Source organism: Nostoc sp. NZL (assembly GCF_015714705.1).
GTDB lineage: Bacteria > Cyanobacteriota > Cyanobacteriia > Cyanobacteriales > Nostocaceae > Nostoc > Nostoc foliaceum_A.
This window is the reverse complement of record NZ_WBKL01000171.1, coordinates 57,672-115,342: the sequence shown is the minus strand read 5'-3', so window position 1 is coordinate 115,342 and position 57,671 is coordinate 57,672. Positions and strand designations below refer to the sequence as shown.

The window sequence follows — 57,671 nt, the reverse complement described above, 5'->3', positions numbered from 1 at the left end:
TATAATCAAGTAATCGCTGATAATGAGTAATCAAAATTGTGGCATTTTCTGGACTTGCCAGTTGATTTACTCCATTCGCCACAATTCTGAGCGCGTCAATATCCAAACCCGAATCTGTTTCATCCAAAATTCCCAACTTTGGTTCTAGCAGCGCCATTTGCAGGATTTCATTCCGCTTTTTCTCGCCACCAGAAAACCCTTCATTCAAACTGCGACTGAGAAAACTGGGATTCATCTTCACCACATCCAGCTTTTCCTCAATCAAATCGTCAAAATCAAAGGCGTCTATTTCCTCTAAACCTTGCGCCTTGCGACGGGAATTGTACGCCACCCGCAAGAAATCCAAATTGCTCACACCGGGAATTTCTAATGGATACTGAAACGCCAAAAATACACCGCTTCTAGCGCGTTCTTCCGGTTCCAATTCCAGGAGATTTTGCCCTTGGAAAATCACTTCACCGCCAGTTACCTCATACGCTGGATGTCCTGCCAATACCTTAGAAAAGGTACTCTTACCAGAACCATTCGGCCCCATAATCGCATGAATTTCACCCGATCGCACATCCAGATTCACACCTTTAAGAATCGGTGTCCCATCAACATTAGCCGTCAGATTCTTTACTGACAGCACAATTTCACTATTTTCAATAATCATGTTTTCTCTCTTCTTTTTTGGTTCGTAGTCAGCACTTTAGTGCTGGAGAAAAGCGTTTAAGTGCTGACTACAAGCGTTAATTTTTTCGGTTCCTAGCAAGTTGACAGCACTGAAGTGCTGACTACAAGCGCTATCCAACACTGCCTTCCAACTTCAAACTCAACAACTTATCAGCTTCCACTGCAAACTCCATTGGTAGCTGATTGAAAACATCCTTACAGAAGCCGCTAATCATCATTGAAATAGCATCTTCTGAAGAAATACCTCGTTGAGCGAAGTAAAATAACTGATCTTCCCCAATCTTGGAAGTAGAAGCTTCATGCTCCACCTTCGCAGTGTTGTTTTGCACCTGGATGTAGGGGAAAGTATTCGCATGAGCATTATCCCCAATCAGCATTGAGTCGCACTGAGAATAATTTCTCGCCCCTTTAGCCGTCGGATTGACTTTCACCAAACCCCGATAGCTATTACTAGAATTACCTGCGGAGATTCCTTTAGAAATAATTGTGCTGCGGGTATTCTTACCTACGTGAATCATCTTGCTGCCGGTATCGGCTTGCTGCTGATGATTTGTCAGCGCTACCGAATAGAACTCACCCACAGAGTTATCACCCACCAAAACACAGCTGGGATATTTCCAAGTAATTGCCGAACCTGTTTCTACTTGAGTCCAGGAAATCTTGGAATTTACGCCCTGACACAAACCGCGCTTGGTGACAAAGTTGTAAATACCGCCTTTACCGTTAGCATCGCCAGCGTACCAGTTTTGGACGGTGGAATATTTAATTTCGGCGTTGTCGAGGGCGACGAGTTCCACAACGGCGGCGTGCAGCTGGTTGCTGTCATACATCGGTGCGGTGCAACCTTCGAGGTAAGAAACATAACTACCTTCTTCGGCGACAATCAAAGTCCGCTCAAATTGTCCCGTGTCACCAGAGTTGATGCGGAAGTAGGTAGACAGTTCCATTGGGCATTTTACGCCTTTAGGAATATAGACAAAAGAGCCATCGCTAAATACTGCGGCGTTCAAGGCGGCAAAATAATTGTCAGCGATGGGAACAACGCTACCTAGATATTTTTTAATTAATTCTGGGTGTTCTTGTAACGCTTCCGAAAACGAGCAGAAAATAACGCCATCTTCCGCTAGTTTTTCTTTAAATGTAGTGGCGACAGAAACGCTATCGAAAATTGCATCGACGGCGACGTTTGCCAGTCGCTTCTGTTCAGATAAAGAAATGCCTAATTTCTCGAAGGTTTCTAAAAGGGTTGGATCAACTTCATCCAAGCTATTTAGTTTGTCTTTCTTGCGTTTCGGTGCTGAGTAGTAAATGATATCCTGATAATTAATTGGCGGATACTTGACATTCGGCCAAGTTGGTTCCGTCATTTTTTGCCACTGGCGATAAGCTCTGAGGCGAAAGTCCAGCATGAACTGCGGCTCGTTCTTCTTAGAGGAGATCAAGCGAACAACGTCCTCATCTAGTCCACGCGGAATAGTGTCGGCTTCAATGTCGGTGACAAAGCCGTACTTGTAGGGTTGGTTGACTAAGGTTTTGACAGTGGCACTCATCAGTAATAATCTCTCGTGTTCGGAACTCTTTTAGGATGGGAGGCGGGCTGTTGCTAACCGATTCTCATCTCCAGTTACGGAATGGTTACACGGCTGCTAGAATAGTGGTGGAGAGTAAAACAACAGCTTTGTTGTTTAATGTATCTTCATTTTACGCTAAATTAACAACAACAATGTTGTCAAAGTCAAATTTTCAAAGAAATTTTTGGGACGTTCGCTGAACGCCTCGCACCAAATGAAGATGGCGACTACCCACCAGTCCTCAACCAAGCAAGATATCCTTGAGTATCTGCACAAACACGAAAAAGCAACGGCTTTAGAGCTAGCTGAAGTTTTAGACGTTACCCCCCAAGCGATTCGTCGCCATCTCAAAGATTTGGAGACGGAGGAGCTAGTTTTGTATTCTACATCAGTGCAAGTAGCGGGGATGGGGCGTCCGCAACACCTTTATCAACTGAGTCGTCAGGGGCGTGATCGCTTGCATCGAACAATGAGCGATCGCTTTGGTGATGGCCATGGAAATTTTGCGGTTTCGTTGCTAGATACTTTAGCGGAAACGGTAGGAGACGACCAATTCAAATCGATTTTAGAGAAGCAGTGGCAGCGCAAAGCCCAAGAATATCGCGATCGCGTGGGTAACGGTTCATTGCGAGAACGTGTAGCCAACTTAGTAGAATTGAGAAAAGCTGAAGGCTTCATGGCGGAGTGTCACCCTGTTGATGTGAATGACTCCTTTGAGTGCGATCGCTTCATCTTAATGGAGCATAACTGTGCCATTTCTAACGTTGCCGAGTCTTTCCCCAGCATCTGTGGTCACGAATTAGAAATGTTTGCAGCCGTATTACCAGATTGTACCGTAGAACGCACCCACTGGATTATTGATGGTCAACATCGTTGTGGCTATTTGGTACAAGCTCGTCATTAGTCATTTATCTTTTTTTAATAACTAATGCCCAATGCACAAATAAATTTGAGATAGCGTTTATGGACTTACCACCACAACAACCATCAGCACAATTTTTAACCCTGGAAGAGTCATCAAAAGTAGACGCCGCTTTGTTGTCTTCTCCAGAAAAGTTTTTAACAAGATTAACAATTTCATCACTTAAGCTTTTGAAGCATATCGCCCAAGAGTATGATGTTGCTATTGAAGATTTGACAGCACAACAAGTAATTGCTTGGTTTGAAAAAGACGGTAAGATCCGCCGTGAAAAGGGAATTGAAGGTTCATATCTGAAATGGTAATTTTTGGTAGTAAAGTTTGCATTTCATTGAATTAAAAAGAATAGCCATGTAAAATATCCCGCTTCTAAAAAACATTTCTGTTGTTTAGAAGCGGGATATTAACAGATAAAATATGTTGGCAATTTTGCCTAAACCCCAATATTAAAGCGAGAACCTTTTAAATGCCAGACGATGAGTCTATTTATTTATTTTTGTGACTCTGCCGCCCAGCCTTAGAATGTTGTTCTGGTGTGCCTCCTTGGGTACCCTTTTCTTCACTGTCGGCATCATCGCTATCTTGTTTCCGACCGCCACTGTGGGAACTCTTGCCACCCTCACGACCGATTTCAGCCATGTGTTCTCTATCCTGACTCACAGTTTCACCACCTTTGTGCCCAGCCTCACGAGCTTCTTCCGATGTAAACTCGTGGGCAGTACCCTTCTCATGGGCAGCTTGTCCGCCCTTGCTTGCTATTTCGCGCTGCTTGTCATCATCCATAGAAGCAAAACCACGTTTGCTTGTGTCTGCCATGACAGTACTCCTTGTAATTAACTAGAGTTTTTGGCTTTTTCAGCAAGTCCAAACCGATATCAGTTTTCGATTTCATCAATTCATTGACTTTTCAAATTTAGCTACCAAATCTTCTCTATTCATGGCTCTTTAGAAAGAAATATTAAGGGCTAATGCTTAACTTTGGATATACAACTAAAGTTAGTCTTTGCTATATAAAAAAGGAGAAATTAATGCATTATGGAGAATGAATATATGAATTAAAGCCCGCGTAGTAGTACTTTGCTAGCTAGTTTTGGGAGTTTTTAGTAAGGACTAAATTACTTACTACGAACTGGCTCACCCAGCAATTTCAACTTGACAGACTAGTAGTGGAAATCCCAAAAAGAGGTAAAACTATGAAATTGGAAAGCAGTGTCTTTGAGGCTAATGATTTAATTCCTGCTAAATACACCTGTGACGGTGAAGATATTTCCCCACCCATCGTCTGGGATGAAGTTCCCATAGAAACAGAAAGCATAGTATTAATTGTTGATGACCCTGATGCACCCGGACGGACATTTGTTCATTGGGTTGTTTACGACATTCCAGCGACAGTTCGCCAATTACCAGAACATATAGCGACTGTAAAAACTCTACCCAATGGCGGAGTCCAGGGAAAAAATGATTTTGGCAAGTTTGGTTACGGTGGGCCATGTCCACCCAGTGGCATTCATCGCTACTTTTTCAAACTTTATGCCATAGATAAAAAGTTGGGTTTATCAGCAGGGGCTAGCAAAAACCAACTTTTAGCAGCAATTGATAGTCATATTTTGGCAACGGCAGAATTAATTGGACGCTACAAACGCCAGTCTTAAATAATCAACAAAAAGCACCTTGAAAAAGGTGCTTTAATTTAAAATAAATAACATAACATTTGATTTTTCAGACAATTCTTTAAGCAGTGTAATTGTTAGCCCGGGGACTGCGAGCACCAGCTACGGCTCCCATCATTGCGGCTACTAAACCCAATAAGGAACCAAATACAAACCACCACAATCCCGAACGTACATTTGCTGCAATCTCACGAGCTTGCTGAGCAGTTACGTTTGTTTGGGGTATGTTGGGGGTAGTACCTTGCTGTTGTACCTGATTTATTACTTCCCCGGCGTTGGAAGCAGCAACACCAAAAGCACCCGATACTCCACTTGCAAATAGCCACGAGCTAACTGCCAAAGTCGTTGCCCAAAGAATTGCGCCATTAAGAAGAGCTGTATTGCGGTTCATCGGGCCACAAGCACGCGCTGTAACCCATCCACCAGTAAATAGAGAAATTAGTAAAGCGATCGTTGACCAAAGTCCTGCATTACCCGCAGCATTAGGAGCAATTGTTCTGGGTGCACCTGAACCTTCAACTGCGCCTGCGGCAACAGCACCAATTATAGCGCTTAAAATTAATTGAGTGGCTAAAGAAATCAACAAACCAGAAATAATAGGTCCCCAGCGAACAAGATCATGATATTCAGCTACTCGTCCTGCTACCACAGGCTCAGTAGGAATAACGTCATTACCTGTCCGATTTACGTATGACATAGTTTATGTTCTCCAGTGCTGTTTCAGCAAAGTTTCTCTCAAGGTATATTCATGTTTATGCTTAAAATTAAATAGCTAAATCACCTGTTTTTATATCTATCAATAGAAATAGTTAACGAATCTATCTTTAGTAATAAAAAACAAACAGATTGGAAAAAATTAATCAACTTCAGTATTTATTTATGATTCGATGGTTTTTGCAGAGATTTTCCACAGATTTTTTTAAGTTAAATTATATTTATTAACTTCCATAATAATCTAGCTTGGGTTTTCAAAACAATTAGACTCAATACAAAACTTTGTAACCCTTCTTAAAAAAGAATAAAAAAGTAATATATACAGCCAATAAAAAATTAACGCATCTTTACAGCAGTACCTGTGGCAGTAATCAGCAAAAGAACTCCTGACTGGTCAATATTGATTGTGCCAGTATCAATTTCAATCCCAATCACAGCATTTGCTCCTAAGCGTTGTGCTCGTTGTTCTAATTCTTCTAATGCCTTACGTTGACCCTGCTCAAATAGACGTTCATAGCTACCAGTGCGTCCACCGATAATATCTCGAATACCAGCCAAAAAATCCCGCAAGAAATTGCTGCCATAGACTACTTCTGCTGTCACAATGCCTAAATATGACTCAATAACGGCTCCTTGAATCACATCAGTGGTAGTTATAATCATAAATTAGCCTCCCAGATAGCATATAGGTTAATATTTATTATTCAGAATACACATAAAAAACTAGTCTGTGTTGATACAAGTTTGATAAACATCCTCTCACACAAGTTTAGATTGCGATCGCTTCCAGCGGGAGCGAAGTAACATCGCAAATTCGCTCTCATTGATAGTATCCTGCCGACTAAAAACTAGAATTTGAAGGAACATTTTACTTGTTAAATTGATCTTACCTTGTAATGACCAAAAAAGGGTGTAAACGCCTGGATTGCAGATTTATAAAGGGTAGTATAAAAGACTATAAATGTAAGAGAAATTGGATACAGAGTCAGCAAATTATTAAATTAAATAACAAACAGTAATGAATGTTAAACCCTCTGAGATTAGCGCATCGCCTCTCTAAGATTAAGTTAGATGCCTGTTAGATTTTTCTAAATGACACGTAGAACTACTGATCTAAAAAGTGTCATTTTTCTATTCTACTGATTTATATGTAGGGTCACTTCATCTGAACTTGATATCTTACACTTTATTATTCAGTAAAAACTCTGTAATATAGTGCTGATTGTAAAGGAAAGAGTGGATGAACTATTAACATCTTAATCAATGCGAGGAAATACAGTTTTCAAAAGTCCATATTTTTGTTTTAATGTACAAGAAAAAAGTCCTCTAAAATTTCAGGAAATTTACTGTGTACAAGCCAACATCATTTGTGTTGAGTGTGGTGTTATTAGGATGTTTTGCCTTCACTATACCTTCAGTAGTTCAGGCTCAGGTATTAGTGGCACAAGGCAAAAACCCAGAGTTAAAGCAACTACTAGAAGAAGGACGGAGGTTAGTGGATACTGGCGATTATGGTGGTGCGATCGCAGTTTATCAGCAAGCAGCTAGGCTAGATCCCAAAAATGCTAAAATTCATTCAGGTATTGGCTACTTATATGCTCAACAGGGAAATTACCAGGCGGCATTAACAGCTTATCGTCGTGCGATCGCCATCAACCCTAACAATAGTGATTTTTACTACGCCGTGGGTTACATCAAAGCCAATTTGGGCGACACACCTGGGGCAAAGGAAGGCTACCGTCGTGCCATACAGCTGAACCGTAACAACGTTAATGCCTATTTAGGATTGGCTGTGACGCAATCGCGTATGGGAGACTATACTGCTGCTACCTGGGCATATCAACAAGCAATCGACTTGGATAAGAACAACGCCCAGACTTATGAGTTAATGGGTTCGATGTATAAACAGCGGCGACAAACCAAACAAGCCAACAGCTTGCTTCAGAAAGCGCGTGACTTGTACAAGCGGCGCAATGACTCAGAAGGGGTGGACAGAGTAGAAGCCATGCTACGACAGTTAGGAGGATGAGGTTAATCTAACTGGCGTCCCGTTAATTCCACAAAAATATCTTCCAGGTTGGAGGGACGCACCATCATTCCGGTTTTATCGGGCTGTTCATTCAAGTAGATGTTCGCTTCTTCTAGAGATGGGAAAAACAAATATTCCCAGCTACGGGCGCTATCACTTCCCACTTCAGACACACCCAATTGCTTCATCACCAAACCTTCACCGTGAACGGAACGGAGCTGTTGTAAAGTTCCTAAAGAAATCAGCTTACCGCTATCCATAATACCGATGCGTCCTGGCTTGGTAGAGCCAAAGGCATCGCACAAAAATTCGACCTCATCCATATAATGGGTCGTCAGTAGCATCGTCATCCCCTGCTTATTCAAATCTCGAATAATTTCCCAGAGGCGTCGCCTGGTTTGGGGGTCTAGTCCTACCGTTGGTTCATCCAAAAACAGAATTTGCGGTTGATGCAATAAAGCTCTCGCAATCTGCAATCGTCGTTTCATACCCCCAGACAGGGTTTTTACCAAATCATCACGTTTTTCTGCTAGCTCAACATACTCTAGCCATTGATTAATTAGTTTTTGGCGCTGTGGGTTGCTAATGTGATGTAGCCTCCCATGCAGTTCCATGTTTTCCCAAACGCTTAAATCGTTATCTACACTTACTTGCTGCAAGACTACGCCAATACTCTGTTTTGCCAGCATTGCTTGGCTCGTCACATCATATCCACCTACTTCTATCCTTCCTTGGGAGGGTTTCGTTAGTGTAGTCAGCATCCGAATCGTGGTTGATTTACCTGCACCGTTTGGGCCGAGTAGAGCAAATATTTCCCCAGCTTCAATTTGGAATGACAGGTCATTGACTACAGGTACATTGTTGTAAAACTTGTAGACGTTTTCTATAAAGACAGCAGCAGTCATAGTCAATTTGCTCCAATTAAAAATTTAAAATCACCAAAGTTTTTATGTCGCAAGCCGATCCACCCTGCGGGAAGCCGCAGAAGGGTCTCCATACTTATCTTGAAATTTAATTTCTCTTGGCGATTATATCTAGAATGACTGCAATTAATGCGTCTGGGTCTATTGGCTTTGCAAGGTGCTGCTGAAATCCGGCGGCTAGAGCTTGTTGGCGATTAACTTCTCCAGCATAAGCCGAGAGGGCTAAAGCCAAAATTTGCCCACCTTGTTGGGGTGGCATTGCTCGAATTTGTCGAATCAGCATATAGCCATCCATCTCTGGCATCCCAATGTCACTCAACAAAATATCTGGTGGCGATTGCTCTACCGCTTGCAGTGCTTCTATTGCCGATGCCGCAATAGTTACCTCTGCTCCCGCCTGTTCAAGGGCAAAGCCCAAAAAATCACGGATATCTACATCATCATCTACGATTAGTAACCGTATTCCTGTCAAAGTCGAAGTGTTAAAAGCCAAAAATGACGAGTCAGCTTCTGCTTGATGGCTAGAACCTTGTGCTTTCATCAAGGGAAACCTAACCTTAAAGATGGTTCCCTGTCCTTCTCCAAGACTGTCTACTTGAACAGTACCTCCATGCAGCTCAACTAGATGACGCACAATTGACAACCCTAACCCTAGTCCGCCAAACTTCCTAGTTGTTGTCGCATCTGCCTGACGAAAGGATTCAAACACATAGGGCAAAAAATCAGGATTAATACCTTTGCCCATGTCGCTAACAGTAATTTGAGCCTGCGAGTCTTGGCACTCTAACCGAATTTCAACCCGTCCACCAGCGAAACTAAATTTGACAGCGTTAGTAAGCAAATTCCAAATCACTTGCTGTAAACGAGCAGAATCTCCCAAAATCTGCCCAATATTTGGGTCAAATACTCTCTGAATTTGAATTGACTTCGCTTCTGCTGCTAAACGCACGGTTTCAATAGCCGCTTCAATCGTCGATGCCAAGTTAACAGGAGCCATTTCTAAATTGAGTTTGCCAGACAAAATGCGAGAGACATCTAACAAATCTTCAATTAATTGTGCTTGGAGTTTGGCATTGCGCTCGATTGTTTCCAAAGCAATAGCCGTTTTTGCGGCATTTAATGTTCCATTGCGAAGCAACCTAGACCAACCCAGAATAGGATTGAGGGGCGATCGCAATTCATGTGATAGCACTGCCAGAAACTCATCTTTAATCCGATTTGCTGTCTGAGCTTGTTCACGTGCAGTTTGCTCACGCAAAAAAAGTTGTTCGCGTTCAGCTTCCACTTGCTTTTGCTTTGTAATATCGCGTGAGACGACTAAGAGTTGTGCAATAATTCCTGATGCATTTTGGACGGAAGTAACAATTACATCCCACCACTTCGGCTTACCCTTTGCTGTGGCACAGTAGCCCTGAAATTGACCAACATTACCTATTTTGGCTGCGGCGATCGCCGCTTTTGCATTTTCTTGGTCTTCGCCTTCCCATAAACTAATCCACTCGGCGTTAAGAAAGGACGCAGGATCATCAATTTCTAGAAGATGCAGCCCGCCTTGATTCAAGTAGAGTATCCGCCCATCTAACGTTAAAACTTTGATACAATCATGACTGCTGTCCAAAATTCGTTGCTTTAACTCTTCACTTTCTCGCAGGGCTGCTTCGGCAAGTTTGCGTTCGCTGATATCCTTGAAAAGGACAGCGACTTGTCGCTGCTGCGGCTGCCCAATACGGAATGCATAAACGTCGAACCAACGTTGTAGGGCAACAGCGCGATTCTCAAAGCGAATCGGTTCGCCCATCATCGCGACTTTGCCGTAAATTTCAAACCAATGCTTTTCATGATTCGGAGCTAGATCGCGTATCCTTTTGCCTTGTGCGTCTTTGAGTCCCGTTTGTTTCTCAAAGGACGGATTGATTTCTAAAAAGCGGTAATCGTTCGGCGTGTTGTTTTCATCAAACAGCATTTCGATCACGCAAAATCCTTCGTCAATGGACTCAAACAGCGTTCGATAGCGTTCCTCAGATCGGCGTAAGGCTGATTCTGCAAGTTTTCGCTCACTGATATCTGTGCAAGTGCCATACCAGCGAATGATTTGACTGTTTTCATTGAGCATCGGTAAAGCACGGGTGAGATGCCAACGATAGGTTCCATCTGCCTGTCTCAAGCGATGTTCAACCTCGTAGCTCGTGCCCATTTGAGCGGCTTGAGTCCACACCGAGATAGTATGTTCTCGCTCCTCTGGATGAATGAGATTCTGCCAACCGAACCCCTGGATTTGCTCTAGTGTCAACCCAGTGTAGTCAAGGCAGCGGGGGCTATAATAATCTACCCAACCAATTGCATCAGCCGTCCAGACCATTTGCGGAATGGATTCAGCCAGAAAACGAAAACGTTGCTGACTCGCAGCAAGGCGCACTCGTCCTAACTCTAGATTGGCGGCGACTCGTGCCAGTAATTCCCGTCGGCTGAATGGCTTCACTAAATAATCATCTGCCCCAGACTCCAATCCTTCGACTGCCGATTCTTCTCCAGCCCGTGCAGACAGTAGCAGAATGGGAATTTCGCGCGTTCTTAAATCAGCCCGTAACTGCCGCAGCAACTCAATGCCATCCATTCCTGGCATCATGACATCGCTGAGGATCAAATTAGGCGGATCGTTGTATGCGGCAGCTAAAGCAGTTTCACCTTCAATTGCCACATCTACTTTGTAGTACTCGCTAAGAATCCGTCGCAAATAATTCCGCATATCGGTGTTGTCATCCACCAATAGAATCCGGGCAGAAGAAACAGGGGAAAATTCTTCCTCTTCAAGAGTTTCTTTCGGGAGCCACCCTAAAGCTTCCTCAACATAAGACATGGCTCCAGAAAGAGTAGAAGCACTGCTTTGACTAGTGTTGAGGCAATCTAGGGGTAAGTGAGCCGTTCCAGTTGGCAATTGGACAGTAAAGGTACTGCCTTGACCAAAGGTGCTGTCAACGGTAATTGTCCCACTATGCATCTGGACTAATTCTTGCACTAACGACAGCCCAATGCCTGTACCCTCAAAGGTACGACCTTTGACACCCTTAACTCGATAAAACCGCTCAAATAACCGGGGAACCTCATCTGCCGGAATCCCAGTACCTGTATCACGCACTACCAATGACACCATCATGCCAACCGGGCGCAAAGCAACTGCAATCTCTCCAACAAAGGTGAACTTCAATGCATTGGAGAGCAGATTTAACACAATCTTCTCCCACATTTCGCGATCTACGTAAACCGGTTCTACTAGGGGAGGACAATCCACAATTAATTGCAGTCCCGCGGAGTCAGCGGCAGACTGGAAAATACTTGCCAGTTCTGCGGTATACGTGGCTAAATCGATTGGCTCATAGCTAGCTGTCGTGCGTCCGGCTTCAATGCGCGAGAAATCTAACAGTGTATTGACTAGCTTCAGCAACCGTGTGCCATTGCGCTGCACCATCTCCAATTGTGCTTGCGCTTTGGCTGGAAGAATTCCGTTTAATTCGGTTAACGTCTCTTTCAGTGGCGACAGCATCAGCGTTAAGGGAGTGCGAAATTCGTGGCTGATGTTGTTGAAGAAAGTCGTTTTAGCTCGATCCAGTTCTGCTAATGCTTCCAACCGCTTGCGTTCTTCTTCATAAGCACGGGCATTAGCGATCGCGATCGTCATGTTGCCTACCAGCAAATCGAAGAACTTTCGGTACTCCTGCTCAAAAGCCCGGTGGGGATTGATGCCCAATACCAGCAATCCAACGATTTGTTGTTGTCCACCTGGGATCAGCGGCACGACCCAAGCAGCACACGGAGGCTTGTCCCAAGCTCCTGTGGGCAAAGTCCCAAACCGAGTTGTCAAATCATCGACTATCGTTGCTTTCCGCTTCTGGTAAACTTGTCCGAGTTTCCATGCATCGCTCTGTTGAGTTAAGTTCACTCTCGATGGAGTTGCTCCTGTTTGCTCGATTGGAGTGGTTCCAACCAGCTTTGCACTGCTGCCGTCTGCCTCTACCTGATACAGCATCGCAAACGGGATGTCATGAGAATTGGTTGCTAAGGCTTGAATTGCAGACAGGCAAGCCGCTTCCACGGTCTTTGCTTTAGCTGTTTCGCTACTTAGTAAGCTCAGAGTTTGTAAACGGCGATCGCCTAGTACTCGTCCTGTTGTTTCACTAACAATGCAAAAAACTCCGCCAACATTCCCGCTTTCATCTCGCACGGGGTCGTAGGAGACATCGAAGTAAGTTTCCTCAATGTAACCGTATCGATTCAGGAAAAATAAATAATCTTGCGCCCAGAATGCAACTCCTGTTGTCACAACTCCCTTGAGCAAAGGTTCTATAACATTCCAGACTTCGCTCCACACTTCATGGGCAGGGCGGCCGAGCGCCCAGACATGTTTTGACGCAAGGGCAGGGCGATAGGCATCGTTATAAAGCGTGATTAATTCCGAACCCCAGAAGAGGCAAATCTGAGCTTTAGAAGCCAGCAAGATGCTAATGGCACTCCGTAAGCTCTGGGGCCAATCAGCCACATAACCTAAGGAAGTCTGCGACCAATCGAGCGATCGCATCAGGCTGCCAATTTCGCCACCTTCAATAAAAACACTGTTAACAGCTATACCTTCTCCTTCAGGTGCCATTGCTGCTAGTCCTGATTCCTAAAGTATTTGGCTAACAGGTTTTCACCGGGTTTTCCCATCTCATGTAACAATCTTTCAATCTGCTGGAGCGCTAGGGAAATTGGTCTGTTTCGTCCATTCTCCCATCGATTGACACTCTGAAATGACACACCGATTTTGCTGGTCAACTCAACTTGAGACAGTTGCAATAGCTGTCGAGCTTCCCGAATCAACGCTGCAATTTTTACATCTTCCAAGGCTGCCATCGAGTTGGGCTTCTTCACTTAAACTGTCTAGACTATAACAGATGTGATAAGTGCAAAAATATCTGTAAATAGAGTATATTGCGAATGGTATCCAAACCAAATCAACAGTAGCAAGATCGATTACATGGTTGTAATGCTCTGTAAGAAGTTTCCATATAGATACAGCCAACATTTTGAGCGCTGCATTTCACGGTCAAGTTAGAATAAATGGTTTGTAGGTTGTTGGAAAACTTTTGACGAAGCTAGCCTAGCTCCTTGTGTTGAACGAGCAAAGCTTTGTAATTGCAACCCAAAGGGGACACAGAGAAACCCAGATGATGTCGTTCTCAGTCTAATTTCTGGGGAAATTCTGGTTTTGCAGTGTGGATACTCAGATATTTAGTTTTTAAGTTTTTACGCAAGTTTTCAGCTAAATTCAATAACTTGATATTAACTGAAACCTATTACCTGTGAGGTTGCTCCCGAATAATTTGCTCAGAGCAAGTTGTCTTACTAAGTTCTTATGCAGTTTCACAAAGAATTAGTATCAAGTTGTCATACACCATAGCTCTACTTAGCCATGCGTGAACAACAAAATTCCCGACTTTTTAAAAAATCGGGAATCTAAGGTTTCAATTTTTACAAATCAAATAGGATTCATATAGCGATTTTGATAGTAAGCCAAAATTTGGTTCACTCGTTGCCGACTTTCTGAACCAGAATTTGCTGTCCACGAGATGGACAAGCCACCAATTTGACTTTGATTGTAATCAAACTGTTGGGATGATTGGGGAATTAAATCCACTTCTACCCCTTCAACTTGATGTAAATGAGCTGCTATCTCTCTATAGACAGCTAAAGGCAAACCAGCAAATTCAATTTTTTCCTTAGTCTCCATCTCTATGAAGCTCCAACATTAAAAGGACTTGAGGAGGGTTTTGTCATTGAAATAGTATTGCCGGTAGCAGATGCAGCTGACGGCGTTGAATTGACAGCCCCTTCCCCTACCATTTTGGCAACTTCAATACCATATTGTTCCAAAATCACGATAGGGTTATAGCCCTGATTCATTTCAATACGTTTAACCAGTACGCCATTCGCCAATCGCTGTCCCGCCTGCACATAGCGACTGGTCGGCTCATCCGGTACTTTGATAATTGCCTGCGGTTCCTTACTAATTAGAACTACACCAGTCACAAGAACTGCCCTTGCTAACTCAGGTTGTGCTGGTGGTGGCAATACAGATACTAAAGTCGGGTTGGGGACAACTTGAGGTAAAACCCTAGGAAAGACTGAAGTCAATGTAGGATTGACTTTTTTTGATACAGAGGCAATGTTATTTTTCTTCTGATTTAAAGCTATGCTGCGTGTTGGAAGTTTTCGGACTGCTAGCGATGCAGTAGGTAGCTTAGGCAACACGGGAACAGGTCTTCCCGATGTTTTAGGCATTCCCGAAACTGTCTGCCCAAAAATTTGTGCAAACGGGTCAGCCCGGTCTTTTGATACCAGAACAAACCGTGCCCGCTCTGTAGCATTAGTGGATTGAATCAAGTTAGCAGATGCAGGAGTAACTGGTGAAACCTGTTTGGCAGGTATCACTGGATTCTTAAAGGATTGAGTCGCTGGTGGCGACTTTGCTACTATTTTGGGAATCGGCGGAGGATTGATGGCTTGTTGTGTATCTTCAGAAGCACATCCAGCGATCGCTAAGGTTAAAATAGCTGCAATTGTAATTTTTGATTTTCTGCCCATGAGCTGTTCTCAAAAGCCATTAGAAAATTGAAAAGTGGAAATCAACATGCCTGAAATTTGTATCAAAGGCAAAGTCTGTTCCCTTTATAACCTAATTTTTTACATTTCAAGGGTTATTTTTAGCACTTATAGCCCAGCATAACTGCGTATTCGGTTTATTGGCCGTCAATCTTCTGTTACACCCATAAGCTGTTTCATCAAATCCAGGCCTTTCTTGACTCTACGGGAAACCGTTACGACACTGATTCCCAGATGTTCTGCAACTTGTTTTTGTGTCAAATCTTGCAAAAACACACATTCCAATACATCGCGGGTGCGTTGTTCGAGTTGAACCAATGCTTGTTGCAAGCGAAGTTGGTCTTCTTGTGCTAGTTGAAAGCTGCGATAGTGAGGATCTGGAACCAATTCTCCCAAACAGGTAGAGCCTTCTTCTCCATCTTGGATTGGCACATCGAGACTCAAGGGAGCGCGATTTACCCATGCTAATTTAATTTCTTGCCATTCATTTGGAGAAATTTCCAGTGCTGTTGCTAATTCGGAGTCTGTTGGTTGACGATTATGCTTTTCACGCCAAGAACGTGAAACTCCTATTGCTTGCTGTTGCAGTGCTAACCACTTCCGAGGAATTCGCACGGTGACACCTTTATCTCGGAGATAGTGTTGAATTTCACCCCGAATATAGGGAAGAGCATAGGAACTAAAGGCATGTCCCTTAGAAATTTCAAATTTTTCAATCGCCCTAATTAAACCCAAACATCCAACCTGGAGCAAATCATCGTAGGTTTCATGACATTGATTTGTCCAGTAGTGAGCTTCTTTTCTCACAAGTCCAAAATTGAGTTTTACCAGCTTATTGCGAACATTTTCTGACCGAGATTGCTGATATTCTCGCAACAACTGCCAAATTTCATGTTTTAGTTCATTGGTGACTGTGGTAGGCATAGCACCGTGTTTATTGAGTAAATCAACAATCAATTACTCACTTTTAAACTCAGCTGCGATCACACGATATCAAAGACAATATCACGCTATATGTCCTTGCAAACTCTATGGTAGATAACAACATTTTTCTAGAAAAAATTTCATAGAGTTGCTTGAAAATCGAGCAAAGTTTAAAGGGGCAAAATTGGTATTTAGTTTGTTATTGCTCTTTGGTATGATCTGTAGCTGTTTTTATAACTACATAGAAATAAAATATAAAATTAGTTACTAAATATCAAACCGAGATTGTACTTAATTTTAATTAATTAATGGTGAAGCTAATTTATATAAACAAAATAACAGTAGTCGGAATTTTGTTGGATAAGCAAAAGTTTTGTTTCCAGTAAAAATACGTGTAAATTCAACCAAAATGCATTCAACAATTAAAAATTACTAATAATATTTAGAAAATACTGCGTATATTTACGTAAGTAAACAAAAAAAGGGCGAGATGCCCTTTGTTGTATTTAAATTCTTAGTCTTTTAATAAAAGGGAAAAAGTTAAGGGGTGAATTTAAACCTTTCCCCTCTTTATAAAAAACCTATCTAGCTCCTGAAAAAAAGGCAGGGCTGTTTCATCCTTTCAAAGCCTCTTGAAAAGTTGGGTAGAAGGGAAGGAAGAATTTTTCTCTTGTCTACCCTTGAACCTTTGTCTCTTTTCGTCTCTAATAATGCTTTTATAGGAATGAAACAGCCCTGAAGTTAACTTTTGTTATGAAACCTGATGTTTACAGAATTGTAGTTCTGAATGCCAGTCAGTTACCTAAGAGAGTTTAGCCACGAGTCGGTTCAACCCGTGCAAAGAATAGACCGCGAATCTTAACTTCTTTAGGTTCGCCAGCACCTAAATCTGTATCAGATGGCTGTTCGCTCTCAAAAGTACCAGCAATTTCACCACTAGAGCTATCTACTTTAGCGATTTGCAGAGAAATCTTGCCATTAAGATTTTCAGCACGCTTGACGTTAGTGCGGGTAAGTTCTTCATCATCCGCTTGGGCGGGGAGAGCCACGGCATTATCGTAGCCACTGACGACACCACGACCCTTAGGATCTAAGAAGGCAGCACCACGATAGGAAGGAACCTTGAAGGTGCCTTCAAAGTCCGTGGAGGTGTTAATACTGGTCAAATTGGGTTGGGTTTGAGCAACCAAGTTTTTGATGGTGAAGAGGAAAGGTACTCGCTCACCACCAGGAAGTTGCACAGTGATGGCTTGAAAGTCAAGACCATCAGTTTCCACAAAGGTCAAGCTATTATCTGGGTTGATTTTTAGGTTGCCTTGCACCTGGTCAATGGTGGAAGTGTACCTGGTCAACAATTTGCCAGCAACAAATTCTGCTTCTTGCCGTTTATTAGCAGGTTCTTCTTTGATGAAAAAGCTAGTTGGTTCTAAGCAAAGTTCTTTGATGGCATAGGACTGGCTAGAATCAATGGCAATGGAGCCACGGCTTGTTTCTGCTAGTTGGGGGCATTTGTTAGCCAAGCCAGTCCCGCGAATTTGATCGTAGGTTAGTACATCTCTACTACTAGTAGCAGGAGCATCACTACAAGCAGTTATAAGCCCCAGGCACAAAGCCAAGAATGCAACAATTAAAGCGCGATACCTCATGGTCAACCTCAATCTCAAAAATTAATATCTAAGTTGTAAAACTGCATCGAAGCTTTGATCTTTGACGAGAAGCCATCCCCGATCGGACAGTGTGTTGCTCTGATTGCAAGAGTTGAAACAAGTGTCCGGGCGTATAGGTTGGAAGTCGCCGCTCAAATTTTTCTCTGCTAAACGTACTTAAACGTTTCACTCTCTTGAGCTTGGGGTGTAAGAAACCCCAGACTAAGTAGTACACTGCATCCATGTTGGATGTGTGTAACTAGGGGAGCAAAAAACCAGCAGTTTCACTGTTGGTGGCATTTGTTTAGAGTTGGGCGCGTGGATGAGTAAGCCCCACACAGAGCGGCATAAGTACTTGCCTCAAAGAGCGCAAAGAGAGGTGTCTACTTCGCACTTTACTTTTGCCTGTGACAAAAGCGGCATCGCCCAAGTCTTTTTGTATTATGTATGTTACGCCACTACATACAGCCCATTCTTTGATTGGGAAATCAGCCAGATCATACGATTTTTTTTAACTCAAAATCAAAGTACTCAAAATCCAACAAAGTCTCGTCCTGATCACATCTAGCTGCCGTGGAGGCTATGCTAAAGGTTACTACGCTCTTTTAGGAGCGATCGCAATTGCCTTTGATAAAGATACAAATCTAGTTATATTCACCCCTTACTCAGACAAGTGAGGGATGTAGGACACGAGGATTTCAGAAAAAACCCATCTAGAAGCTTACAGAAGGTTAATTTTCTTTACTCCTTGTCTAGAGTAGCTATTGGCAAACTAGGGAAAATTAAAAATCTCCGGTAAATTTGAGTTGACCTCATTTATACGGAAAGGATGGCATGAGCGATAACAAAAATCTGGAATCAGGGGAGTTTTCCTGTAAACTGCAAGCGATCGCAACTGTGGTGTATGATGCAGTTCAGGGCTGTGAAGGTGATACTGTAACTCTTTTGGCTTTGCTGCGGCAATTAGAGCATTTACACCGAGAGATCCGGGATGGGGTTTTTCAAGAGAGTTTGCCTGTTAACCGTCGGCAACTCTACTCATTGCTGAAAGATATTGAGTCTGAGGGAGGCTGGCCTTATATTGAGCGTATGAGACTACAAGCCTTTTTAGCGAATTTGCCACAAGAAGCTCCCGCAGAAAATAATCATGAAGTTTTGGAGAGCGATCGCTCCTTTAGTTGATCATGTCAAAAATTATTTTCTAGCTCTGAATTAACAATTATCGCCTCATCAACCGCTAAACCAAGAGCGGTTGCCCATTGAGGCTTCAAGCTAATTCGTAATTCGTAATTAAAAAGGGTTTGTGCTAATTATACCATCACAAAGAATGCGATCGCGCTTTTCAAGATTGCGGTTGTGCTTGAGGTAATCACCCACCCAGTCGCAACCACGAACAAGCAGATCATCAAGATGTAAATTCCATAGAATGATCGTGTTGTCATCACTAGCTGATGCTAGTGTTTGACCATCTGGGCTAAAACTGACACTTAATACCGCAGCGCGATGCCCATTGAGACTTTTAATTAATTTGCCTTCACGGCTCCAGAGTTTCACTGTACTGTCCCAACTGGCGGCAGCGAGCAATTCACCATTGGGACTGAAAGTTACAGCATTGACGCTATCGCTGTACCCCTTTAACAAGGTTTTTAACAACGTACCATCCTGCCGCCACAGTTTCACGGTATTATCCCAGCTAGCAGAAGCCAATAACTCGTCAGTGGGACTAAAGCTGACACCTAACACCCAACTGTCATGGGGCGAAAAAGTTTTGAGCAAAGTACCATCCCGACTCCACAGTTTCACAGTTTGGTCATCACTGGCAGAGGCTATAACCTGACTATCAGGACTAAAATTTACGCTATTCACCCAGCCCTGATGCCCCACTAAAGTTTTGAGTAACTTGCCTTCACGGTTCCAGAGCTTCACCGTTTTATCTTTGCTAGCTGTTACCAAAAACTGACCATTTGGGCTGAAATTCACGCTCATCACACTATCGCTATGCCCGAGGAGAGTCTTAATTAAAGTACCTTCAAGCCGCCAAAGTTTCACAGTCTTGTCATAACTTCCTGAGGCCAGCATTTCACCTTTGGGGTCGAAACTGACACTAGGAACTTTATTTGTGTGCCCTACTAAAGTTTTGTAAAGTCGGGTTTTGACTTCGCCACTACTGGTGTATCGTTGCCAAAGTTTGACAGTGCGATCGCTACTACCAGAAGCTAGCATCTGACCGTCAGGACTCCAAGCAACGCTCAAAACTCGCTTCTGATGTCCTTGAAGAATAGACGGTGTTGGGGCATTTAAACTCCATAGTTTCACGCTTTTGTCGAAACTTCCTGAAGCCAGCAATTTGTTATTTGGACTGAAAGCGATGCTGACAACAGTATCGCTGTGTCCTTTGAAGGTTTTGAGTAAAGTACCAGTGATACTCCAGAGGTTTATGGTATTGTCTTCACCTGCGGAAGCTAACTTTTTACTATCGGAACTAAAGCTCAAACTCCAAACTGTACTGCTATGCTGTCGTAAACTTTTGTAAAGACGAAAGTCAAAACTGTCTTTAGTCCTGTTACTTTCTTGTCGCCAAAGTTTTACTGTCTTGTCTCGACCTGTTGATGCCAAAAATTTACCGTCCGGGCTAAAAACAGCTATAACCACGCCCTGCTGATGACCCTGCAAAGTTTTAACGAGGCTACCGTCCTGTCGCCAGATTTTCACTGTCTTGTCGTCGCTGGCCGAGGCAATGAATTGCCCATCAGGACTGAAGTTTACCCAGTTAACCCACCCTTGGTGTCCCCTCAGTATTTTTACTATGCCACCGTCTTTGCGCCAGAGTTTTAGGGTTGTATCCTTACTGGCAGTAGCTAACAACTCGCCATCAGGACTGAAATTAACGCTATAAACCCAATCTTTATGCCCTTTCAGGGTTTTATATGGCTTAGACCCAAATTCACCTGTAACCGGGTTTTTGTGCCAGATTTGCACTGTTTTGTCGAGGCTGGCAGATGCTAGGGTTTGACCATCCGGGCTGAAACTTACACAGGTGACAGCATCAGTGTGACCCTTGAGGGTTTGGAGTAAAGTACCGTCAGAACGCCAAATTTTCACCGTTTGATCTCGGCTACCCGATGCTAGCAATTGACCATCTGGGCTGAAAGCTACTCCCCAGACAACATCAGCATGCCCTTCCAGGCGGTTAACCTCTGTTACCCCATAAACTGCCTGTTGTAGGGCTGTCACCACCCGCATTCGGGTATCTGGTTGCACGATCTCTGCCTGTTTAAGTCCTCTCCAAGCCCGTAAACTTTCTAATAGAGCATCAAACTCTTTATTAGAGGCAAATAAAGCTTCGCTAGCAGCAGTGATCGCACTAATTCTCAAATTGGTTTCACTGCGTTCAGCTCGTAGGGTTTGGCGAATTGCTGCTCTTTTTTGCAAGTCGGCTTGCCACCATAATGCTGCTATTGTTCCCCCCATGATTGCCAGCACTGCGCCTGCTATCCGTGCTTCCCGCAGCCGCCGTTGCAATATCAAATTGAGTTGCTTTTGACTCAGCTGTTGGGCAACTTCAGCTTTAGTTTTTTCAAGTTTGATTTTTTCTAATTCGGCGAGCATACCATAATTGTTCTTTTGGCGAATTGGTTCAACTAAATAATCGTGAACTAGCTGGTAGCGATCGCCTAATTCTTCTCTGACTCGCAACACCAAACCTGAACCCACCAATATTTCTAAAATTAGTTCCCCAACTGTGTCAAAGCTTGATATTGTATCTATATCGTGATTATTAACTAATGCAGCCGCTAAATCAGCTTTAGTTTTTAACGGTCGTGTGCCTTTTTCATCAGTTAACTCAAATAATAGTTTCCAAGTTAACTCTTTGTTTTCCTGACCACAGTCTTTAATAACCTCCCCAAGCCAGCGTTCCACCAATTTTGCCGAGCCACCGCAAAGCTTGTATTGTCCGAGTGTAGTAATGTTTTCTATTTGTAGTTGAGCGCCAACTATTTGTAATTCAATTGGATGTACTTCGTCTAGTTCTCCTGTCAAATCCTGGACTAATCGGTTAATTAATTCATCACTCAGTTCATAATGTGAACGTTGAGTAAGACTGTGAATTATGACTTTAGCATCCTGGCTAGAGAATTTTCCTAGGTAGTAGCGAATGTCCTTATCGAGAATATTTTTATTAATTACGCCTAAATCATATTGCCCAATACTATTTTTTTGGCTCAAACGTTCAAATTCTAGTAAATGATGTAAATAATCTTCTCTTAATGACAAAATAATTTTGACAAATGAAATATTTAAACATTGACTAAAAAATTGGTAAAATTCTATTCTTTGCGTGGGAAGATTACTAATAAAGAAAAATTCTTCAAACTGGTCTAATATGATAATTATTGTATAATTGCGCTCGGTTGCTAATCGAATTTTTTCTAGCAGTATAGTGGGTGTAGAGTCAGGATTAACCGATATTCCTGTGTATGCTAGCACTTGGTTTAGATTGCTTACTAAAACTGTGAGCCAATCAGTGTAAACAGACAAAACAATAGGTATGGGAATACGTTCACCAATAACTTTTTCCTTCAGCGCTGGTACTAAACCAGCTTTGATAATTGAACTTTTACCCACACCAGATGGCCCATAAATTACTGTGAGTTTGTAGTCAGCACGTGTAATTCTTTCAATCAAACGATTGACATCTTGTTGCCGTCCAGAAGCAGATATTTCTTGGGCAACACCCTCAGGAACAAACGGTATTTTTTGAGGTTCCAATGCTGGGTTAATTCTAGAGCGTTGCGGCTGTAATTGACTTGCCCCGATAAAAGCACGAAAGCCATACTGATGTTCTATTTGGATTTTTTCTTGCTTGAGCTTAAAGGCTTCTATATAGTCATGACGCTCAAAAAAGTAAAGCGATCGCAGTTCTTCTAAAATCTCTAAATAAAGTGATGGCTGATGTTGTAGCTCACAAACTACCCTCGCCCATTCCAGGTTATTGATAGCTTCCTCAGACTCACCTAGATGCCGCTGTGTACGTGCGAGCAAGAGAAGATACCAACTTTCTTGTCGTCGTGTTCGCAAAGCGTCTCGCAGAGAAACTTCCGTTGCTTCTTCGGAGATAGAAAGTGCTGTATTTGCTAATTCATGAGCCAGTACCCAATTCGACTCCGAAGCTGCCACATTTGCCAAAAAGCCATAATTTTGAGCAACTTGTGCTGAACTTCCGTAGGTGTTATGCAGAAGTAATGATTTTTGAGCTAATTTTTTTAAGTCATCCCAGGCTTGTAAACGTTGTAGCATTTCACAAGCAGGTAAAATAAATTTAGCAACTAAGTCTTCTCTTTGTACTTCTTCCAATACTTCCAAGCATTGTTTAAACCACAAGAGAGCATGTTCACAATAGCTACTATTACTATTCTGGTATAAGTCTGCCATTCGGTGATAACACAGACCCAGATGGAATAATACTATTGCTTGCTTGAGTAGAGGCGAGGGAGGGGTAGCGTGAGGACATGAAAGGGGAAAAGAAGAATTACTCTCCCACTCTGCTAATCTCCTCATTTCCTGCTGCCACAATGCTAGGCTTCTTTGATAATTGGCTAAAGCACCATTAATTTGATCGTTGGCGTATTTATCTCGCCCCAACACAAATTCTAAACTAGCTTCTAATCCTGGTGTTAATTGAAAGCCATAGAGGCGTACTAAATCATTACGGGCTGATTCTATTTCATGACGGTGTTGGGACTTAGGATCTAAATCTAAAGAGGCGTTAGATAAAAATGTTTCAGCACCTGCTTCTAAAACTTTGGCAAACAGAGATTCTGCCTCTTGGTGGATCAAAGCAATTAAATCTGCTTTTGCCATTTCAAATTTAATAGTGGTTGCAGCCCAACTTTTAAAATCAGGCGCTAATCTTGACAGCAATGATGCCACTTCATCTTGTAGCCACAACACCACTGGAAATGGAAAATTCGTGGCATAGATATCTCGCGCTTGGTTGATGCCTGTAAGTAAGTTTTCAAGGTCGATAGCTGACTCAATACCGAAAACCATCACAGCAGATGGCAAAGAGTCTGTAAGGACAGCAGGATTATCTAAAGATAGTTCTGAGATTATTGTGCTGTGTAAGGAAGTAGTTGATGGATGGAGAACGATTTCTCTGATATAGATATCTTTGGTAATGGAGCGAATATTTTCTAACATTTGCTCACGTAATTGCCCATAGTTACACCGAACTAAAATCAGGGCAAATTGACCTTTGGAAAGCGCGATCGCTCTAATCAGTCTTTGCAAAGCATGCTGATTTTCTTTGGTGTATACATGTAGCTGCTTGTCATTAGTCATTGGTTATTGGGCATTGGGCATGGGGTATTGGGTATGGGGCATTGGGCATTAGTTATTAGTCCAATGGCAAAGGACAAAGGACTAATGACAATTGACTCACCCAGCACTGTTACTTGTTTTGTTGCCAAGCAAGGACTTTTTCTGTTTCTGCTAAGGCTGGACTGATACCGAACCAGCGCCCCAGAGGATCACGATATTCAAACAGATACATGCTTCTTAGTAAGCTCTGGTAGTCAGACTCACCTTTAACTTTCTGTTGCTGCACTACTTCAAACAATAATTCCCACTGGGATTCATCAATAGCTAATAGCAGATCGTCGCGGTAGTCCTTAATCACGGCTTCTAAGCAATCCCTAGAAAAAGGTGGATCTTGTCGTTGCAGGCAGCTATAAAGTAAACCCAATAAATTACGAATGTGACCGCCACTAACGCGACATAGACGATCCAAGGTTTGAGAGTGATCGAATAATTCTGTAATTAATAAAAGCCTTCCATTCAAAGGAACTTCGGGAAAAGCTCTTGCTAAAACTAACTGGCGCACTAGTGACATCCCTGGTTCGTAGTCACTGCCATCTCTTTGCCGCACCAATACCATCGGCAGTACTTTTGGCGCAATCCCTCCTCCCAGACGATTTTTCAGTGTCTCATACTCATTGGAGAAAATTAACGTCAGGGGAATGGTGTAAACTAGGTGGCATTTAAGTCGGCGTAACTGTTCACCTCGGTCGATGAAGAGATACTCTGGTTGCGATCGCCCGGATGCTAAGGGACGCATATCCACTCGATCTAAATTATCTACAATCACTACCAGTCCTTTTTGACCCCGCAGCTTTAGCTGTTCAACAGCCTTTTCTAAAATTTCTTCGTTAATCGCTTGCAAAATACTATTGGTACGTGGTTCCAAATATTGCCTTAGTTGATTACGCAACTGGGTGCTATCTTTGGTTTTAGCGGTAATTTTGGCAATACCCAACGACAACTCTGCTTGTCCAGAAAGCTCTATGGGACTTTGCAAAAAATCGCCTACTTCTTTAAACAAATTGGTAAAGTAACCAGGTTTGAGTTTGATGCTAATGCCTTCTAAACTGGCGCTGACTTGACGGGCTACACTCAGCAAAATATCGCTGACATCAATATCTGCCATATCTAAGTCTTGACTGGACTCAAAATAAACCACATGAAATCCTGCCAATTCTAGTTCTGTCTTGAGGCGCTGCAATTCCGTTGACTTACCGCAGCCAATATGACCTGTAAATAACTGGCAGGTTGGCTCATCAGGAGAAATTCGGCAGATAGTCCGCTGCAATTCTTCGACAATCTTGCAACCGCGGACATCAGCAAAATCTATGTAATATTGGCGATCTAGCACGTTACTTATATTAAGCGTGTAGCTGGGGTTACATGCTTTATAAAAACGTGACAAATTAAATGTCGTTTTCATGTATGTAGAGGTGTATGTAGATGTGTATGTAGATGCAGTTAATTCGTATTTTTTATACAAAAAATCTCTAGCCGGGATGTAAGCACACAATTAATTCGCAAGTTGGTAGTTTCTTGCAAAAGACAGCACTGATTACAGATCACTGTCAGTAGTATGGTAGAGATTTAGTTGACCCTAATAACCTTAAGCATATCTGTCCTTTTTACACCTGCTATTGAGATTTTGACAATCTCTAGCTTTTGTTTGACCTAGCACGAACCTTTATGGCTGAGTTAATCGGGAAAAAAAGCTACTAAATTGCATGATCTCTATTTGTATAACTGATGAGGTCGGACTGGTATGAATTATAGCAAGGTACACAGAGATTTAGGAATACTTGTTTATCATTTCACATTCTATTTGTCAAGAAAACAAAATCAGAAATATCTAAATTAATATTTTGTAATATTTTAGTCAAAAAATAGTGGATGATCGCTTGTCAAAAAGACAACAGTCAGTTAAAAATGGACACCGTAAACTTTAATAGGAAGGATGAATAGCGCCACATTCCCTGTGTAGTTTCTGTAAATTGTTACTAAAAATAAAAAAAGTCTTGAGGACAACGGCTAACAGATGCCGACAGTGTTTACTGAGATTAATAATGATACAAGCGCATAAAGAGTGCTGAGTTAAAATTGCTGAGTTTGGTCAAGGAATTTCGACTGTAACCAGAAAGGGGTTTGAATGGCTGGCATAATATCAGTTTCCCGCACGGATCTAGCGCAGCGTCGTAAGAAATTACGTCGGCAGCGACAGATGAGAATTATTCAGGCTATTTGGCGAACTTTTGCCATTACTGGTTTCGCGGGTGGATTGCTGTGGGTGGCAGTCCAACCAGTGTGGATCCTAAAAACTCCCAAACAAGTTGTTATGAAATCAGGCAATCAATTACTGTCGGATGAGATAACTCAATCACTTTTGGTGCTATCTTACCCGCAATCTTTGTGGCGGATTGAACCGACAGCGATCGCTAACTCCTTGAAAAAACAACCAACTATTGCTCAAGCGATCGTGAGACGCCGTCTTTTTCCTCCTGGATTAAACATCGAAATCCAAGAACGAGTCCCTGTAGCGGTGACTCAAACAGCAAGTGGGCAAAATCAGACCACTGGCAACAAAAAAGTCACAATTGGCTTACTAGATGTAAGTGGGGCCTGGATGCCTTTAGAAAAATACACATCACTGAATCCTACTAAAAAATTACCCAATCTCAGAGTAATTGGATTACCAAAACAATACTGCCCCGACTGGACTCAACTTCATAAAGCTGTCAGCCAAAGTCCCGTAAAAGTCATGGAAATTGATTGCCAAAATCCAGCGAATATAATTTTGAAAACAGAACTAGGAAATGTACATCTCGGCGTTCTAGGCCCCCAGTTGCCTGAACAAATTAAGCTACTCGCCCAAATGCGCCATTTAGCAACAAAACTCAATTTCGGTCAAATAGAGTATATTGATCTGAAAAATCCCGAATTTCCATTAGTACAAATGAACCAAAAAGACCAAAGATTAACTCCCAAAATCCCTAAAAATATCTAGCGTTTTTAATGTATTGAGCGCTCCTAGTAAATTAAGAAGCTTTATGCTGATAAATAAATTTATTATTTTCAGTTTTCCAGCAAACTGCCCGAAAATCGGCATTAACTTCTAATTAGAATGAGAAGATCAATCATAAAATCTAAATTGTGAGTAAAACACTCTCAATTATGACCCTAATATCTAATAATAGGGTGCAAGATGTCGGACAATCTAATGATGGTCTATGGCGTGCAAAACGCCTTCTGTCTATACATTCTTCGACTGAACCTAGTGCCCAAAAGAGAAAAATGCTTGAGTTTTTTATTAAGATTTGACTTATGAGCAGAGGATACTAATAAAAACAGTTTACACCGTCATCCAAGCCCAAAGGACAAAAACACTCTAACTTTGGTCTGTTGAGGACACTTTCAAAGACAGGTTACTGAAACTTAAATAAGTAACTTAAAATACCTCAAAAAGTTGAGTAAACGTTGTTTTTGGGCAATCAGTTTGGACTATTCTCTGCCGTCATTACTATTAGGTTACGAAACCTCTAGGAAAATCTTGATTTGTTGACCACACTAGTGAGGGTTCTCGTAAGATAGACTATTGCTCCAACAAAGTGTCCATTAAGACCCCCCAAACAACAAATTAATCAGGTATAGTCTGACAAGTAAATTCTTACTTATTTCAACCTTAAGGATAAGTAAGTATAAAGTAAATTTTGTGTCTAAAGTTGCAATTATTTCCAATGGTGAAACTTATTAACAATATTATTGAGGCAGATAAGATGCGCTGTAATGTGTCTTTACAAGTTATTTCCTCTGCTGAGAATAATGAAGAGATTAATGTCTGGTTGAAGTTATACAGGTCACTTTTAGATAAATGTAGGTATACTTCTCTAGAATTGGCTGTGCGATCGGCTGCGTTAAAAGCTTATCCCATAGCAAATTTTCGCACTGTCAATTCTGTTAGGCTTGGCAGTAGTGGAAACAAGAAAGAACAGTGCCATAGTATTGTGGCAGTGTCAAACTATAGTTGACTCTTAGGTGAATAACACCTGAAAAAGTCGTTTATCTACCCTTTCACAAATCCAATGACACTTGATAATAACCAAGGACTTTCTTATAAAAATTCCCAATCTACGGGACAGCCAGGGTTTTCTCTGGCAGTTAACTCGACCAATCCCTTTAATAACTCCGGGTTGAACTTCGGACAAAATCACGATAATAAGAAGATTTCTGCGGAAAATAGCCGAATTGGCGAGATTGTTCCTGGTCGAGTAGCCAACATCAAAGTGATTGGTGTCGGTGGTGGTGGTGGCAATGCTGTTAACCGCATGATCGAGTCTGATGTCTCTGGGGTAGAGTTTTGGTCAATTAACACTGATGCTCAAGCTTTAACTCTGGCAGGCGCTCCCAGTAGATTACAAATTGGACAGAAGCTAACACGGGGTTTAGGAGCAGGTGGTAATCCTGCCATTGGTCAAAAGGCAGCTGAGGAATCACGAGACGAAATTGCTACAGCTTTGGAGGGTGCTGACCTAGTATTTATCACTGCTGGTATGGGTGGTGGTACTGGGACAGGTGCAGCCCCGATTGTGGCAGAAGTAGCAAAAGAAATGGGTGCTCTCACTGTTGGTGTAGTCACACGTCCATTTGTCTTTGAGGGACGTCGCCGCACCAGCCAAGCTGAACAAGGTATTGAAGGGCTAAAAAGTAGAGTAGATACACTGATCATTATCCCCAACAACAAATTGCTGGAAGTGATCCCCGAACAAACACCTGTGCAAGAAGCTTTTCGTTATGCAGATGATGTGCTGCGTCAAGGGGTGCAAGGTATTTCTGATATCATCACGATCCCCGGATTGGTAAACGTTGACTTTGCTGATGTCCGAGCGGTGATGGCAGATGCAGGATCGGCATTGATGGGAATTGGTGTTAGCTCTGGAAAATCTAGAGCCAGAGAAGCTGCGATCGCAGCTATTTCTTCGCCGTTACTAGAATGTTCTATTGAAGGTGCCAGAGGGGTTGTCTTTAATATTACAGGTGGTACTGACCTCACTTTGCATGAAGTGAATGCAGCCGCAGAAGCAATCTATGAAGTAGTTGATCCCAACGCCAATATTATTTTTGGGGCTGTAATTGATGACAGACTCCAGGGTGAGGTGAGAATTACTGTAATCGCCACCGGCTTTACAGGTGAAGTGCAAGCTGCGGTACAACAAAGCGTAGCTAACGTTCGAGTAGCACCTAACACCTCGAAACGACCAACAACACAGCAACCCGCAGTTAATCCTCCAACCTCAACTCCAAGTTCAACTCCAACTCCAATTCCAGAACCAAAAGAAAAACCTGGATTGGATATACCTGATTTTCTGAGAAACCGACGTACACCAAGGAATTAAAAGATTTTGGATGTGATGATTTTTAGATTAAATTAGCAGTCTCAGGTTAGGCTGAGTGCTGTATAAAATCTGCTAGTTTCAGGGTTTTACCAAAGGCAGGGGTAACCAATCCGTTGCCATTTCTAATTTTGCCAATTGGTAAAGAAAATCGTTAACGCTACTTCTCGTTAATGCTACTTATAGAATGAACTTGGGCAGGAGTCTGCTGGCTCACATGTCCATCTGTGCTTTTGGAACAAAGAAACCGGAAGACCTGCCCAACTAGAGATACGTAGACATAGCTCGTTGTAGATATCGCTACATCTACCCCCGCGATCCATTAAACTCATATTCGATCTACATAAGTACATTTACTTAAAGAAAGTTGCGTGGGAACACGCCCACGCCAGCGTCGAAGGAAGTCTGTTTCCTGGAGAATAGGACACGAAGCAAAAAATAATTTGCATTTATTTTTTGATTTTTACTGCCTGTTCAATCCATTGAATAACCTGATGACCAAGGTGAGCACCATCTAGGCGATCAATCTCACGAATTCCGGTAGGACTAGTGACGTTAACTTCAGTTAGGTAGCCACCAATAACATCAATGCCTACAAAAATTAAGCCGTCTTGGCGTAAGCGTTCGGCTATTTCGGTACAGATTTCATACTCTCTCTGGGTAATTTCGGTTTGAGCGACTGTACCACCAGTTGCCATATTATTGCGAAAATCAGTTCCGCTAGAAAGGCGATTGAGTGCACCAATTGGTTCGCCATTGAGCAGGATAATTCGCTTATCTCCTTCTTTTGCCTCTGGTAAATAGGTTTGTACCATTACTGGCACTCGACCTTGGAGGGTACTGAGTTCGACAATGGAATTAAAATTGCGATCGCCTGATTGCAAAAATAAAATTCCTTCCCCAGCTTTGTTACCCAGAGGTTTGAGAACTGCTGCCTCCTTCGCTTCGACAAATTGCCGGATAAACTGCTTATCAGCACTGACAATCGTTTCTGGAATCGCTTTGGTAAACTGGAGGGCATACATTTTTTCATTTGCCCCTCGGATGCCGCTAGGACTATTAATCAGTAGGGTTTTATTTTGATCAATGTAATCCAGAATGTAGGTGGCATAGAGGTAGGAATCATTGACAGGTGGATCTGTCCGCATAAATACGGCATCCATTGTTTCTAAAGAAGTTAAGCAGGAATCGCTCAACTTATACCAAAGATTCGCTGCTACCCAGCGTCCCTCCACCAACTGTACTGGTACAACTTCAACTCGCTGTAGGAAAGCCCAAGCTTTGCCCTCCACCACACTCAGCAGATTTGCCTGAGTCACCCAAACTTCGTGTCCCAGGATTTGCGCTGCTTCAATTAGGGCAACACTGGTATCATGACATGGGTCAAGCAGATGGATGGGATCAATGATAAAAGCCAGTTTCACCCTTTGTACCTCAATCACCAAGAAATTAAATGGTTATTTAACCATTATCTCTTGATGCTCTCACCAATTGACGTATATGTGTACTGTTGAGTGGAACCTGGAGGGTAAAGTCTTGTGGATAGATATCACTTTTGTGATAAAAAAGTTCGTACTCTCTCTTCTAAAGTTGTAGCGACTGCCGTGTAATTTGCAGCGGCTTGTCGCTAGCGATCGCAATATCTTCTGAACCTACACGCTATTGCTAGAAGTTAGTAGTTCATCCAGCTTGCCTTGACTATCTAAAGCGTGGATATCATCACAACCACCAACATGATCATCATTGATGAAAATTTGCGGTAAAGAGCGCCGTCCATTTGCTCTTTGAGCCATTTTATTTCTGGCTGCCTCATCTCCATCAATACTGTATTCGATAAATTCAACGCCCTTGTTCTTCAGCAAACTTTTGGCACGGATACAAAACGGGCAAGTTCTCCAAGTGTAGATTTCTACTTTTGCAGCCATAAAGTCCTCAAATTGATTTAATACTTCTTAATTTTAGAACTTTGCCACTGACCATAGCTGCTCTATCCCGTTTTGACTTGATCTTCAAAAGTGGCTAACTGGATTTACATAAATCAGTAATATGATGTTTAAATGCGTAGTTAATAAGCAAATTTTATAGTAATAAGGGAGACACACATGATGCGAATTCAGAATATGGTGACCTACCTGTATATTCTATAAGGGGGTGGATCTGGTGTCTCCCAATGGAGCTTCTAGGCGACTGTTATTGAAGCTGACACTAAAGGCTTTTTCTTTGCTACTCTCAGTGCACCCAGAGCAAACAGACCAAGGGCAGCTATTGTAGTAGGCTCAGGTACCTTTTGAGGTGGAGGTGGTGGGGGTGTGTAGTAAGGGGCTTGTCCTTTGAGTTTGCTACTGTCTTCACGATTGCTTCCAGAACCGACGCTCATTAGGCGCACTCCAAAGTTTTGCTGAGAAAACTGAGCCAACGTTAGAGCTATTGAATTGTGTGATAGGGTAAAGGTCGTCGATTGAATGTCCCCTTTTCCTTTACTTATACCTTCTTGACCAATTTCTATCCCAGCATCAAAGTAGTTGTGTTGGTTGCCATTGCCGTTCAGATTGTTGTTACTGCTGCCAACAGAGTCAACTGTTCCAGCAGTACCGAATTTGCTGGCTGTCACATCTGTGCCTACTACTTGGAGGCCACTGAGAAGTGAGTCATCAAAAATGTTGAAGAAAACACCTCGTATATCAGCAATTGTGTTTTTGCCAGTGGATAAATAATCTACTTTAAACTGAACTTTGCCAGACCCTGCTATTGCGTCATCTAAGGTAAACTTCACCTGAGTATCCGCACCTGTGAAGTCATTGATAGTGAAATTCATCGAAGCGGCATTAGCAGGAGCAAAAGCAGAAGACGATATCACAACGGCAGTAGCAGCTAAGAAAGAAGGTATTGCTGCGGTGGAAAATAGATGTTTCATGTTAATCAATCTTTTGAAAACAAAATGGTAAAACTCAGTTGCTAATGATGGGAATTTGCTGTTTGCTATCCATGTAAAATCAGATGCACCCATTGACGCTCTTTTACTACTCTAGAGATTCAATTAGAAGTTGTCTATAATACCAGTCCTAGTTCAAAAAGACTTTATTTTTGGCTTTATATAACAAAAAACCCAGTATTAGTACTGGGTCTCTTTAAAACTAAAAATAGATTGAAATTCAGTGTTTACCGGGAATCAACAGCATATTCAATTAGCTTGGCAAGGCGCTGACGTAGGGTTTCTAATCCCAAGCGCTGACTTGCAGAAATAAACACCGCTAGGGGGAATTCTTCTCTAGCTAAAGCTAGTGTCTCACTATTAGCTTGATCAATCTTGTTAAAAACAACCAGCGCCGGCCCGGGAGTTATTGGCATTTGTGCCAGGATTTCTCTGACTGAGCGAATATGACGCAACCAAGCCGGATGAGACAAATCCACCAAATGTAGTAGGGCATCGGCTTCTGTGACTTCCTCCAAAGTGGCGCGGAAGGCATCCATTAACGATGCAGGCAGTTCGTGTATGAACCCTACCGTATCTGTAATGAGAATTTCTTGATGTTCATTTGTTTCGCCATAAGGAATCACTAGGCGGCGGGTGGTAGGATCGAGAGTGGCAAATAACTGGTCGGCTGTATAAACTTCTGCATTCGTGAGAGCATTCAGCAAAGTGGACTTGCCAGCGTTGGTATATCCAACTAAAGCCACTGAAGGAACTTCCCGATGCTGCCGTCGCTGCCGTAACCGCGAACGATGGGCTTGTAACTGGTTCACTTCTTTTTGCAGTCGGGAAATGCGCTGCCCAATGGCACGGCGTTCAGTTTCCAGTTTGGTTTCACCAGGGCCACGAGTCCCAATACCACCACCTAATCGGGACATGGTGCGTCCTCTACCAGCTAGTCGCGGCTGCATGTATTCTAGCTGTGCTAGTTCTACTTGTAACTTCCCAGCGCGGGACTGAGCGCGTTGAGCAAAGATATCTAAAATTACTTCGGTGCGGTCAACCACCCGGATACCAATTTGCATTTCTAAGTTGCGGACTTGGGAGGGTGAGAGGTCGCGGTCAAAGACGACGAGATTAACCCCTAGTGTTTGGGCCGTTAGGGCAATTTCTTGCACCTTACCTTCGCCAACTACGGTTTGGGGATGAACGCGCGATCGCTTTTGTTGTATTGTCTGTAATACATCTCCCCCAGCAGTATCAACTAAACGTGCCAATTCCACTAGGGTGTCTTGGAATTGTAGGGGAGTCATCTCACTGGTCATCAGCCCCACAATCAGCACGCGATCGTGGTCAGCATCTACTTCCTGGGCGATAAATTCGCGCTGGAATTCCGCTTCCAGATTTTCTACCAAGTCTACTAAATCCTGGTCTGCCAGATCATCCAAATCCAGAGGTGGCGATATATTCCAACTTGGGGATTGGATTTGTTTAGAGTGAGCGAAGCCGAATTGGCTTTCTTCTACTTTGACAGCAGCAGGACTAGGAATCAGGGTGCGAGAGTCTTGGGGTGTCAGATGAGCTAGATAAGCTTCTTTGACATACCCAGTTGCACCGCCTCCCCGCCGTGTAAATCCCGTTCCGGTAATATTTAGGACAACAAGGGCATCTAAGCGTTGTAGTGCCATAGCCGTGAGCGCCGCTTCGTTGGGCGGTTCTGGCTTCAGATGGGTGGCAATACAACGAATACCACTGAGTCGTTCTGCACCGTAACGGGGCAATTCCATCGGTGGTATTTGCGTTTGACGCGGTGTGCCTACCCCAACGCGAATCACTTGTCCGCGACGGTTGATGTAGGCGCACACAGGCTGATTGACTTCTGTGCTAATTGCTGCCAGACGCTGGGAAAACTCAGGCGTGGTGATGCGATCGCCTGGTATACGCTGGTGATACAGCCGCTGTAGTTGCTTCAGCTGGCTGGACTTCAAACCTTGGAGATTTCCAAAAATAGTCTCTATAGGCGTTTATGACCAGTTAAATGGCCCCCCGAATCCTTATATGTCTATTTTACAACAGGGTTTAGGCTCCTATCTCTCTCCTTTGAGGGATGCATTGTGAATTAGTTCACGGCGGCTATTGATTTGACGCTATTTTGGTGGTGTTTGTCTGCACCTCGGCGAGCCATGTTAAACCAATAACATAGCATTCCGCGATCGCTTCACCGCTGTTTGTAATTCTCCCGACAACCAGCTATCAAATTGCGGATAAACTGGCGATCGCGGCACCAATTCCCACCTAGCAGGCTGTAAAATTTCTCTCAAAGCCTGTTCCTGAACATGGGGATAATCAGGATTCACTTCATCTTTTGGCCCAATTCCACCTAAATCTCGCGCACCAGCTTCAATACAAGCAAGTAACCATCGCTCATCCTTAACTAAATTCGGGGGAATTTGAATAGTAATATCTGGTGGTAAAATTTGACGTGCCCTAAAAATTACTTCTGGCAATTGATGGGGATCAAAAGGTGGTGCATCAAAAGTTTGCTGATGTCCAGGACTATGAGGTTGCAGGATGACTTCTTGAATGTGATGATAACGTTGGTGCAAGTCAGATATAGCTTCTAAAGTTTCCCACCAATCATCAGCGGTTTCTCCAATTCCTAACAGTAACCCAGTTGTAAAAGGAATCTGCAACTCTCCCGCCCATTGCAATTGTTGTAAACGAACTTCTGGTAATTTACTCGGTGCGTGCCGATGCACAGTATTTAATAATGCTGGTGTTAACTGTTCCAACATCAGCCCCATCGAAACATTCACACACTTGAGCTTTTCCATCTCTTTAAAACTCAATGGCCCTGCATTGGTGTGTGGTAAAAAACCCATTGCAAGCACTAACTCACACAAATCATAAATCCGTTGAAACCACGCTTGACGTTTTGGCGATTGGGGATGCACTTCCCCGCTAAGGATAAGGATTTCACAGACTTTTTCGCTTTGAAGTGATTTTAAAATACTTTCTGCATCTGAGATACTCATCCATGCACTTTTACCCGGTTCACTGCGAAAATTGCAGTAACTACAGCGATTAAAACACTCGTAAGTAGGAACAATTGTATAAGCAGGACTATAGGTGACAAGACGACTATTATTAATTGGCATAAGCAGGATAATTTATTAGTAAAAATAACGTTCCTATTACGGTTATGATATGGACGTACAATATCAACAGTTCATCCATTAATTATGCAACACGACTTTTTTTGTATCGGAGTTAATAGTTTATCGGTCTCTAGCTGTTCAATTACTAATATACTTTTTAGGGTAAGTAAACTATCAGGCGAATTTGTCAGCGATAATCAGCAACTAAAGTAGGAGATGTTTACCAACTATTATTAGGCGCAAAATTTTTTTATGGTAAGATAGAAACTTTTGCCGAGCTGCAAGCGTGGAGAGGATTAAGGGTTAAGGTGCAATGACTGTAGGAATCATAACTAATTATCGAGACTTAAATTGTTTTCAGATAAAGAAGTTCCAGTACCACCACGACGAACTTTAATTAACTCAGCACAGATACTAACAGCGATTTCCTCTGGCGTTAAAGCACCAATATCTAAACCAATTGGTGCATATATTTGATCTAAAAATTCCGGCTCGTAACCTTCATTTTGCAGTATTTTGTACACAGTGCTGACTCGTTTATTGCTGCCAACCATGCCAATATATTTTACTTTATACTTGCATAGCAGACGTAAAACTGCTAAGTCTTGTAGATAACCTCTGGTAACTAAAGCGACATATAAAATAGTATTTTTATTTAATATTTCTTGAATTGAGTTGATAGGTTGTGCTAGCACCCGCGAGGCTTCAGGAAATCTTTCTTTTGTGGCAAAGTCTGAGCGATCGTCTTGTACAATAACTTGAAAACCTGCTATATGGGCAACCTGCGCGAGGAAAACGGCAATATGTCCTGCACCAATAATCAATAATGTTGGTGGTGGTAGTAAAGGTTCAATTAATGCTGTGGTGTGTAAAGATGCAATTACTTCTGTTTCTAGGAGTAGGTAAGGTTTTTCATCTGTATTAAAGGGCGTGATAATTGTTCCAGATCGCCCAGATGTTAAACTATCTATAATTTGATTAACTAAGTTTAAGCTTTCACTACCTGACCATAACTCTAACAATACCTGCATTGTGCCACCACAAACGCCTTGAGTTTCTCGTTGTCGTGCACCAGATAAATCAATTTCTACAAATTGTTTTTTACCTGTTTTTAGTACTTGCAAAGCTTGCTGATAAACTTTTGCTTCCCCAGCACCACCGCCAATTGTTCCCACTGTTTTACCATCGGCGCTAATGAACATTTTCGCACCTACTTCTCTGGGTGTGGAACCTTTGATACTAGTGACGGTGGCTAAAACTACAGCACTTTTTTTTAAAGTTTTTGCTAGTTGTTGATAGAAGTTAAGCATGATGAGAACAAACCGCAGAGGCGCAGAGTACACAGAGGAAGAAAAGAGTTTAAGGTGAAGAGTTATTTAGTTGTCGCCAAACTCTTTCGGGTGTCATGGGGAGTTGGTATAGTCTACAACCTGTGGCGTTAGCGTTATGCGAAGCGATCGCAAGCGCAGCGCGAATCGCATTTGCAATAGCTGGCGCTGTACAATTGGTGGTAATTTCCCCGACACCTTTAGCACCAAATGGGCCGTGGGGGTCGGCTTGTTCTATTAAAATTACTTCTATTGGTGGCATATCTGCCGCTGTGGGGATGCGATATTCTCGCAATGTTGAGTTTAAAATACATCCTTGTTCATCAAATAATAGTTCTTCACTTAAAGCATAGCCAATTCCCATTGCTATTCCACCGATTGCTTGTCCGTGACAAATTCGCGGATTAATTGCTTTACCTAAATCAATTGCTTGCACACATCGTAAAACTTGAATTTTACCTGTTTCTATATCAACTTCTACTTCCACACCTTGAACAGCAAAAGTTAAAGTTGATTCATCTGCTGCATAAGTTACCTCTTCACTTATTTCTTCTCTGCTTCCTTTGTGTCTCTGCGGTTCGTTTTCTAATCTCTTATGTAATTTTTCAGCCGCTAATTTGACTGCTTGTCCAGAAATGTAAACTGTTGCAGAAGCATAAGAACCAGCATCAAAAGGTGTTTGTTGAGTATCTCCAGAGATAATATTAATATCTGCAACACTCACACCTAAAACTTCTGCTGCTATTTGCCGTAAGGTAGTATCTGAACCAGTCCCAACATCTACGGAACCAGTTCTTAATTCATATTTACTATCAGCTAAAAGTGTTAATTTAACTTTGGCAATGTGGATTTTAGATAATCCGCTACCTTGCATAGAAATGGCAAATCCCACACCACGGCGGCGATAACCTTCTACGCTTGGTGGTGTACCAGGAACGTAACCAAGTGACTGCGTAACTTTTTCCCAGCATTCAAGAACGCCGTAACTACCAATTAAATTAAAATGGTCTTCCGACTTCCCTAAATTAATTACATCTCCCGGACGAATCAGATTTTTCAAACGCATTTCTATAGGGTTAATATTGAGCTTGTGAGCAATTTCATCGATTTGACTTTCAATTGCAAAAGTGCCTTGAGTTGCACCATAACCGCGAAATGCACCCGCTGGCATTGTATTTGTATAGACTGCAAAACCCCGCAATCTTTTATTTGGACAACGATATAAACCTAGAGGGATATAACCTGATAAAAATACTACTGTCTGTCCATGATTGCCATAAGCACCTGTGTTACCAATTATTTCCATATCTTGGGCAACAAGTGTACCATCTGCCTTGACACCACTTTTGATTTTGATTGTCATCGCATGGCGGCTATTTGTGGCTGTAAATTCCTCTTTCCTGGTAAATTCCCACTGCACGGGTTTACCTGTGCGGAGGGTTGCTAAAACACAGAGGTCTTCTGATAAGATTTCTTGTTTGTTACCAAATCCACCGCCAAGTTGGGCTTTATAAACACGAATTTTATCTTGAGGGAAGTTGAAAATTTTTGAGAGTAACCGCTGACAGTGAAATGGAACTTGGGTACTGGTACGCACAACTAGAGTACCATCTGATTCTAGCCAACTAATAGTAATATGGGGTTCTAGGTGAACGTGTTGTACTGCTGGTAATTTGTAAGTGTTTTCGACAATTAAATCTGATTCGGAAAAGCCCTTTTCTAAATCACCAGATTCAAGAAAAATTTGTCCAGCAATGTTGCGGTTCCTATCAGGAATTTGTAATGATTCTGGTTCATCATGAATCACAACGCCGCTATCATTCGTTGCTTGCATGGGGTCGATAATATATGGTAATATTTCATAATCGACGGTAATTAGTTGACAAGCTTGTTCGGCAATAATTGGTGATTCTGCAACTACAGCAGCAATGCGATCGCCTACAAATCTTACTTTATTATCTAATAGGTAATGATCTAACGGATCGGGTACTGGTTCGGCGTGTCCGGCGGTGGTATAAGGTATTCTGGGTACATCTTCGTGGGTGAAAATTGCAACAACGCCGGGGAGTGCTTTGGCTTCTTGGGTGTCAATTTTGCAGATACGGGCGTGGGGATGAGGCGATCGCAGTACTTTAAGATGTAATAATCCAGATGGTGAAATATCTCCTGTATAGGACGCTTTTCCGCTGACAATTGCTGCACCATCCTGTTTGGGAATGCTTTCTCCTACTGAGTGGCGAGTGGGGAGTGGGGAGTTTTGAGTAGGGAGTGAGGAGTTTTGAGAAAGTCGAATACTGTCAATAATCGCTTGGTATCCAGTACAGCGACAGAGGTTTCCTTTTAAAGCTAAACGCAATTCATCTTCTGATAATTCCGGCAATTTTATTGCACTCATAATCATTCCAGGAGTGCAAAAACCACATTGAAAACCTTGTGCTTCCAGAAATGCTTGCTGCATCGGCGCAAGTTTACCATTCTGGGAAAGTCCTTCAATAGTAGTTACCGATTGATTTTTAATTCGCATTGCCGGATAAATGCAACTATGGATAGGTGTATTATTTACCCAAACTGTACAAGCACCACAATCGCCAGAATCGCAAACACGATGAACACTAAAGCAGCCTAATTGACGTAATAAACTTAAAAGGCTAGTTCCAGGGTGACAAGTTTGTGTATAAGATTGATTATTAACTTCAAATTTTAAGTTTTCTGGCATAATAAAGCTGATAGCGATCGCTTGATTAAAACTGCCGTTAATTCTCGACGATAAATTGCACTCGCCTTGGCATCTTCAATAAAATTTACCTTCTGTAAAAACGCGAAATCTTTCATCTCTACATCGTCAAATTCTAGCAGTTGGGGTGCAGCAACACTAGCACCAATAACACAGCGCACTTGTTGATAATTGCTAGTGCTTACCACAATTGCTAAAGCTGGGTCAGTTGCTGTAATTCCAAAGCGTTGATAATTAATTTTCCATTTTAAATGGGATAATGGAATCAAAACCCGCCTTAATATTTCTCCTGGTTGCAAAATTGTGGATTTAAAACCAAGCTGAAAATCTTTTGCCGCGACTTGATGTAACTCTCCTTTAATATTGTAAATTTCATAAGTTGCACTCAAGGCCACCATTAATGGTGCTAAGGTTCCCACTGATAAAGCAAGACAAATATTACCTCCCACTGTTGCTACATTAATTATTTTTAATGATGCTGCTAGTCCATTAATCGCACTTTTTAATCCCTCGACTGCTGTCCATTCTGCTAACCAGGGATATTCTAATAATTTAATTAATGGACAAGTCGCACCAATAGCTAAATAATTTTCTTCAACCTCAATTTCTGACCATCCTAAATGCTGAATGTCTACCAATACTTTTAGATATGGTTGTGGTTCGGAAAATAGCCACGTTCCACCAGCTAACCAAGCCCAACTTTCACCCCAATTGGTGATAGTTTGAATATTCTCAGGATTTAAATAAGTTTCGACATTTGGCAAATCCATCTTTTATTTAAACGCAGAGGTTTTTCAGGGTTGTATTAAATATCTAGCTGAATTGTATAGCCTAATCTTTTGGGTAGGGAAATCTTATAAACATCGCCTTGATTCATCTCGTCTGGTGTCTGCATTTGATTTAAGGCAGTGACGACTTCATCAGAATTTGCCGTGAGAATGATGACGGAGCGATCGCAAGCTATGGGAAAATCATGCCAGGTGCCAATATGTAGCAATAATCCGTAGCCAGGGGAGAACCGCAATGCTTTCACTTGATTTAAGTCTGGCAAGGTTTCGCCATTATCGTGATTAGGCGATGCTAACACCATAATAAATGGTGATTGTCCCAAACCGATAAACATTTGGGTCATGTGCATATGGCGTTCTAGCCAGATTATCGGTGGATATCCTGGCATGATTTTTGCTGTTCTGAAGGTTGCTGTTCCCCGATAGCTAAAGTCAATATTGTCGCCTTCTATTACTCTTTCTTGATAAAAGGGAATTCCTAATCCAGGTTTGCTGACTTCATCGCCTAATAGATGTCCATAAGGTTTGATGTTTTCTGTGTCGGCTTCGATTACAGGGATTTTTAGAATTTGGTTTTGTGAAATAGTCATAGTTTTAACGTAGACACGTAGTGGCTTGCCGCAAGTTACCGCAGAGGATGCAGAGAGAGGAATGATTTTATTGTGATTGATTTATCCAATTGTAAATACCTTCGCCTGTAGCTAGCCAAGTATCAGGTTTATTTTTAATATGTAGTAAACATTGTTTCAAATATTTTAACCGCAGTGGTTGACCAACAATAAATGGATGCAAGCCAATTGCCATTACTCGTCCTTGGGATTCTCCATCTTGCCAGAGTTGGTCAAATTGGTCTATTATTGCTTGGGCAAATTCTACACCAGAAAATCGGTTACTCAAACATAAGCTAATATCATTTGCTTCTATGGTATAAGGAATAGCCAACAAACGACCATTGGGTAATGGATACCAATAAGGTTGGTCATCGTTTGCCCAGTCAGCGGTGTAAACAATTCCGGCTGAATACAATAATTCAAAAGTTGATTCGGTAATCGAAAATCCTGGAGTTAACCAGCCTTTAGGTGTTTTTCCAGTAGCTTGATGTAGCAAAATTAGAGTTCTATCAATTATATCTATTTCTGTTTCCCGATCCATGCCACTATGACCAGTAGAATTATTAATGCCATGTGCCATCACTTCCCAGCCATATTTCTGTATGGCTGCCATAATTTCGGGGTAAAATGTACAAATTTCGCCGTTAACTGCGGCTGTTACCGGAATTTCTAATTCGGCAAATAGTTCAAATAAACGCCAAATACCAACACGATTCCCATAGTCTCGCCAACCATAGTTAGCAATTTCTGGATAACTATTTAAATGAGGTTGAATTGCTGTTCCTAGTGTGCCAAAACTGAAATGTTCTACATTCATCACCACCCACACAGCAACTCTGGCATTATTCGGCAATTTTAATCCTGGACGTTGCGTAATCGGTTGAAAAAATGGAGGCTGCATCATGAACAATTAAAAATTAAAAATTAAAAATTTATTCTTTTCGCAAGCAAGTAGGTACAGTTGATACTGATTACTCCAAATTCAAAACTCCTAATGAGTAGGACAAAAAGGTAGTCACTAATTTACCTAGTGTCGCCAAAATTTGAGGTGTAGCTGCCCGTAGCATATCACTGATGATTAAGCTGATGATTTGGATGTTCATGATTTGTGACGACAGGTGATGCTGCTGTTACCAAATTTTTTTCTTGGGCTTGGATTTCCAGTAGTTGAATAATTGTCACAAATCTATAACCCTGCGCCTTCAAAGCATTGATAATTTGTGGTAAAGCTTGGACAGTCCGAGAACGATTGCCACCACCATCATGCATCAGGACAATTGCCCCTGGTTTGGCGTTGTTTAGCACATTTTTGACCAATGTTGGCACTTGAGGCGAAGGACGTTTAGCGTCTCCCGACTCTTGTGACCACATCATGACAGCGTAATTCTGATTTTTGGCGTAGTCGGCTAATCCATTATTCAAAAAGCCGCCAGGAGGACGAAACAAAGTAGTTTTCACTCCTGTAGTCTTGTAGATGATGTCTGCTGTGTGATTTATTTCATTAGCCGCAGTAGCTGCGTCCATGTGACGATACCAATGATGCCATGTATGATTCCCAATTACATGACCATCAGCAGCCACTTGCTTGGCAACTTGGGGAAAAGACTTTACCATTTGCCCAAGCATAAAGAATGTCGCTTTAATATTATTTTTCTTCAAAATTTCTAAAATCTGTACCGTATTTTTGGGGTCAGGGCCATCATCAAAGGTCAAAGCGATGACTTTCTCATTTGCTTTTAGTTTCGCCTGATAAATGATTGTTCCCTGAAAAGGCTTTGGTACTTCATTCATCTGGTCTTTAGCTGGGGTGATAGACTCTGCATCTGCACTCATTTTCCTACCTAAACTCGTTTTAGCACTCTCGCCTTTTGGCTTTTGAATTTCGAACAGATGGTCAAGTTTAGTTGTGCCTACAAGCAGACTGGTACCCCCACTAGCTACACCAGCAAGCAATGTAATAACTACTACCTTTAATAACGGTGATAATTTAAGATTAGACACATTAAATCTCCTTAAATATTAGTCATTAGGCATTGGGAAGAATTTAGTCCCTATTATTTACTCCCTCATCCCCCCACTTCCCTATTACATCACTCGTACTCTGTTGTAAATTAATATCTCTGCTGCCAAAATAAAAAAGAATAAAAGACTTTGAAAAATTCCAGATAAAGCTAATAGGAGTCCGAATTTAATTTGCACTAACTCGCCGCCTACATACAAAAGTGCCATTAGTAAGCAGGAGAAATGCTAGGGCTTAGTTAACCAATAGAGTCCCTTCTGAATTCTGACATCTTGGCGGAGCATCTTCGGCTCTGTTCCTGAATTTTGCTGTAAAATGTGTCACATGAAGCGAAAATTTCAACAATATTTCTGGTGTTGTGCCCTAGTAGTGTTTCTAGTATTAACTGGATGTGGATGGAGTGTGCAATCAGCACAAGCACTGCTACGTCAACACCATGACTCTCCGGGTGTCTTACGCTACCACTCACAAGTATCCATCAAAGATGAAAAAGGATATGCTTGGCAAGTACTGCTGTTCAAACAGAATTACACTAGTGCAGTAAAAGACTTACGATTGCGCTTGGTTGCTTTTCCTAATGTTGTTGAAATTGCTCACCACCAACCATTATTGATTGAGACAGCAGCAGGAAGATTACTGAATGCATCGGATGCATACGCTTTAGCTGAACCCGTCCCCAATGTGGGCGAATATAACTTAACTGATATCTTACCGAAATTACCAAAAACTGAAGCACTCAAACTCTATGTGCCACTCTCTGGTGGACAGCAATTAATTCTCAACATATCCAACACTGTAGTCACTGAGTGGCAATGGCTAGTTAAAGAGATTGATTGATTTTATGCACCTAAAGTTTAATGTAAAAGCATTCAACATAAGAATAACTCAATGGTGATGTGGGGCATGATAACTGCTTTCAAAGCCAGAAATTCCAGTCTTCATACGCTTATAGCCTCCCATCCCACATCACACGCAGCATTAATGTTAGTCTTGAGACTCCTCAGAGATAGTTTCCGATTCGGTTTCAAGTTCTTCTGTTTGGACTTTGACTGGAGGTTTAACGGGTTTTGGTCCACGCGCTAGGGCAGGATTCCCCTGCTGTCTGTTTTCATCCCCATAGGATGCTTTTTTCCCAGTGCCAGACGAGCGATTACGGCTCGGTTTGGAGCTTTTGGGGTTGGATTCAATAGGAGCTATAGAATCCGTATTTTCGGAGTTATTGTCAGTGCTTGCTTGGGACTGACGTTCCGATTTCTTGATTGGGCGTTCTACCATTGTTGATTTTTGTAAATTTATCTGTATAGTACATCAGTTTGGTGACGATAAAACTGGCGAGTAGCATTTTGTAAAGATTTTGCTGTTACAATTATTAAATGGCTATATTTATTGATTTGCTAAGAAAGCAGCTACGCGGCTTGATTAACTACCTCAAAAAGCATTCACAACCAATAAACAATTAACTCACAAAATGTTGAAATGGGTGCGTTATCAATAACATAACGCACCCTTAAACTAATCAACAAAATTAGGTCGTGCCTTACCAGTTGATTTCAACTTTTGCTCTAAAACTGCCCAATTTTCTTGCTCAATTAAGTTAGTCAACTCATCGAGATTTTGGCGATACTGTTGCAGCGATCGCAGCAATGCTTGACGATTATACCGCGCCATCATCACGCCTAATTCTGAATTTCCACCACCCACACGGCTGGTATCCCGAAAACCTGAACTAGCTAACTTTTGGGCTAATTCCAACACATCGGGGTCAGTTTCACTCAAACAAGCAGCAATCAAGGAGGAACTGACCATTACAGGTAAATGGGAAATCCAACTAACAGCGCGGTCATGTTGCTCAGGTTGACAATGGTAGATATTAGCCCCAAGCGATCGCACAATTTCTTCCACAACCGTAATTGCACTAATTGGTGTTGTAGATATCGGTGTTAATACATAAGGCTTATCAACAAATAAATGTCGCTGTGCAGCTTCTATTCCACTGTCTGTCCTTCCCGCCATTGGGTGACCGCCGATAAAATTATCCCACAGGGGAGAAATCGCCTTGACTATCTGTGCTTTCGCCGAACCCACATCAGTTACGACGGTAGTGGTAGATAAATGAGCGATCAACTGTTCAAATTGGGGCACAATAAGCGCTAGAGGTGTACAAATAAATACAACCTCTGCGGCTGCCAATAGACTCAGATCAACGGATGCTTCATCAACACTGCCGAGAGCAACTGCCTTTTGACAGGTTGATTCACGGCGACTGACTCCTAAGATATGATGTCCTTGCGATCGCAAATCAAAACCCAAAGATCCGCCTATCAGTCCCAGTCCTAAAATCCCAATATTCATTTTTGATTTTGACATTCCGTTTTTTATGACTTTACCAACTATTAAAGTTGGCATCCAAGGGGTAGCATCAATGACTGTAGAGGAATTACTGGAACAATACGCAGCAGGAGTCTTAAACTTTAGTGGTGTTGACCTCGCGGAAGCTAACCTGAGTGGGGCCAAACTCACTGGCGTAAATCTTAGCGATGCTAATTTGAGTATAGTCAACCTAAGTGGCGCGAATCTGAGTGAAGCTAACTTGAGCAATGCCAAGCTGAATGTAGCAAGACTAAGTGGGGCGAATCTATGTAGCGCCATCCTAAACAACGCCAGCCTCAACGTCGCTAATTTGATTCGAGCGGATCTGGGTCGCGCTCAACTTAGAGGAGCCACGTTGATCCGCGCCGAGTTAATTCGCGCTGATCTCAGTCGCGCCGACTTGTCGGAGGCTGACCTCACCAGTGCCGATTTGCGAGAGGCGACACTCCGCCAAGCGAATCTCCGTCACGCTAACTTGAGTGAAGCTGTCTTAAGAGGCGCTTTCTTGACAGGAGCAAACTTAGAGATGGCTAACTTAAATGCCAGTGATCTCAGTCGTTCTGACATTAGCGGCGCAAATTTACGAGATGCCGAACTCAGACAAGCGAATCTCAGCCATGCTAACTTGAGCGGAGCAGATTTGAGCGGGGCGAACCTCCGATGGGCAGATTTGAGCGGCGCAAATCTCCGGTGGGCAGATTTGAGCGGTGCAAAATTGAGCGGAGCTAGTTTAATTGGCGCAGATTTAAGCAATGCCAATTTAACAAATACAATTTTCATCCACGCCGATTTAACTCAGGCAAAATTAATTAGGGCGGAATGGATTGGTGCTGACTTAACAGGAGCAACATTAACTGGAGCAAAGCTTTATGCCACCTCCAGGTTTGGTTTAAAAACTGAAGGCATGATTTGTGAATGGGTTGATCTTAGCCCCGCAGGCGATCGCTCCATTATCCAAAAGTTTCATTCGGAAGACTCACGAGACTTTTTTAACGAAACACCGCCAACAATCCGAATTATTGTTGATGCGCCCATAGAACACGAAGCTAATTTTGCGATCGCTGGCGCTTACTATCAAATTGCTCAGGAATACCGGGGACTGAAACAACCTCCAAGCATCGAAAGTAGTCGTCGTCGAACTGTTTTCACATTTCATGTAGATAGCGATGAAGCATTATTTCCTACTGCTTACATTGTGATTCTTCCCTTTCTAGATGCAGCATCTACCCAAAAGAATATTTCCAGTCTGGTGGAAATTATTAACAGTGAAGTTGTTGCAAACCAAGATTTAAAATCGCCCCAGATGCTGAAACAATTAAATATTCTTCTAGATCAAGCCATGAGTCAGGCTACAACAATTAAACAGATGAAAAAAAATATCGAAGTAGCCGCAAAGTTAAATTTTTGCAAAGCCCCAACCCAAATAGTTTTAACGAATTCCAGCGCCCACACTTTGATGGTTTATGACCATCCCAACTTTGGGAAAAGATTTATTAATCGTTCTGCACTCAATGCTTTAATTTATGATGATATAGCCACTGAATCAACAAAATATGATATATTACCCTCGTTAAATATGGTTATGGAATTTGTCAAGGGATTTCACTATATTAGTCATTAGTTATTAAAGTCAAAACTAATGAAAAAATAAAATTTGGAGGAAAGAATGCGCGATACCTTTAATAAAATGATCGGTCGAACTCGCTATGTAGTATTTCGCCTATTTCTGCACTTAGGAGGAGGTGAGGTAGCACCAATTTTGGGAGTATTAAATAGTGCTGGACGGGATGCGATCGATGCCGATGGCGACTTAGAAGTTTTGGGAGAAGGATTGGTAGAAATTAGCCAAACCTTATTGCAATACGATGAATATTGGCTTTCTGCTGCCAACGAAGGCGATGTATTTTTTGATGAAGGCGAGGCAGGAGATTACGTGAATGAATTATTTACTGACTCTGCCCAAAGATATCTCAGTGAACCAGATTACAGTTCTGACTCTGGATTGAATGAACCTTTATCTATACCTGTAACCCGCAACGTCATTGTGATGCTTACAGTAGCTTATGAAGGAGAAGTACCAGAGTTAGAAACTGATCTTTCTAACGTTCAGGCACTCAAGGAAGGATTGAAAGCATTGATAAATTTGCATTATAAACATAGATTGAAGGCAATCCAAGTACATTTCTCGCCAGCACAGTTAGGCGATGAACTCACTAGCGATCAACTATTGCAATATTACCCAGAATTGATTCCTTTGTAATCTGTTGGGTAGTCCGTACTTACTACTCACATCGAGAAATTGTTAAGCTCAGAGATAGGACAATAATCCAATGATCATGACCATAGTACGTAAATTTACAGCCGTTTTTTTAGCTCTGAGTTTGTGTATGACAACTGTTGCTTGCGGTGGGGGAAACGAAACTACCCCTCCGGCTAAGAACGTTAGCCAAACCTCCACTAACACAAAGTTGAGTGACGGAGAGTATCAAATACAACAAGCTACATACGACGATGCAACTGGTGAGTATAACCTGTTTTTACTTAACAATAAGCCCCCAACCTTTGCAACCGAAAATTTGCAAATGGCACGGTTAACTGATGATGAAATTAAGCAGGGTAAAAAGACATATCTAAAGGTAGATAAAGGACAACCAGTTTTATATCTAACGGAAGACTTTAAAATTGAGTACGTCCACAACGTTACCGAGAATAAAACCAATCCTCAAACAGGACAACAAGAGACAGTTGTAGTCCGTCGAGAAAATAGCTTCTGGGCACCCTTTGCTGGGTCTGTGGCTGGTAGCTTGGCCGGTCAGGCAATTGGTAGTATGTTGTTTAGACCTCAGTATTATGTACCCCCTGTCTATCAATCAGGACAAGGATTAACTGGCTTTGGTGGATATGGCGGAAGCTATGGCCAAGCAGTTCAAAGCTACCAAACTCGGTACAACACGCAACCCGCAGCCGTGAGAAATCGCACTGCGTTCCGCAATACAGGAACAATTAGAAGGTCATATCCTGGAAATTCAACTGTACGCAATACACCGCGTAGTACTACAGGTAATAATCGTCCTTCTGGTTCTGGTTTTGGTGGTAGTACGTTGCGGCCCTCTGGCAGAGCTACTTCACCCAGACGCAACTCTGGTAGTGGTTTTGGTAGTGGGCGTAGTACAGCACCTCGCCGCTCAAGTGGTTTTGGCAGCAGACGCCGTTAGGAAATTCCAAATTCAATAAATAGACTGCCTAACAAGTAAAGGTAGTTGTGCACAACGAAGCCGGAGGGTAATAAGTCAAACCTCTGGCTTCTCTTTAATATCTATGCAATTGGTGAGGAGAAATTATTAATTATTCAGTTAAATAATATGAAATACTAAATACAAATATTGCTAAAATAACAGAAATCATTTTATTAAAGTCTATTTGCTTTTTTTGAACCATTTCTAAACAAGACATTGGAACCATCAAAGGCCAGAAGATAGTTGTTACCAGAAATATCACAACCGATAAAAATTTATCTTCTGGAGTGGAAGCAGGATGACGTAGAGAAAATATTAACCAATTGCTTAAAAAATAGCATGTCATTAACAAGTAACCAATAGTTAAAGTCAGTTGTATTTGATTCACCGTAAGTACTCCTGAAGTTATGTGAGCTTCACCAAACATTAACCGTACAAAGTTATAACATATACAGTCGGAACCTTACCCCCGTATTTGCTGGCACAAAAATACCCCTCTCCTTGGTAAGGAGAGGGGTTGGGGGTGAGGTTGAAAAATTTACTTCATGTAAACCAGAACTGCTATAACCATGAGAGCAATAATTAAGCAGTCTTAAAAAATCGAATAATTTCGCGGACATGATCGAGAAATTGTCCATCACTAGAAAGTTGTGCGATCGCATTTCTGGTCTCTCTCCCCAAACGCTCATGTTCAGTTTGATTTGTCGCCCGTAATTCTTCTAAATTAGCCGCAATCCGGGCTAAATCTTTACGAGTCTCTTCGGCAAAGCGTTGTTGAGTTGCGGGTAATGAATAAGATTGTTCTGGGTTGAGTTGCTCCTCTAATAACTGGATTTTTTGTTCCAATATAGAGAAGCGATCGCGCAGTTCAAAAATATCTTCGCGCGGATACTTCCATTCTTGGCGAATCATCGCTAACCGTATATATAAATACTCATACGCCCGAATCGCTGGACGCAGAATTGTTAATAACAAAGCTGCACCAGAACTTATATATCCAACCGTACTAATACCAGTGGCAGCAAGAGTATAAAGACCAACGGCTGAGAACAAGTGTAAAGCAATGGCAACCCAGAGCGATCGCTTTGCCAACACTGTCACATATTTTACTTGTTTCTCATCAACTGGAATGCCTTTCTCAGTTGATTGTGCTGCTTCTGCTAAGACTTCTTTCGCTTGAAAATGCACATTCCACGGTACTGTAACAATTACCAACAGCCACCAAAAACTTGCACCACCAATCACCCAATCAAGAAAATTACCAGCAGGGATATGCAACCATTGCAGTAAGCCAAAAGCCACCAGCACCGAAACCACAATTCCAATAATGGAACTGATGAAAAAGTTGATATACATTTTGCCCTGTCTCCGGTGAAACTATCACCTCGATCATGATTATAGCCCAGCAGTTATACGGGAATCATTGTGATGGTTTTTCTATTTGCACACACCAGTTTTTCGATGAAATAGCTACGCCAATTAGGTTGAGTATCTTTGCTAGCCTTTTGGCGAAAGTAGCAGCAGAAATAGATTGTGATGGTTTTTCTAGTTGCACATTCCAGCTATTCGATAAGATAGCTACGCCAAATTGATTGAGCATCTTTACTACCTTTTTCTGGAAGCAGCAATCGCCAGGTTTTGCCTTCTTGCTGAATTTGTAGGTAAACGTCAAAAGGTTTTTTTGGTTGCGTCAAGCGCCGTTTTGGTAGTTTTACAATCAAGTCGTAGGTTCCCCGAACGCGGAAAGCTGGTAAATTTTCAATCGTTAGAGGTTGTTCTTGGGTAATTGATAGCCGCTTGATTTCAAATCCTTGAAAATCTAGATCCAACTGTTGGCTAAGTTTTTGTTGAGTTTGCTCTAGCCCAAGTGCGATCGCTTTTTGCACTAACTCGCTAGTCGGTAGCAGTCCAATACTGCCACAAGCTGTCACTAACACCAGCAATATTGCTGTCAAAACTAACCGCACTATGTTATTCACTGCTTGATCTGCTATTTTCAACCTTATCAGTTTAACTGGACAGACTGCTGCTTTTTTTTTCAGCAAGATCATTTTTTAAGCGCGTTCACCGCAACCCTTCTCCTTAGCAAAGAGAAGGGAGTGTTTGCGTCAGCAAATACGGGGTGGGGTTGCACCGAAGTGAGAACAGCTATATATCCTCTAGATATTAGTAAAGGCACGGTATAACCGTGCCTTAATTCGCAAAAAATATTATTTTGAAAGGTTTTTGCTTTACAGGAACTTTAATACTGGCGTAAAATTGCAGACAATGAACTATCTTTACGAAGATCCATCAAGTCTGCCAAAGAGTCTGTGCGCATATCCAAGTGGTGCTTGTGTTCTGCTGGCAGAACCGTCACCAAATGTTTTGTTTTAGGTCGCATCTGCATCATAGGCATCAGTTGTGGCTGTGGCACAAAGATTGGCTGGTTCTTGGGAAGGCGTGGCTCCAATCTTTGGTAATGGTTCTGTGCCAAGCGTGCCTGATGACGGTTAATCTGTTTTTGGACTTTTTGCGGTTGGGTTGTCCGGTTGAGCATTCGGAAAATGAGCAAGGAACCACTACCACAGCTGAAGACGATCGCAGCCACCATCCATAAAGGTGTAGGATTACTATTCTCGGAAGGCGCATTGATTGGTTCTTCAACTATAACTGGGATTTTTTCTGGTTCTTCTTGTGTTACCTGTCCAGCATTACCTAAGCTATACAGGGCAAAGGCACCACCTCCTAAAAACATGGCTAAACACCCAGTTAACAATAGCCAAGGATGATGTGCAACCAGATATATCAGAACGTTCGAGCTTTGTTTTAATCTCGATTTCCTGTTTGTCAGCTCTGGAGTAGCCCCTCTTAGTTGGGTTCGCTCGCGCTGTACACTCTGACTTTTTTCCATGATTACTTTCAGATTTGTACCCCTCTAGTCAATAAATTGTACTGGAGGAGTTAAGCATCAGGTATCCGTAACAAAAGTTCAGATTTAAGTAGCTTTTTTGTAAAATATAGGCTACTAAATCTGGCTAAATTTTGCCAAAATTCTGTATTTATTGTGACTTTTTACTGTAAAAATTTAAAAATCAGTTCGTTTGTTTTCTCTGTTAGCTAGGAGAATGCCTTTCAAGAGCAAGTTGAATTAACCGATCAACTAATTCTGGAAAGGAGACTCCACTATGGGCCCAAAGTTGGGGGTACATACTAGTCGCAGTAAAGCCTGGCAACGTATTTATTTCATTAATCAAAACTTCTTTTGTCGCTTCCACGTAGAAAAAATCTACCCTTGCTAACCCCGCAGCATCAACCGCTGCAAAAGCTTGTAAAGCCATGTCCTGAATTTGACGGGCGATCGCATCTGGAAGTTGTGCAGGGATCAGTAAATCTGCGCGGCCCTCAGTATACTTAGTTTCATAATCATAAAAATCGCTGTCATAAGTAATCTCTCCAATGACAGAGGCTTGAGGTTGGTCGTTTCCTAAAACAGCACACTCGACTTCCCTGGCTACGACACCAGCTTCCACAACCAGCCTTCGGTCATAACTAGCAGCATTATCTAAAGCGGCTTCTAATTCTTGGCGCGATCGCACTTTGGCAATACCCACTGATGAACCCAAATTAGCAGGCTTAACAAAAGCGGGATAACCTAATACTGCCTCAATTTCATCACACAATTTCGGAAATACGCAAGGATTAGACCAAACTTGCGCTCTAGTTATCGCCTTATATTTTACCTGTGCTAGTCCGGCTTGCTCAAAGGCCATTTTCATGGCGATTTTATCCATCCCCACTGCCGAACCTAACACCCCAGAACCAACAAAGGGGACTTGCATCAAAGTGAGTAACCCTTGAATTGTTCCATCTTCACCGTTGGGGCCGTGGAGAATGGGAAACCAAACATCTACATCCGCAACTTGAGAGGGATATTGCCACTTGCTGAGGGTTTGAGCTTGAGGGTTGGATGTGAGATTTCCAGCAGATGTTGATTGTTCAGATTCCAGTAGCGGAGTGCCGGTTTCTAAAACCTTTTGGGGTGCGTCTCCGGCTAGCCAGCGTCCATCTTTTTGGATGTAAAAAGGCAGTATTTTGTACTTACTAGCATTTTGCTCTGCACTTAAGGCTTTAGCGATCGCCTGTGCTGATTTGATTGAAACTTCATGTTCTCCCGAACGACCGCCAAACAGTAACCCTACGCGCAGCTTTGCCATTTTCGGTTCCTCCACACTCCTCAAGCAGATAGCGTATCACAACCTACAAAAATTGCCATATTTTTCTATATTATTTTATTGGCTGTTTTTATTAGCTGTTGAAGCCCCTGCCTAGAAAAACTCTCCTATTTAAGGAGTTAGTAAGGAGTTAGTCAGCTATCGCCCATCTGACATAAGGGCGAGAAGCCACTACACTTTTGTAAGTGATTAGGCTAAGGGGTGCATCAATTTTGCGCAAATCCACACGGAAATAAGCTTTTTTATTCTTAAATTCTACATTGTAGAAATTATATCCCTGCCCACGAGTTTGACCTACACAAGAAGCATAATTGCTCCGTAAAGGTGAAACAAATTCCACAAACTGCTTATTAGATGAAACTAATTTAGTTGTATCTGCAAACTCTCTGGTATCAGCCACTACCGTATGTTCAGCACCGCCTTCGTAAGGGAGAAGAAACCACCACAGTCCAATTGTTTGAGGACATGTACCACTGCTACGTTGTACGAAAGCAAAACTAAAACCTTTTACCCTCAATCATCAAATTTATAATCCTCTTCCTGCCTTCTGCCTCCTGCCGATGCTCGCGGACTCGCTAACGCTGCGCTATCCTGCCTCCTGCCTCCGATTGAAATAATCGTGTTGTCAGCTACAGTTATATTCCCGGAAATTGGGCAACAATATTGGTAAATAACTAGAAATGCAGCCCTGCCTGTAAAAAATGCTGCCGTTTCATGAAACCCCGAATTATTGTTTGTGGCTTAGGACGTACCGGATATAAAACCTTTCGTTTGCTGAGAGACCAGGGAGCCTTAGTTGTTGGCATTCATCACCAATCTATCCCTGGCGAAACAGCAGGGGATGTGATTGTTGGCGATTTACAAGCAGCTGCTACCTTAACAGCAGCAGGAATTCAAGAGGCACACACTTTAGTCATCTCTGGCTCTAAAGATGCTCTGAATTTGTCTATTATGATGCAAGCGCGGATGCTGAATTCCCAGATTCGGATTATCAACCGTTTGTATAATACAAATTTGGGGGAACGCCTAGATCAAAGTTTGCCAGACCACTTGAGTATGAGTGTTGTGGGATTAGCAGCACCCGTATTCACCTTTGCAGCAATGGGAAACCGAGCGATCGGACAAATCAAATTATTTCAGCAAACTTGGCCGATTCATGAAGAATACATTGATGAAAATCACTTCTGGAAAGGTCGAAGGCTAAGTGAATTGTGGGAAGATCGATCGCGGATGCTGATTTATTACTTGCCAGTAAAAGGCGAGATGGATTTGGTATCAGCTGTCATATCTGGACAAGAGATAAAAGTAGGCGATCGCTTAATTATTGGTACACAACCCCGCCTTCGTTCTCACCGGAGATCGTTGATTAAAAAACTACTGAAAGTGCTAACTAATTTTAGTCAGTTTCAGCAACACGGGCGATCGGTAGTGGTGGGTGCTGTCGTGTTACTCGCAGTTATTCTGATTGCTACACTCACCTATATGTCGGCTGAGTTGAGTTTGTCTCCTGTCGATGCACTATATTTTTCTGTAGGCATGATTACTGGAGCGGGTGGTAATGACAAAGTAGTAGAAAATGCTCCCAACAGTATTAAATTATTTACCGTTGTGATGATGCTAGTTGGAGCAGTGGTTATTGGTATTTGGTATGCAATGCTCACCGATTTTGTCTTAGGAAGCCGCTTTAAGCAATTTTGGGATGCAGCCCGAATTCCCCAGCGATCTCACTACATTGTCTGTGGACTGAGTGGTATTGGAGTGAAAATTGTCCAGCAACTCCACGCCAGTGGACATGAAGTTGTAGTAGTTGAACCCGACTCCAACAACAAATATATCAACACTGCCCGCGAACTGGGTATTCCTGTAATTCAAGGCGATGCCAGTTTTCGTACAATCCTCAAAGCCAGCAATATAGACTCTGCCGCCGCAGTGCTTGCAGTGACTAGCAATGATGCTACCAATCTGGAAATTGCCCTCAAAGCCAAAGGCTTGACACCCAGCACTCCGGTGATTGTTCATTATGCCGATCCCGATTTTGCTGGCATAGCACAACAGCTATTTGACTTCGAGGCTGTACTGAGTCCTGCTGAACTGGCAGCCCCAGCTTTTGCTGCTGCTGCACTTGGGGGACGAATCCTCGGCAATGGCATCACAGCAGATAGTCTTTGGGTAGCTTTTGCAACTTTGATTACACCTTCACACGTCTTTTGTAGTCACTGGGTAAAAGATATAGCCATGTCTGGTGATTGTGTACCTTTGTACGTAGAAACAAATCACCAAACCCTTCATGGCTGGGATTTATTAGAAACTAATCTCAGTCCTGGAGATGTTTTATATATGACTATGCCAGCAACGCGACTATATCAATTGTGGCGGCATGAGCAAGTTTGCGAATCACACACTTAAATAATTCGTAATTCGTAATTAATAGACTACTCCCCACTCCCATTTATTTGTTAACTACTCGTTGTTGGTATTCCTGCTCAGTAATCATATCAAGAGTGCTTTCTAGGCGATCAACAAATACGATACCGTCGAGATGATCGGACTCGTGTTGAAAAATCCGAGCGATAAAATCGGTTAATTCTTGCTTTTGTAAGTTGCCTTGACGATCACTGTATTCCACTTCAATAGATTTATACCGAGGAATTAACCCTCTAATTCCTGGAACACTTAAACAACCTTCCCAATCTTTAACAACTTCAGTTGAATGAGCAATAATTTTGGGATTAATCATGGCAGTAGGTTCCATTTCCGGGGCGTTGGGATACCTGGCATTAGGACGGGAAGCCACAATAAATAAACGATAGGATTGTGCTACTTGAGGCGCAGCAATTCCCACACCGTTAGCTTTGGCAACAGTGGCAATTAAGTCTTTAATTAATTTTTGGATCTGCTCATCTTGAATATTCTCAACCCAAGCAGCTTTTTGGCGCAATGTTGGATTGCCTAATTGAATTATTGGCGCTAATTCAGTCATGATAAAACTCCTTTAAGCAATGGTTAGTAGGGCATTGGGCACTTGTACTGAGCTTTGCCGTAAAGCCTGCGGCATAGCTACGCTTAGGGCGTAGCCTCTAGTAGAGAAGTATTGGGCATTGGGGAAATTTTTATAACTCCTGCCTCCTGCCTCCTAACATCATCCTTCACGTCTTACAGGCAAAGGAGCAGGTTGAACTCCTATTTGGACAGTTTGCCCATTGCGTTCCACTTCTATTGGTAGATTGGTACCGATTTTGCTCTTTTCTACTAGCCTTTGTACTTCTTCAATTTTAGTAACAGGCTGGTTATTAATGCTTTTAATCACATCACCAACTCGTAGTCCAGCCACAGATGCAGGCGATCGCGGCACAATCTCAACCAGCAAAACTCCCTCTTCTGCTGTAAGATTTAAGCGATCGCCTGCTCTACTTTTTATTCTCTCTTTGATATCTGGTGTCAGTGTCACCATCTGAACGCCCAAATAAGGATGATCCACCTTGCCTGTAGCAATTAATTGCTGGGAAATTCTTTGCACAGTATTAATGGGGATAGCAAATCCCAAACCTTGAGCACCTCGAATAATAGCTGTGTTCATCGCAATTACTTGGCCACGAACATTTAGCAATGGGCCACCGGAATTACCAGGGTTAATCGCAGCATCAGTTTGGATGTAATCAACCCGCTTGTCACTAGCACCGATATCGCTACCAGAACGACCTGTAGCACTAATAATCCCAGAAGTTACGGTATTATTCAAGCCTAAAGGGTTGCCAATGGCAATTACTGCTTCTCCTGGTTGCAAAGCATCGGAATTACCCACAGCTAGGGTTGGCAGATTATTAGCATCGATTTCGATCACAGCCACATCAGTTACCGGATCTTCACCCAAAACTTTACCGTCAAAAGTTCGGCCATCTTTGAGTGTGACAGTCACTCTATCAGCACCATCTACCACATGAGAATTGGTCAAAATTTGGCCTGAGGAAGTAATGATAAATCCAGAGCCACTACCCCGCTCTACTCGTTCTCTAGGCTGTGGTACTGCACCTCCAAAAAACCGCCGAAATGATGGATCATTAAATTCGTTTGGTATGCGAGAAGTGATTGTTCGGGAAGAATCAATGCGAACTACCGCAGGCCCCACCTGTTGCACTACCTTCACCACAAAATTAGGATCTCCAGACGAAGAAAAAATCGGCGGGGGGACAATTACCGGATTAGGTTCTGTTGTCGTTTGGGTTTGAGTCTCGTTTTGCCGAGTCTCAAAGGTCTTAGCAGGTAAAAGAGAGCAGCTCCCCAATAACACCACTGCTAACCCATATGAGAGCATGGACAACCTATGGCGTAAACCCCTTCCGAAGAGGGGCACTTCGCTTGAGGAAATGGCCCCATCCCCCTTGCTCCCTGCTCCCTGCTCCCTTGCCTCTTTTTCAATCTTTTTGGGCGCTAAGTGATGGTTTGTTGTCTTCATGTGTCGTTGCTTCTCCGTATCAGTCAGTGGATGTTAGGATCTTGCCTACTGGGTATGTCCCAAAATGATTACAAGTTAAAAGCTTATTCTAGGTCTAGCGTGTCTGGATGCTAAATTGGTGCTTTCTCTTCTATTGTGACGATTAGCAGCAAAGGTTGTGGATAATGGAAATTCCCATAGAAAATCTGTGGAGTCAGGTACTAGAGCGCCTACAGCTTGAACTATCCCGACCCACCTTTGAAACTTGGATCAAAACTGCTAGTGCAGAGCGATTAGAAAATAATTGCTTGGTTATTCGTACTCCTAACCCATTTGCTCGTAATTGGTTACAGAAGTATTACATCAATACCATTGCTCATGTAGTACAAGATATTCTCGGTCATCCCGTAGGAATTTA

50 protein-coding genes (2 of these 50 cut by a window edge) are annotated in these 57,671 nt (G+C 42.3%); 14 read left to right on the top strand and 36 right to left on the bottom strand.

The features are described 5' to 3' along the window. Window positions 1-655: the 5' portion of a Fe-S cluster assembly ATPase SufC gene (gene sufC, locus F8R90_RS25650; RefSeq protein WP_196513014.1), read on the bottom strand. Its footprint begins 137 nt before the window's first position; the window shows 655 of its 792 coding nt (coding positions 1-655); the start codon lies at window positions 653-655; its stop codon lies beyond the left edge, outside the window. 130 nt (window positions 656-785) lie between these two features. Beyond that, window positions 786-2,225, bottom strand: coding sequence for a Fe-S cluster assembly protein SufB (gene sufB / locus F8R90_RS25645; RefSeq protein WP_196513013.1), 1,440 nt, complete (start codon window positions 2,223-2,225; stop codon window positions 786-788). Window positions 2,226-2,466: 241 nt separating this feature from the next. Here sufB and sufR point away from each other — a divergent pair, with 241 nt between their 5' ends. Further along, window positions 2,467-3,150 (top strand): iron-sulfur cluster biosynthesis transcriptional regulator SufR, encoded by a 684-nt coding sequence (sufR, locus tag F8R90_RS25640; protein ID WP_196513012.1) that lies wholly within the window; start codon window positions 2,467-2,469, stop codon window positions 3,148-3,150. A gap of 59 nt (window positions 3,151-3,209) precedes the next feature. Further along, window positions 3,210-3,470, top strand: coding sequence for a hypothetical protein (locus F8R90_RS25635; RefSeq protein WP_196513011.1), 261 nt, complete (start codon window positions 3,210-3,212; stop codon window positions 3,468-3,470). A 181-nt stretch (window positions 3,471-3,651) separates the two neighbouring features. Here the strand turns inward: F8R90_RS25635 and F8R90_RS25630 are convergent, their stop codons facing one another. Continuing rightward, window positions 3,652-3,981 (bottom strand): KGG domain-containing protein, encoded by a 330-nt coding sequence (locus F8R90_RS25630; protein WP_196513010.1) that lies wholly within the window; start codon window positions 3,979-3,981, stop codon window positions 3,652-3,654. A 377-nt stretch (window positions 3,982-4,358) separates the two neighbouring features. Here F8R90_RS25630 and F8R90_RS25625 point away from each other — a divergent pair, with 377 nt between their 5' ends. Further along, entirely contained in the window at window positions 4,359-4,817 is a 459-nt protein-coding gene (locus F8R90_RS25625; protein ID WP_196513009.1) for a YbhB/YbcL family Raf kinase inhibitor-like protein, read from the top strand. A gap of 79 nt (window positions 4,818-4,896) precedes the next feature. Here F8R90_RS25625 and F8R90_RS25620 read toward each other — a convergent pair whose 3' ends face one another. Together F8R90_RS25620 and F8R90_RS25615 are read right to left on the bottom strand one after the other, a co-directional pair. Further along, window positions 4,897-5,532, bottom strand: coding sequence for a hypothetical protein (locus F8R90_RS25620; protein WP_196513008.1), 636 nt, complete (start codon window positions 5,530-5,532; stop codon window positions 4,897-4,899). 353 nt (window positions 5,533-5,885) lie between these two features. Next, window positions 5,886-6,212 (bottom strand): YbjQ family protein, encoded by a 327-nt coding sequence (locus tag F8R90_RS25615; protein ID WP_109009512.1) that lies wholly within the window; start codon window positions 6,210-6,212, stop codon window positions 5,886-5,888. A gap of 685 nt (window positions 6,213-6,897) precedes the next feature. Between F8R90_RS25615 and F8R90_RS25610 the strand changes: the two genes are divergently transcribed. After that, window positions 6,898-7,578 (top strand): tetratricopeptide repeat protein, encoded by a 681-nt coding sequence (locus tag F8R90_RS25610; RefSeq protein ID WP_190894007.1) that lies wholly within the window; start codon window positions 6,898-6,900, stop codon window positions 7,576-7,578. Between the two features lie 2 nt (window positions 7,579-7,580). Here F8R90_RS25610 and F8R90_RS25605 read toward each other — a convergent pair whose 3' ends face one another. The 7 genes from F8R90_RS25605 to F8R90_RS25575 form a co-directional block, all read right to left on the bottom strand. Further along, complete coding sequence (locus F8R90_RS25605; protein ID WP_196513007.1) at window positions 7,581-8,483, bottom strand: ABC transporter ATP-binding protein; 903 nt, start codon at window positions 8,481-8,483, stop codon at window positions 7,581-7,583. 106 nt (window positions 8,484-8,589) lie between these two features. Further along, window positions 8,590-13,143: an ATP-binding protein gene (locus F8R90_RS25600; RefSeq protein WP_196513006.1), complete on the bottom strand. Its 4,554-nt coding sequence runs from the start codon at window positions 13,141-13,143 to the stop codon at window positions 8,590-8,592. Window positions 13,144-13,148: 5 nt separating this feature from the next. Beyond that, window positions 13,149-13,406, bottom strand: coding sequence for a helix-turn-helix domain-containing protein (locus F8R90_RS25595; protein WP_331000716.1), 258 nt, complete (start codon window positions 13,404-13,406; stop codon window positions 13,149-13,151). A 607-nt stretch (window positions 13,407-14,013) separates the two neighbouring features. Next, on the bottom strand, window positions 14,014-14,265 hold the full coding sequence (locus F8R90_RS25590; RefSeq protein ID WP_196513005.1) for a hypothetical protein: 252 nt from the start codon (window positions 14,263-14,265) through the stop codon (window positions 14,014-14,016). A gap of 2 nt (window positions 14,266-14,267) precedes the next feature. Then, the gene (locus F8R90_RS25585) at window positions 14,268-15,119 is read right to left on the bottom strand and encodes a hypothetical protein (protein WP_196513004.1); all 852 of its coding nucleotides are present in this window, start codon (window positions 15,117-15,119) and stop codon (window positions 14,268-14,270) included. Between the two features lie 165 nt (window positions 15,120-15,284). After that, window positions 15,285-16,061: an RNA polymerase sigma factor SigF gene (locus F8R90_RS25580; RefSeq protein WP_190894003.1), complete on the bottom strand. Its 777-nt coding sequence runs from the start codon at window positions 16,059-16,061 to the stop codon at window positions 15,285-15,287. Between the two features lie 812 nt (window positions 16,062-16,873). After that, a complete protein-coding gene (locus F8R90_RS25575) occupies window positions 16,874-17,707 on the bottom strand; it encodes a photosystem II manganese-stabilizing polypeptide (RefSeq protein WP_190894002.1) in 834 nt (277 codons plus the stop codon). An 834-nt stretch (window positions 17,708-18,541) separates the two neighbouring features. Here F8R90_RS25575 and F8R90_RS25570 point away from each other — a divergent pair. After that, a complete protein-coding gene (locus tag F8R90_RS25570) occupies window positions 18,542-18,889 on the top strand; it encodes a hypothetical protein (RefSeq protein ID WP_196513003.1) in 348 nt (115 codons plus the stop codon). Between the two features lie 108 nt (window positions 18,890-18,997). Here F8R90_RS25570 and F8R90_RS25565 read toward each other — a convergent pair whose 3' ends face one another. Beyond that, on the bottom strand, window positions 18,998-24,049 hold the full coding sequence (locus F8R90_RS25565; RefSeq protein WP_196513002.1) for an nSTAND1 domain-containing NTPase: 5,052 nt from the start codon (window positions 24,047-24,049) through the stop codon (window positions 18,998-19,000). Window positions 24,050-24,158: 109 nt separating this feature from the next. Then, entirely contained in the window at window positions 24,159-25,490 is a 1,332-nt protein-coding gene (locus F8R90_RS25560; protein WP_196513001.1) for a P-loop NTPase fold protein, read from the bottom strand. A gap of 723 nt (window positions 25,491-26,213) precedes the next feature. Between F8R90_RS25560 and F8R90_RS25555 the strand changes: the two genes are divergently transcribed. The 3 genes from F8R90_RS25555 (at window position 26,214) to ftsZ (ending at window position 29,454) form a co-directional block, all read left to right on the top strand. Next, the gene (locus F8R90_RS25555; RefSeq protein ID WP_196513000.1) at window positions 26,214-27,068 is read left to right on the top strand and encodes a cell division protein FtsQ/DivIB; all 855 of its coding nucleotides are present in this window, start codon (window positions 26,214-26,216) and stop codon (window positions 27,066-27,068) included. Between the two features lie 730 nt (window positions 27,069-27,798). Next, complete coding sequence (locus tag F8R90_RS25550) at window positions 27,799-28,089, top strand: hypothetical protein (RefSeq protein ID WP_230966847.1); 291 nt, start codon at window positions 27,799-27,801, stop codon at window positions 28,087-28,089. A gap of 54 nt (window positions 28,090-28,143) precedes the next feature. Continuing rightward, complete coding sequence (ftsZ, locus tag F8R90_RS25545; protein ID WP_196512999.1) at window positions 28,144-29,454, top strand: cell division protein FtsZ; 1,311 nt, start codon at window positions 28,144-28,146, stop codon at window positions 29,452-29,454. Between the two features lie 446 nt (window positions 29,455-29,900). On the opposite strand, the gene gshB is transcribed toward ftsZ, so the two are convergent. The 11 genes from gshB to F8R90_RS25490 all read right to left on the bottom strand — a co-directional run bounded on the left by gshB (window position 29,901) and on the right by F8R90_RS25490 (window position 42,982). Next, window positions 29,901-30,875 (bottom strand): glutathione synthase, encoded by a 975-nt coding sequence (gene gshB, locus F8R90_RS25540; protein ID WP_196512998.1) that lies wholly within the window; start codon window positions 30,873-30,875, stop codon window positions 29,901-29,903. A 228-nt stretch (window positions 30,876-31,103) separates the two neighbouring features. After that, entirely contained in the window at window positions 31,104-31,376 is a 273-nt protein-coding gene (grxC, locus tag F8R90_RS25535) for a glutaredoxin 3 (RefSeq protein WP_196512997.1), read from the bottom strand. 254 nt (window positions 31,377-31,630) lie between these two features. Beyond that, on the bottom strand, window positions 31,631-32,365 hold the full coding sequence (locus F8R90_RS25530; RefSeq protein WP_196512996.1) for a PEP-CTERM sorting domain-containing protein: 735 nt from the start codon (window positions 32,363-32,365) through the stop codon (window positions 31,631-31,633). A gap of 245 nt (window positions 32,366-32,610) precedes the next feature. After that, entirely contained in the window at window positions 32,611-34,380 is a 1,770-nt protein-coding gene (gene hflX / locus F8R90_RS25525; RefSeq protein ID WP_196513033.1) for a GTPase HflX, read from the bottom strand. Between the two features lie 168 nt (window positions 34,381-34,548). After that, a complete protein-coding gene (cofG, locus tag F8R90_RS25520) occupies window positions 34,549-35,520 on the bottom strand; it encodes a 7,8-didemethyl-8-hydroxy-5-deazariboflavin synthase subunit CofG (protein WP_196512995.1) in 972 nt (323 codons plus the stop codon). A 332-nt stretch (window positions 35,521-35,852) separates the two neighbouring features. Next, entirely contained in the window at window positions 35,853-36,830 is a 978-nt protein-coding gene (locus F8R90_RS25515; RefSeq protein ID WP_196512994.1) for an XdhC family protein, read from the bottom strand. 49 nt (window positions 36,831-36,879) lie between these two features. After that, entirely contained in the window at window positions 36,880-39,564 is a 2,685-nt protein-coding gene (locus F8R90_RS25510; protein WP_196512993.1) for a molybdopterin-dependent oxidoreductase, read from the bottom strand. Next, window positions 39,549-40,352, bottom strand: coding sequence for an FAD binding domain-containing protein (locus F8R90_RS25505; protein ID WP_196512992.1), 804 nt, complete (start codon window positions 40,350-40,352; stop codon window positions 39,549-39,551). The genes F8R90_RS25510 and F8R90_RS25505 overlap by 16 nt, the downstream gene beginning before the upstream one ends. Window positions 40,353-40,387: 35 nt before the next feature. Further along, window positions 40,388-40,960 (bottom strand): ureidoglycolate lyase, encoded by a 573-nt coding sequence (locus F8R90_RS25500; protein ID WP_196512991.1) that lies wholly within the window; start codon window positions 40,958-40,960, stop codon window positions 40,388-40,390. Between the two features lie 67 nt (window positions 40,961-41,027). Then, complete coding sequence (locus F8R90_RS25495; RefSeq protein ID WP_196513032.1) at window positions 41,028-41,882, bottom strand: polysaccharide deacetylase family protein; 855 nt, start codon at window positions 41,880-41,882, stop codon at window positions 41,028-41,030. 167 nt (window positions 41,883-42,049) lie between these two features. Beyond that, entirely contained in the window at window positions 42,050-42,982 is a 933-nt protein-coding gene (locus tag F8R90_RS25490; protein WP_331000715.1) for a polysaccharide deacetylase family protein, read from the bottom strand. A 343-nt stretch (window positions 42,983-43,325) separates the two neighbouring features. Between F8R90_RS25490 and F8R90_RS25485 the strand changes: the two genes are divergently transcribed. Beyond that, a complete protein-coding gene (locus tag F8R90_RS25485) occupies window positions 43,326-43,838 on the top strand; it encodes a DUF3122 domain-containing protein (RefSeq protein ID WP_230966828.1) in 513 nt (170 codons plus the stop codon). Window positions 43,839-43,985: 147 nt separating this feature from the next. Here the strand turns inward: F8R90_RS25485 and F8R90_RS25480 are convergent, their stop codons facing one another. Together F8R90_RS25480 and F8R90_RS25475 are read right to left on the bottom strand one after the other, a co-directional pair. Further along, window positions 43,986-44,276: a hypothetical protein gene (locus F8R90_RS25480; protein WP_196512989.1), complete on the bottom strand. Its 291-nt coding sequence runs from the start codon at window positions 44,274-44,276 to the stop codon at window positions 43,986-43,988. 237 nt (window positions 44,277-44,513) lie between these two features. Further along, window positions 44,514-45,353 carry a prephenate/arogenate dehydrogenase gene (locus F8R90_RS25475; RefSeq protein WP_196513030.1) on the bottom strand — a complete coding sequence of 280 codons (840 nt, stop codon included), beginning with the start codon at window positions 45,351-45,353 and terminating at the stop codon, window positions 44,514-44,516. 70 nt (window positions 45,354-45,423) lie between these two features. Between F8R90_RS25475 and F8R90_RS25470 the strand changes: the two genes are divergently transcribed. The 3 genes from F8R90_RS25470 to F8R90_RS25460 all read left to right on the top strand — a co-directional run bounded on the left by F8R90_RS25470 (window position 45,424) and on the right by F8R90_RS25460 (window position 48,586). Continuing rightward, window positions 45,424-46,992, top strand: coding sequence for a pentapeptide repeat-containing protein (locus tag F8R90_RS25470; protein ID WP_196513029.1), 1,569 nt, complete (start codon window positions 45,424-45,426; stop codon window positions 46,990-46,992). 45 nt (window positions 46,993-47,037) lie between these two features. Next, window positions 47,038-47,631 (top strand): DUF1517 domain-containing protein, encoded by a 594-nt coding sequence (locus tag F8R90_RS25465; RefSeq protein WP_190901703.1) that lies wholly within the window; start codon window positions 47,038-47,040, stop codon window positions 47,629-47,631. Between the two features lie 70 nt (window positions 47,632-47,701). Then, a complete protein-coding gene (locus F8R90_RS25460) occupies window positions 47,702-48,586 on the top strand; it encodes a hypothetical protein (protein WP_196512988.1) in 885 nt (294 codons plus the stop codon). Window positions 48,587-48,716: 130 nt separating this feature from the next. Here the strand turns inward: F8R90_RS25460 and F8R90_RS25455 are convergent, their stop codons facing one another. The 7 genes from F8R90_RS25455 to F8R90_RS25425 form a co-directional block, all read right to left on the bottom strand. Further along, the gene (locus F8R90_RS25455) at window positions 48,717-48,995 is read right to left on the bottom strand and encodes a hypothetical protein (RefSeq protein WP_196512987.1); all 279 of its coding nucleotides are present in this window, start codon (window positions 48,993-48,995) and stop codon (window positions 48,717-48,719) included. Between the two features lie 194 nt (window positions 48,996-49,189). Next, window positions 49,190-49,963, bottom strand: a complete 774-nt coding sequence (locus tag F8R90_RS25450; protein ID WP_196512986.1) for a hypothetical protein — start codon at window positions 49,961-49,963, stop codon at window positions 49,190-49,192. 64 nt (window positions 49,964-50,027) lie between these two features. Beyond that, window positions 50,028-50,207 carry a hypothetical protein gene (locus tag F8R90_RS25445; RefSeq protein ID WP_196512985.1) on the bottom strand — a complete coding sequence of 60 codons (180 nt, stop codon included), beginning with the start codon at window positions 50,205-50,207 and terminating at the stop codon, window positions 50,028-50,030. Continuing rightward, window positions 50,170-50,577, bottom strand: coding sequence for a hypothetical protein (locus F8R90_RS25440; RefSeq protein ID WP_196513028.1), 408 nt, complete (start codon window positions 50,575-50,577; stop codon window positions 50,170-50,172). The genes F8R90_RS25445 and F8R90_RS25440 overlap by 38 nt, the downstream gene beginning before the upstream one ends. Before the next feature lie 272 nt (window positions 50,578-50,849). Next, window positions 50,850-51,500, bottom strand: coding sequence for a hypothetical protein (locus tag F8R90_RS25435; RefSeq protein WP_230966826.1), 651 nt, complete (start codon window positions 51,498-51,500; stop codon window positions 50,850-50,852). Between the two features lie 202 nt (window positions 51,501-51,702). After that, a complete protein-coding gene (locus F8R90_RS25430; RefSeq protein ID WP_196512984.1) occupies window positions 51,703-52,803 on the bottom strand; it encodes a D-alanine--D-alanine ligase family protein in 1,101 nt (366 codons plus the stop codon). Between the two features lie 148 nt (window positions 52,804-52,951). Beyond that, the gene (locus tag F8R90_RS25425; protein ID WP_230966824.1) at window positions 52,952-53,338 is read right to left on the bottom strand and encodes a hypothetical protein; all 387 of its coding nucleotides are present in this window, start codon (window positions 53,336-53,338) and stop codon (window positions 52,952-52,954) included. Window positions 53,339-53,535: 197 nt separating this feature from the next. Here F8R90_RS25425 and F8R90_RS25420 point away from each other — a divergent pair, with 197 nt between their 5' ends. Then, on the top strand, window positions 53,536-55,227 hold the full coding sequence (locus F8R90_RS25420) for an NAD-binding protein (protein ID WP_196512983.1): 1,692 nt from the start codon (window positions 53,536-53,538) through the stop codon (window positions 55,225-55,227). A gap of 43 nt (window positions 55,228-55,270) precedes the next feature. Here the strand turns inward: F8R90_RS25420 and def are convergent, their stop codons facing one another. Beyond that, window positions 55,271-55,801, bottom strand: a complete 531-nt coding sequence (def, locus tag F8R90_RS25415; RefSeq protein WP_196512982.1) for a peptide deformylase — start codon at window positions 55,799-55,801, stop codon at window positions 55,271-55,273. 159 nt (window positions 55,802-55,960) lie between these two features. Continuing rightward, window positions 55,961-57,133: an HhoA/HhoB/HtrA family serine endopeptidase gene (locus F8R90_RS25410; protein WP_230966867.1), complete on the bottom strand. Its 1,173-nt coding sequence runs from the start codon at window positions 57,131-57,133 to the stop codon at window positions 55,961-55,963. 305 nt (window positions 57,134-57,438) lie between these two features. Between F8R90_RS25410 and dnaA the strand changes: the two genes are divergently transcribed. Further along, a protein-coding gene (gene dnaA, locus F8R90_RS25405) for a chromosomal replication initiator protein DnaA (protein WP_196512980.1) crosses the window boundary here: on the top strand, window positions 57,439-57,671 show its 5' portion. It continues 1,150 nt past the right edge of the window; 233 of the gene's 1,383 nt are visible here — the first part of the coding sequence; the start codon lies at window positions 57,439-57,441; its stop codon lies beyond the right edge, outside the window.

What these genes read in the sequence shown, in the direction of transcription:
- ftsZ (WP_196512999.1), top strand. Translation starts at nt 28,144, where the DNA reads ATGACACTTGATAATAACCAAGGACTTTCTTATAAAAATTCCCAATCT.
- cofG (WP_196512995.1), bottom strand. Translation starts at nt 35,520, where the DNA reads ATGCCAATTAATAATAGTCGTCTTGTCACCTATAGTCCTGCTTATACA.
- F8R90_RS25555 (WP_196513000.1), top strand. Translation starts at nt 26,214, where the DNA reads ATGGCTGGCATAATATCAGTTTCCCGCACGGATCTAGCGCAGCGTCGT.
- F8R90_RS25585 (WP_196513004.1), bottom strand. Translation starts at nt 15,119, where the DNA reads ATGGGCAGAAAATCAAAAATTACAATTGCAGCTATTTTAACCTTAGCG.
- F8R90_RS25615 (WP_109009512.1), bottom strand. Translation starts at nt 6,212, where the DNA reads ATGATTATAACTACCACTGATGTGATTCAAGGAGCCGTTATTGAGTCA.
- F8R90_RS25460 (WP_196512988.1), top strand. Translation starts at nt 47,702, where the DNA reads ATGATCATGACCATAGTACGTAAATTTACAGCCGTTTTTTTAGCTCTG.
- def (WP_196512982.1), bottom strand. Translation starts at nt 55,801, where the DNA reads ATGACTGAATTAGCGCCAATAATTCAATTAGGCAATCCAACATTGCGC.
- F8R90_RS25505 (WP_196512992.1), bottom strand. Translation starts at nt 40,352, where the DNA reads ATGGATTTGCCAAATGTCGAAACTTATTTAAATCCTGAGAATATTCAA.
- sufB (WP_196513013.1), bottom strand. Translation starts at nt 2,225, where the DNA reads ATGAGTGCCACTGTCAAAACCTTAGTCAACCAACCCTACAAGTACGGC.
- F8R90_RS25465 (WP_190901703.1), top strand. Translation starts at nt 47,038, where the DNA reads ATGCGCGATACCTTTAATAAAATGATCGGTCGAACTCGCTATGTAGTA.
- F8R90_RS25445 (WP_196512985.1), bottom strand. Translation starts at nt 50,207, where the DNA reads ATGCTCAATCAATTTGGCGTAGCTATCTTATCGAATAGCTGGAATGTG.
- F8R90_RS25420 (WP_196512983.1), top strand. Translation starts at nt 53,536, where the DNA reads ATGAAACCCCGAATTATTGTTTGTGGCTTAGGACGTACCGGATATAAA.
- F8R90_RS25565 (WP_196513002.1), bottom strand. Translation starts at nt 24,049, where the DNA reads ATGACTAATGACAAGCAGCTACATGTATACACCAAAGAAAATCAGCAT.
- F8R90_RS25605 (WP_196513007.1), bottom strand. Translation starts at nt 8,483, where the DNA reads ATGACTGCTGCTGTCTTTATAGAAAACGTCTACAAGTTTTACAACAAT.
- grxC (WP_196512997.1), bottom strand. Translation starts at nt 31,376, where the DNA reads ATGGCTGCAAAAGTAGAAATCTACACTTGGAGAACTTGCCCGTTTTGT.
- F8R90_RS25590 (WP_196513005.1), bottom strand. Translation starts at nt 14,265, where the DNA reads ATGGAGACTAAGGAAAAAATTGAATTTGCTGGTTTGCCTTTAGCTGTC.
- F8R90_RS25635 (WP_196513011.1), top strand. Translation starts at nt 3,210, where the DNA reads ATGGACTTACCACCACAACAACCATCAGCACAATTTTTAACCCTGGAA.
- F8R90_RS25600 (WP_196513006.1), bottom strand. Translation starts at nt 13,143, where the DNA reads ATGGCACCTGAAGGAGAAGGTATAGCTGTTAACAGTGTTTTTATTGAA.
- F8R90_RS25530 (WP_196512996.1), bottom strand. Translation starts at nt 32,365, where the DNA reads ATGAAACATCTATTTTCCACCGCAGCAATACCTTCTTTCTTAGCTGCT.
- F8R90_RS25500 (WP_196512991.1), bottom strand. Translation starts at nt 40,960, where the DNA reads ATGACTATTTCACAAAACCAAATTCTAAAAATCCCTGTAATCGAAGCC.
- F8R90_RS25475 (WP_196513030.1), bottom strand. Translation starts at nt 45,353, where the DNA reads ATGAATATTGGGATTTTAGGACTGGGACTGATAGGCGGATCTTTGGGT.
- F8R90_RS25410 (WP_230966867.1), bottom strand. Translation starts at nt 57,133, where the DNA reads ATGCTCTCATATGGGTTAGCAGTGGTGTTATTGGGGAGCTGCTCTCTT.
- F8R90_RS25550 (WP_230966847.1), top strand. Translation starts at nt 27,799, where the DNA reads ATGGTGAAACTTATTAACAATATTATTGAGGCAGATAAGATGCGCTGT.
- F8R90_RS25495 (WP_196513032.1), bottom strand. Translation starts at nt 41,882, where the DNA reads ATGCAGCCTCCATTTTTTCAACCGATTACGCAACGTCCAGGATTAAAA.
- F8R90_RS25450 (WP_196512986.1), bottom strand. Translation starts at nt 49,963, where the DNA reads ATGTATATCAACTTTTTCATCAGTTCCATTATTGGAATTGTGGTTTCG.
- F8R90_RS25470 (WP_196513029.1), top strand. Translation starts at nt 45,424, where the DNA reads ATGACTGTAGAGGAATTACTGGAACAATACGCAGCAGGAGTCTTAAAC.
- F8R90_RS25480 (WP_196512989.1), bottom strand. Translation starts at nt 44,276, where the DNA reads ATGGTAGAACGCCCAATCAAGAAATCGGAACGTCAGTCCCAAGCAAGC.
- F8R90_RS25575 (WP_190894002.1), bottom strand. Translation starts at nt 17,707, where the DNA reads ATGAGGTATCGCGCTTTAATTGTTGCATTCTTGGCTTTGTGCCTGGGG.
- F8R90_RS25435 (WP_230966826.1), bottom strand. Translation starts at nt 51,500, where the DNA reads ATGGAAAAAAGTCAGAGTGTACAGCGCGAGCGAACCCAACTAAGAGGG.
- F8R90_RS25560 (WP_196513001.1), bottom strand. Translation starts at nt 25,490, where the DNA reads ATGAAAACGACATTTAATTTGTCACGTTTTTATAAAGCATGTAACCCC.
- F8R90_RS25430 (WP_196512984.1), bottom strand. Translation starts at nt 52,803, where the DNA reads ATGGCAAAGCTGCGCGTAGGGTTACTGTTTGGCGGTCGTTCGGGAGAA.
- F8R90_RS25625 (WP_196513009.1), top strand. Translation starts at nt 4,359, where the DNA reads ATGAAATTGGAAAGCAGTGTCTTTGAGGCTAATGATTTAATTCCTGCT.
- F8R90_RS25570 (WP_196513003.1), top strand. Translation starts at nt 18,542, where the DNA reads ATGAGCGATAACAAAAATCTGGAATCAGGGGAGTTTTCCTGTAAACTG.
- F8R90_RS25580 (WP_190894003.1), bottom strand. Translation starts at nt 16,061, where the DNA reads ATGCCTACCACAGTCACCAATGAACTAAAACATGAAATTTGGCAGTTG.
- sufR (WP_196513012.1), top strand. Translation starts at nt 2,467, where the DNA reads ATGGCGACTACCCACCAGTCCTCAACCAAGCAAGATATCCTTGAGTAT.
- F8R90_RS25485 (WP_230966828.1), top strand. Translation starts at nt 43,326, where the DNA reads ATGAAGCGAAAATTTCAACAATATTTCTGGTGTTGTGCCCTAGTAGTG.
- F8R90_RS25620 (WP_196513008.1), bottom strand. Translation starts at nt 5,532, where the DNA reads ATGTCATACGTAAATCGGACAGGTAATGACGTTATTCCTACTGAGCCT.
- F8R90_RS25510 (WP_196512993.1), bottom strand. Translation starts at nt 39,564, where the DNA reads ATGCCAGAAAACTTAAAATTTGAAGTTAATAATCAATCTTATACACAA.
- F8R90_RS25630 (WP_196513010.1), bottom strand. Translation starts at nt 3,981, where the DNA reads ATGGCAGACACAAGCAAACGTGGTTTTGCTTCTATGGATGATGACAAG.
- F8R90_RS25515 (WP_196512994.1), bottom strand. Translation starts at nt 36,830, where the DNA reads ATGCTTAACTTCTATCAACAACTAGCAAAAACTTTAAAAAAAAGTGCT.